Here is a 57,671-nt window from a genome sequence, read left to right as displayed (position 1 = left end):
TGGAGCCGGCGAATCAGAAACTCGTGGCGGACAAAAAACGACGGCTCAGTTCCAGCCACCGCGACACCTCGTGGGTTCGATACCAGACGGCTCGCGGGCCACCGCGCCAAAATGCACACTGTGTGCACATGTCGTTGGCAGACCGCGAGTTAGGATGACTAATCATCCGTAGTATAGAGGGGTGGGCCGAAGTCGCAAGGTGGTGCGGCGACCGCGATTGTGGAGTTGGGCAACCACATTCGACCCGCTGCGGTCGAATCAACCGCCCGCAATGCGCCCGCTACAAGCGCTCTAAATGCCGGCCGACTTGCCGAGCGAAGCTCGCTTGGCCCGATACTGCTCGGCCAGGTCGGTGCGACCCTGCTGCTCGAGCAGCGGGATCAACCGGTCGTAGGCGGCCAGGTAGTCTTCGTCGAACCGGATGGCGTTGATGTACGACTTCGCGGCTTCTTCCGGCTTGTCGAGGTTGTCGTAGCACAACCCGCGCTTATAGTAGTTGCTCGCGTTCTCGAAATCGAGCCGGATGCACTCGTTGAAGCTGTCGATCGCGCTTTCGTACTCCCCAAGCTGGAAGTAGGCGTGGGCCCGATTGCGGTAGGCGTCCGCGTAAATATTGCTGAACGTGATGGCCGCATTGTACGCCCGAATCGCTTCGCGGTACTCACCCATCTTGGCATGGGTGATGCCCTGCCACAGGTAGGCGCGAGCGTCCTCGAAGTTCAGCGCCTGGGTGTCCTTCAGGTCCCGCAGCGCGAGTTCGTACTCGCCCATGTTCACGAAGCAGATGGCGCGGCGGAAGTAGGCCTCGCCCTTCTGGCGATTCAACTTGATCGACTCGCCGAGTTCCTTCACCGCCTTGCCATACTCGCCCAGGAACCGGTGAGAGATTCCCTTGTGGTACTGAGCTTCGGAACGGACGTTGTCGTACTGAGAAGAGTCGGGCAGCTGGTTCAGCAGCGCGTCGCAAGTCTCGAGGCTGTCCTTGAAAGCTTGCTGGCGGACCTCTGGGTCGTTGGCTGTCTTACCCAACTCCTCGTACACCACCGACAGGGTGATGTATCCCTGTGCGAACGGTACGTCCTCTTGGCCCTCTTCTGGCTTGAAGGTCTCGATCGCCTTCTTCAGTGCGTCGACCGCTTCGGGGTACTGCTCTTGGGTAATGTGGATGGTCGCCAGGCTCGAGTAGGTCTCGTGGTCGTCCGGATCCAGTTCCACAGCGCGATTCAAGTCGGCAAACGCTTCGTCGATGTCGTTCATCGAGGCGTACGCGGTGCCTCGCAGCCGCAGCGCTTCGGCGTCATCGGGATTCGCTTCCAGGTACTCGGTGAGCAGCGGCTCGGCTTGCGCGCCGAAACCAGGCTGGAACGGGCTGCCCAAGGCGTAGGCCTTACCCAGCGCGAAGCTGTAACGCAGGTCCTTGTGGTTGGCTTCGTGGGCTGCTTGCAGGTCGGGCAGGGCGGGGCTGAGGAACTGGCTGCCCATGTCCAGGTACATCTTGCCGCGGTAGTACTGCATCTCCGCCCGCAGGGCTTTCTTTTGGGGATCGGAGCTGTTGGTCAGATCGTCGACTTTCTTGAAGTCTTCCAGAGCCTTCTGGTACATCTCCTGCCCTGCCCAAGCCTGGCCGCGGCCAATGTACGCAGCGATTTCGGCTGGGATGTTCCCCTGCTGGCTCGCGGCGACGATGATTTGGGTGTAGATGTCGGCGGCCTGGCTCCACTCTTCCTGATCCAAGGCAGCCTTGGCCTGAACGAAAGCGTTTTCTCCGCCCTCGGTATCGTCCCCGACGTCGTCCTGAGCGGTCGCAACCGTCGCCATGGCCAGTGTGAGCACGGCAGGAAAGAAGGCGAAACGCAGGAAGTTGGTCGTCGACATGTTAAGCCACCTCGGGATGGACCCACCACACGGTGCAGGGGGGACAGGATGTTGCCACGCCAGCGGCAGTGCCGGCAGGTACTGTTAACTTATCACTCAAAGGAAGGTGCGGCGGTGCGTAAATATCTCGCCCGCTAGCGGTGCACAAGCGCACCTGTGGTAATCATCGTACCGGTCCGTGTTTCAGTTGCCGCCCGATTGCCCTTTCGCCCGGCAATTCAGGCCCCCACGGGTGGGGTCTTTCCGGTCGCAACGGAACGGACGACACTCCGCTTGGGTTGTCCTACGGTGGGAGTCGCCCCGAGGTTCGCACCGAGTGGGTGTTAAGCTGTGACGATTCGTCACAAAGCCTTTCACCCGCCCGACTGGCGTGACCGATGCAACCAGTGCGGTACGCCCTCTCCCCCCGGCAAATTGAGATGCTCAGGTTCGTTTTCATCGCTGGCTGCATGTCCCTGGCCCTGGCCGCCGGTCAATCGACCGCGCAAGAGGTGCTGCCGGCTGCGCCGCTTTCGCTCGATGCGGTGGAGGCTATCGCACTGGAGTCGCATCCCGCCATCGCCGAAGCCGCCGCCAGGGTGCGGGCGGCGCGGGGCAACTGTTTGCAAGTCGGCCTGCCGCCGAACCCGACCATCGGGTATACGGCCAGCGAGATTGGCGACGACGATTCCGCGGGGCAGCAGGGCATGTACGCGGGGCAGACGTTCATCCGCGGCAACAAGCTGGGACTCAACCGGCAGGTCGCCTTGCAGCAGATTCGCGAGAAGCAACAACAGTTGGCGGTTGAACAACTGCGAGTACTGACGGCGGTGCGAATCGCGTTTTACGATGTCTATCTCGCGCAGCGGCAAGTCGAACTCAGCGAAGCGCTAGTCGCGGTGAGCGCGCAGGCCAACAAATCGGTGAAACAACTGTTCGAGGCCCAGGAAGCCCGCCGCATCGACGTGCTGCAAGCCGATATCGAGCTGGAACGGATCGGCGTGAAGCTGGCCCAGGCTCGGGCCACTCAACAGGCCGCCTGGAGACAGCTGTCGGTGGCAATGGGGCAGCCCAACCTGGACGCGCAAAGCGTTGAAGCCGATCCGGCGAAGCTGGAGTGGACGCTCAATTGGGAAGCCTCACGGCAACTGGTGCTGGACAGCAGCCCGGAATTGGCCGCTTTGATGTTCGACGTGTCGCGAGCGCGGGCGGCCCTCGCCCGGGCGTGTGTCGAGCCGATTCCCGATGTCACCGCGCAAGTCTCCGTGCAACAAGACACCGCGACCGACTACACCATCGCCGGCGTGCAGGTCGGCATGCCGGTGCCGCTGTGGAATCGCAACCAGGGGGGCATCCGCCAGGCGCGGGCCGAATTGACCGCCGCCCAGCGGAAGCTCGAAGCGGTGGAGCTCGACCTCACCGCCCAGCTCGCCCAGCGGATGCGGGAGTTCGAAGCGGCCAAGGCGCAAGCCGACGCCTACCAGGACGGCATTCTCCGTCGCGCCGAAGAGAACATGGAACTCACCCAGCAGAGCTACGACGCTGGCGAGGCCACCTACTTGGAGCTGCTGACCGTGCAGCGAACCTACTTCGAGTCGAACCTCGATTACCTAGCCACTTTGGGCCAAGTGAACCGCAGTGTACAGACTTTGGCGGGCCTGCTGGTCGGTACCCGAGGTGATTGACCTTGCCCAAACTGGACCCCGGAGTATGCTTGAGGTAGCCATGAATGCCGCTTGCAATCCAACTCGGTGGTCCAAAGTGCTGGTGCTGGTCGCACTGCTGCACTACCTGAACGCCTGCCCCTGCGGCTGCCTGGAGCATCACGCGATCTATCAGGCTGTGGCGGGCGATGGCCATCACCACCACGATCACGACGCAGATGATCCAGCGGATTCGGAGGCCGATGCCTACCATTGCGACGGCCCGTCGGACATCGTGTTCGCGGCGGGTCGTGGCGACGCCGATGCAAACGCTGCAAGCGCATCGCTGATGGCCGCCAGCATCGCCCCTCCGCCCGCGGCGCCCTCTCTGCAAGCTACGTCCCTCAAAGCCAGAGCCACGGCGAACTCCGCGCTCGGGGTATGCGCCGAACTTCAAGTGATGCTCATCTGAGAGCCCACGCACCGCTCTAACTGTGCTCTCGTTCCGCGCTGCGATCGCGCGGAAGTTCATGCTTCGGTTGTTCGCGCACGCTGCGCTGCTTGGATTCGCTATGATGAAATCACTCTCCATTGCCCTGCCCGTGGTGCTCGTCGCCGGCGTGGCGACCGGTCTGTTGGTACGGCCGGCCCTCGAAGGTTTGCTGGCCACACCAGAGGAGGATCCGCACGTCCACGAGACGGCTTCAGCAGAGCCTGACCACTTGCCGCTGTCGTTCGAAGCGGTGCAGAACCTCGGGCTGCAGGCCGAGCCGGTGACATTGTCCGACTTCGTAGTGGTCCGCCGGATGCCGGGCGAGATCATCGAGGCGCCGGGGCTTAGCTCGCAGAAGATCGCCGCGCCGGTCAGCGGCAAGATCGCCCGACTGTTCGCTGCCCCTGGCATGTCGATCCAACCGGGCGACCCGCTGCTGGAATTGGAGATCATCGACGACGAGTTGATGCAGGCCCAACTACAACTGTTGGAGCTTCAAACCAAACACGAAATCAACTCGGCGGAACTCAAGCGTCTAGGGCCGCTGGCCGATTCGGGAGGCATTGCGGGTCGCAAGCTGTTGGATCTGGAATACGATCTGAAACAGATCAAGGCGTCGCTCTCGCGCACGCGGCAGGAACTCGCTATGCGTGGTTTGAGCGACGAGCAGATTGCCAAGATCGAGAACTCCGGCCAGGCGATCAAGCGACTGCGAATCTCGGTGCCGCCGCTGGGAGCGATCGAAGGCGAAGATTCGTCGGCGTCGCTCGCGGAACTCGCCAAAGTCAAGGACAGCCTGGCGCTAGAGACCTTGCTGGTGGAGGTGGGCCAAAACGTCACTCGCGGCGAAGGCCTCGCTTCGCTCGAAGTGCATGGGCTGCTGATGGTGTGCGGACATGCGTTCGAGAGCGACGTCGACCTGGTATCAAAGATCGCTACCAGCGGTGAGGAGATCTCCATCGAATTCGGCGTCACCGACGAAGGCAAAGTCGAGCCGGGCTTTCGCATTCAGCACGTGGCGGGGCACGTGGACGAAGTCACCCAGACCTACCACTACTTTATTCCGCTCGAGAACGAAGTGGTCCGGGAGTCAAAGAACGCTCTCGGCCAGGTGTTCCGCACCTGGCGCTACAAGGTGGGGCAGCGAGTGCACACGTTGATTCCAGCCGAGCGGCTAGCCGGGCAGATTGTCCTGCCCCGCGACGCCGTGGTGCAGGACGGGCCCGAGTACTACGTGTTTCGCGAGATACCGTTCGACGTACTCGAGGCCGAGCATGGTGTGTACATGGAGATGGAGCGGGTGCCGGTAAAGGTCGTGTCGCGCGACACCAACTTGGTGGCGATCGATCCAAGTGGTCAGCTCAAACCAGGGGACCGCGTGGCCATGGGTTCCGCCTACAAACTGCTGCTCGCCTTCAAAGCTCAGCAGGAAGGCGGCGGCAGCGGCCACGATCATCACCACCATTAGGCTCCCGGCTCCCAGAGTGCCATTCCACCAAACACACCTTCGACGACCGACGACATGCTGAATGCCATCATTCGATTCTCGCTCACCCACCGCTTGGTGATCGTGGCCCTGGCGCTGGGCACGATCATCGCCGGTAGCCTTGTGGCGACGCGGTTGCCGATCGACGTGCTGCCCGACCTCAACCGCCCGCGAGTCACGCTGGTCACCGAATGCCCCGGCTTGGCGCCGGAGGAAGTGGAACAGCGCGTGACGTTCCCGTTGGAGACGGCCGTGAACGGCGCCAACAGCGTGATCGCGGTGCGCAGTGCGTCGGACGTGGGGCTTTCGATCATCTACGTGGAGTTCGATTGGGGCACCGACATCTATACCGCGCGTCAGATCGTGCAGGAGCGGATTGCCACCGTCGAACAGCGAATGCCCGAGGGGATCCACCCGCAGATCGGGCCGATTTCGTCGCTGTTGGGGCAGATCATGATGGTCGGCATGTGGAGCACCACCGGCGAGACCTCGCCGCTGGAGGTGCGCACGCTGGCCGACTGGCAGGTGCGTCAGACACTGCTGACCATCCCCGGCATTTCGCAGGTCATCACCATGGGCGGCGGCCGCAAGCAATACCAGGTGCTGGCCGACCTGCACAAACTGCACACCTACGAGATCTCGCTCGAAGAATTGGAGGAAGCGCTGCGGGCGAGCAACCTGAACGTGACCGGCGGCTACGTGAACAGCGACTCGAAAGAGGTCCTGGTCCGCGGACTCGGTCTGATCCAGAATCTGGACGACATCCGCAGTATCCCGATCAAGCGACTTGGTCCCCGTTCGGTGCTGGTGAGCGACGTGGCCACGGTCGAGGAGCGTGCGCAGATCAAGCGGGGCGACTCGTCGGTCAACGGTCGCGACGCGGTGGTCATCACCATTCAGAAGCAACCCTCGGTCGACACGCGATACCTGACCGAACAGATCGAACAGGCCATCGAGCGGATGCGGGCGACGCTGCCGCCGGATGTGGTGATCGATTCGACGTTGTATCAGCAGCGGGAGTTCATCGATTTCGGCATCGCCAACGTGGCCGAGGCGCTGGAGATTGGCGCCGTGCTGGTAGTGATCGTGTTGTTCGTGTTCCTGCTGAACTTCCGCACCACGTTCATCACCCTCACGGCGATCCCGCTCTCGGTACTGACCACCGCGCTGGTGTTCAAGTACTTTGGCCTCTCGATCAACGTAATGACGCTCGGCGGCATTGCCGTGGCGCTCGGCGAGTTGGTGGACGACGCGATAGTGGACGTGGAGAACATCTACCGCCGACTTGGCGAGAACGCCCGACGCGCGGAGCCGAGGCCGGCGCTGCAGGTGATTTATGAAGCCAGCAGCGAGGTACGCGGGGCGATTATCAACAGCACGATTCTCGTGATCGTGGTGTTCGCCCCCCTGTTCGCGCTGGCGGGCATGGAAGGTCGGTTGTTCACGCCGCTGGGCATCGCGTACGTGGTGTCGATCATCGCTTCGACGGTGGTGTCGCTCACGGTCACGCCGGTCTTGTCGTACTACCTTCTTTCCAAGAAGCCGGTGAAGTCCGAAGACGCCGATGGTTGGGTGCTGAAGACGCTCAAGCGGATCACCGCCCCGATCGTGCGATTCAGCACCAGCCGCACCGGCTTCACGGCCGTGGCCAGCGTGACCGCCGCGCTGATCCTGGCGAGCCTGGTGCTGGTGATGGCCATGGGCAAGAACTTCCTGCCGCCGTTCGACGAAGGTGCGGCCCAAGTGAACCTGTACGCCCCGCCTGGCACGTCGCTGGAAACGTCGCGCGAGTACAGTCGCGACGCCGATAGGCAGTTCACCATGCTGCTGGCCACCGAAGAGGAGCCGGAGAATCCCTTGCTGAGCTTCACCTGCCGCACCGGCCGGGCGGAACTCGACGAGCACGTGATGGGCGTCAACGTGAGCGAGTACGTCATGACGCTCAACCCCAAGAGCCCTTTGAATCGCGAAGAGCTGAAAGAAGTGTTGCACCACGCGGTAGAAGACATACCGGGCATCGAAGTGGAAGTCGAACAGCCGATTGCCCACCTGATCAGCCACATGCTCTCAGGCGTGACCGCGCAGATCGCCATCAAAATCTATGGCGAAGATCTGGCGGTACTCAAGAGCACGGCCGACGACATCAAACGCGAGATCTCCGACATCGAAGGCATTGCCGATCCCGTGGTCGAGCAACAATCGAGCATTCCCCAAATGCGAATCGAGCCGAAACGCGAAGCCTTGGCCGACTATGGCACCAGCGTGCAGTACTTGCTCGACTTCGTGGAAACGGGGTTCAACGGCAAAGTGGTCTCGCAGGTGATCGAAGGCGAACGGGTGTTCGACCTGGTGGTGCGGCTCGACCAGGAGTCGCGTACCGACCTCGACGCCCTGCGGTACATGCCCGGCGGCGAGCGGGTGCCGCTGCAAAAAGTGGCCGACGTGTACGAGGCAGTTGGCCCCAACACCATCCAGCGCGAGAATGCCCGACGAAGGATCGTGGTGCGCGTGAATACCGCGGGACGCGACCTGGCGGGCGTGGTGGCCGACATCCGGTCGAGGATCGACTCGATGGACCTGCCCAAGGGCTACTACGTCGCGCTCGGCGGCCAGTTCGAAGCCCAGCAGGACGCCACGCGGCGCATCCTGTGGCTCAGTTTGCTTGCCATCGTGGTGGTGTTCGGCGTGCTGTACGCCAGCTACCCGTCGGCCAGCTTGGTGCTCCAAATCCTACTGGCCCTGCCGGTAGCGTTCGTCGGTGGTGTGTTCGCCTTGTTAATCACGGGGCAGGACATGTCGGTGGCCGCCATGGTCGGTTTTATATCCCTGGGCGGCATCGCGGCGCGGAACGGACTGCTGTTGGCTTCCACGTATCTGGACCGCTGCCGCGAGCAGGGACTCGAGATCGAAACGCTCGTGCAAGGCAGCCTCGACCGCGTGGCGCCCGTGATGATGACCTCGCTAACCACCGGCCTGGGCCTCGTGCCACTGGTAATCGGCGGCTCGCTGCCCGGCAAAGAAATCCTGTTGCCGGTAGCCACCGTGATCCTGGGCGGCCTGGTGACCTCGACGCTGTGCGAGTTCCTACTGCGCCCAGGATTGTTCTGGTTCCTGCCGCCGAAGCGATTGATTGAACAAGGTGCGGAAGAGGAGTTGGCGTTCGAGTGAGGAGGGCGTGTAGGTGCAGGGTGTAGATGTAGGCCGTAACAAGCTTGCGCAGTTACGGCAAACGTCGCGAGCAGTTCTGTGCCGTAACTGCGCAAGCTTGTTACGGCCTACGGGCTGTGTTTGGTGAAAGTAGTGCCTCCACCCCCGCTGCCCTCCCCGCACCAAATGCAGGTGCGACCCTCCGGCAAGCGGGAGGGTGAAGGGACGTTACCGCTTGAAACTTCCTCAACCGGCAACGATACTAAGGTACTCGCGAACCGCCGCACAGGAATCCAAATATGAGCAAACACGCCAATCATCATAAGCACCAGGACGAGCACCATCATAAGGCAAAGCCGAAGCATATGAGTCGTCAGAAACTGTATAGCCTGGTGGCGGTCGGATTGATGCTGGTGGCCATGGTGGTTTACGTGATGACGATGGACGAGTCGGAACAGCCGGGCGGCGAGATCGATCCCGCGGTGCCGGCCGATGTGAGCGAATAGCGGCGGCGGGATTGCGTCGCGGCGGGCTTTTCTGATTCCCACTTTTCCCGCCTTTCTGCGCCGGTGTTGATAGTATTCTTACACCCGGTTTGAGATAATACGGGGTTGCTCCAGCGGGAGTACGCCCACCTCTGGGGACCTGCGTGCGCGGAGGTTTTCCTCAGGGGGCGATTCGCTCGTTCGGCGGAGCGAATGGCCGCGATTGGGGTTTTGTCCCCGTAGAAACATGCGGGGAACAACGCGATGGGTTTTGTCGCACCCCCCGAATGGTTTGGCCTTAAAAACAAGGGTTTTTGCCGCTTGGGTGGGACCAAAACCACTGGAGTTTTGGGCCAATGGTTCGTGTTGTGGGACAAAACCCCCGGTTTTGGGCCCATGGGTTTTGGTCCAATGGATCGATGGTTGGGGCAAAACCCGTTTAGGGTCCCACGACGGACTTCAGGGAAAACCGCGTGGCGGCCGGCAGTTTCGACGGCCCCGCGAAGGAAACCTCGACATCCAGTTTTAACTATAATGATCCTGCTCGGGGTTCCCTCTTCGGATCCGCTCTTCGGAGATTTAGCATGCGAGGTACACTCAGGCGAAGCGGTTGGTGGTTTGCGCTCAGCTTGCTGGTTGTGGTCGGGTCGCGGTCGCTGGCGCAGCCGAACATTGTGCTGGTGATGGCCGACGACCTGGGCTGGTGCGATACGAGCAATTCGCTCACCACGATGGGTCACCCAAGCGACTTCTACGAGACGCCGGCCATCGATCGCCTGGCGGCCGAAGGCATGGCGTTCACCAACGCTTATACGAACGGAACCAACTGCGCGCCGACTCGCGCGGCCATCCTCAGCGGCCAGTGGGCGCAGCGGCCAACAAACAATGTGTACCAAGTGCAAAGTTTGAACCGCGGCGGCGACGACGCCATACTGATTGGCCCGCCGCAGGGTTTGCCCAGAAACGCCAATGCGATTCCCACGCGCACGCTCACCTATGCCGAGCACTTGAGGAACAACGCGGACTACGCAACGGCCCACGTCGGCAAGTTCCACGTCGCCACGTCCGGCAGGCGGATCACGCAGCAGCATGGGTTCCATCACAACCTGGGCGGCGGCCGCGCGGGGGCGCCTTCGGCGTACCACTCCGACAGCGGCGAGTTCGGCCCGAACATCAGCAGTTCGCTCGACGTCTTCGCGGGCCACTACAACCACGACTACGTCGAACGTCACATCAAACCTCACGCCAGGAACCATCGGGCCGAGCACATCGATCCATTGGTCGGCACGCCGGTTCATGTGTCGGATGCGATGGCCGATGCGGCGATCTGGTTCATGCAGGAGCAGAAGTCGAAGCCATTCCTGGTGCAGTTCCATCCGTTTGCTGTGCACACCCCAATCGGCAAGAAGCACGCGCGGAAGGATCTGTTGGTCAAGTACGAAGCCAAGGAGCCTGGCGAGCAGGATAGCCACGCGTCGTTCGCTGCGTTGATCGAAGGGCTGGATCAAAGCGTTGCGCGACTCATCCATTACCTGCAAACGACCGATGACCCGCGCAACCCGGGGCAGACACTCGATAAGAACACGCTGGTGATCTTCTACTCCGACAACGGGGGCAAGTTGCCGCAGTCGAACAACGGTCCGTTGCGCGGCCAGAAGGGCGAGCTGCGCGAAGGAGGCATTCGTGTGCCGATGATTGCCTGGAGCGGCAACCCCAAGCTGGTCGACGCAGGCACGGTGAACGATACGCCGGTCTATGGCATCGACTTCTACACGACCTTCGCCGCGCTGTCCGGCGCCGGGCTGCCTGATGGGGTGACGCTCGACGGGGCCGACCTTTCCGGCATCCTGGCCGACGCCGACAAGTCGCTCGAGCGCGACGCGCTGTACTGGCACCTGCCGGGCTACTTGATCGGCGGCGGTCGCGATCAACGCCCGCAGTCGGTGATTCGCTCCGGCAAGTGGAAGCTGTTGTACAACTACGAAGATCAGTCGTTCGAACTGTACGACCTGGAAACGGACATTGGTGAAGCGAACAACCTGGCGGCCGGCGAGGCGCAAGTGGTTCGCGAGTTGGGCACGAAGCTGATGCAGTGGCTGGCCGACACGAGCGCCCCGCTGCCGAGTTTGCGCTCCGGAGAGCTGGAAGTCGACGCGGCAGGACCCTATTACGCGGATGGAGAAATGGGCGAATCGAGCGGCAAAATGGTCATCCAGGCAGGCGAGCAAGTGCCGTTTGTACTGCCGGCGCAGTAGTTTGCGCGTCGGCGGCGACACGTTTTCCACTGCGTGGATTCCCCCAATACCCCCCGTGCGATCCCGGCGATACAATCTCGGAAAGATGGAAGGATCCGACTCGTCGCCGGAGGCGAGTCTCGCCTCTAGTGGTCATTGCGGGGGTCAGGATGATCGAGATTGACGAAGCCTACGTCGACGCGGCAGCACCGAATGCCAGCGCCATCCAGAACGGTCGTGGACTGGTAGCCAAGGGAAAGTTCGTCTCCTTCGCCAAGAGCGAAGACGAGACGCTGTTGTTCGGCGAGTGCCGCGGCAGCGGGAAGTCGAACTACCACTGCTCGTGCGACTTCATGAAGGCCGACGCGCCGACGCACCGCTGCAATTGCCCCAGCCGCCAGTTCCCTTGCAAACACTGCCTGGGCCTGATGTACGCCTTTGCCCAAGGCAAGACGTTCAAGGTGGCCGCGGTGCCCGACGACATCGCCGAGAAGCGCGACAAGCTCGTGTTGCGGCGCGAGAAGCAGAAAGCCAACGCCGACAAGCCACGCAAGGTCAACAAGACCGCGCTGGCGAAGAAGATCAAGGCGCAGCTCGGCGGGCTCGACTTGCTGGAGCAGCTGACGCACGACCTGGTGCGGATGGGCATGGGCAACACCACGGCCAAGACCGCCTCGCAGATCGAAGAGCAAGCCAAGCAGTTGGGCAACGCCTTCCTGCCCGGCGCTCAGTCGGCCCTGCACAGCTACACGATGCTGTTCGCCGACGAGGGTGGCAAGGTCGGCCGTAAGAAGTCCGCTTCGCACGAAGCGATCTACAGCGAAGCGCTCGACCAGCTCACCCGACTGCATGCGTTGATCAAGCAAGGTCGGGCGTACCTGAACAATCGGTTGGACGACCCGGAACTGAAGCCCGAGACCGACACGGCCATCGCCGCCTGGCTGGGCCATGCTTGGCAGTTGCGGGAGCTTCGCGAAGCGGGCTTGGTGGAGACCGACGTCGAGCTGCTGCAGTTGGCGTTCAACACGCACGACGACATCGCCCGGCGGGAGTTCGTCGACACGGGCATTTGGATGAACCTCGGCAGCGGCCGCATCGTGCTCACGCAGACGTTCCGACCTTACAAAGCGGTGAAGTACATCCGCAGCGACGACAGCTTCTTCCAAGTGGCGGGCGTTAAGGAACTGTGCGTCTATCCTGGCGACGTGAACCCGCGGGTGCGGTGGGAGGAGATGTCGCCCCGCAAGCCAACCACCAAGGACTACCAGACCATTCGCAAGCACGGTCGGAGTGACATCGCCGCGCTGGTGAAGGAAGTGAAGGGTCACCTCAAGGCCCCGCTGGCCGACAAACATCCAGTGTACGCGATCAGCTACAAACGCATGGCCGAAGCGCCCGATGGTGAGCTGGTAATTGAAGACGCCAAGGGCGAACGGCTGGTGCTGACCGACGCCGGCATGACCGAAGAACCGCCGAGCAGCTACCTGCTGCGATTGGTACCCGAGGAGCTATTCACCAATCAAACGCTGATCGCCCGCTTCCGTCATGACCTCGATACGCAAACGCTGCGGATCAAGCCGCTGGCGATTGTGACCAAGAACGAAATCGTCCGTTTGACATTTTAATCGCGAGCACCCATGAGCATTGCCGTACTCAACGAGGTCTACACCGAGACGCGACGCTTGGCGATCGCCGGCAGCGGGCTGGCGACGGGCGACTTTCGTTTGAAGAAGCTCGTGCCGCCGCTGGAGAAAGCCGGCACAAAAGCGCCGGTATTCGCCAAAGTGGCCGAAGCGATCGGGCGCGTGGTGGAGAGCGACACCAAGACCGCTTCGGCGGCCCTGCTGGAGCTCAGCACGCTGGTCACCGCGGTGCTCTACACGCAAGGCAAAACCGGCATCGAGGGCAAGCTCAAGCCGATCGAGACCAGTGGCCTCGCCGTACCCACGGCCAACACCACCGCGCGGACGCTCAAACCGTTGATCGAAGCGCTCACCACCACCGGCTCGGGCCGGCAGGAGATCATCGAAGACGCCTACAAGCGGGGCGCGTTCCGCGACTTGCGATTGGTCAAGCCAGCCGTCGTGGCCATCGACGACGTGTACGGCGAGATCGCCGACTTTGTGACCGACAAGGTGCTGCCGATCTACGGTCAGGCCATCCTGCCGGAACTGCGTGAGTCGTTCGACATCAAGGGCAAGGGTTCCCACGTCCGGCGGCTCCGCTTGATGAACACGTTGGATCCCGAAGGCACGCGAGAGTTGGTCGAGCAAGCGCTCGACGAGGGTTCGAAAGAAGTGAAGGTGGCCGCCATCGAGTGCTTGAAGGACTCCAAGGGCCACCTGTCGTACCTCTTGGAACAGACCAAGGCCAAGACGAAAGACGTCCGCCGGGCAGCTTTTGCGGCCATCGCCCGGTTTACCGAGACCGACGTCGTGCAGTCGCTGATCAAGGCTCTCTCGGGCAAGGACAACGAACTGGTGATCGCGCCGATCAGCGAGAACCGCAGCCCGAAACTACTGGAGCATGTATTGGCCGAGAGTCGCAAACAATTCGACGAATTGTTAGCGGCCACCGACAAAGCGAAGCAAGCCAAGTTGCTAGTGCAGTTTCAAACGCTCCTGGGGTGCTACTACCGCCGCAACGAAAAGGAGACGATCGATTTTCTGCTCGACTGCTTCGAGCGGCGGGAGGAGATTGGCAAGCTCAAGGGCTCGAGCCTGGGCGGAGCCGAGCTCAACCACACGATTGCCACGCTGATCGTCCTCAGTGGGGACAAGCGAGCCCAGAAAAAGTTGGCCGAATCGCACGAGTCGCTCGACTACTTCACGCTGGAGTGCGCGATGCTGGCCGCATTGCGGACGATGAAGCCGGAGCAGGTGCTGCAAGCCTTTGGTCCTTACTACGCGGCCAAGCCATCGAAAGGCAAAGGCGCCAACATCGCGAAACTGAAGCGGCAAACGGTCGTCCAGTTGCTGCATCAAGTCGCTAGCAGTCAGGGCGCGCTGGACCAATACTTCGCACGCGGCTTTCTTCACTCGTTGCACACCAATCCGCGGTTGGTTGGCGAAGTGCAACTCGATCCACGGTGGCTCGACGAGGCCATTTCCGCCGGCGACCGCTTCCTGGTCTGCCACATGGCGAATCCCAAGCACGCCAGCAGCATGCGGTACCTGGCCGGGGCGGCCGACAATCTGCTCAAGAAGTCGTCGGACGACCACGAGTTGGACATGGTGCTCGAAGCCATGGTTCGCACTAAGCACCCCAAGGCCACCGAGTACCTCATCAAAGGGCTGGAAAAGGAAAACCGCCGCAAGTCGCGGTACTACATGGCCTTCTGGCTGGTGCGCCTGGTGCCCGACTTGCCCAAGTCGTCCGTGCCCGCACTGGAGAAACTGGTGCCCAAGCTCAACGATCGACTGGCGGACCATCTTATTCCCCAGCTCGATGAACTCAAAGCGAAGAAATAGGCTCGAAACCCATGGCAAAGAAGAAACCGGCAAACAACTCAACCAACGGTCAGACGCTCCGCGAGCCGGCCGAGGTGATGTTCGCCGAGGAACTCGAAGCGCTCGTCGCAGCGGAAAAGCATCCCGTGCCGACCGGTTGGCGGATGTCGCCCCGCTCGGTGCTCACCTACATCTGCGGCGGCAAGTGCGGCAAGCTCGACATTACGCCCAAGTACATCGGCCACGACCGGCTCGTGGAGATCGCCATCTCGACGCTGGTCACCGACCGCGCGCTGCTATTGATCGGCGAGCCCGGCACGGCCAAGTCGTGGCTGTCCGAGCACCTGACCGCGGCCATCAATGGCAACTCGACCCGCGTCGTGCAAGGCACCGCCGGCACCACCGAGGAGCAGATTCGCTACACGTGGAACTACGCGATGCTGATCGCCCACGGGCCGAGTCACGACGCGCTGATCAAGAGCGAGATCTTCCGCGCCATGGAAGAGGGAGCCATCGCCCGGTTCGAGGAGATCACGCGCTGCGCCTCGGAAGTGCAGGACGCGATGATCTCGCTGTTGAGCGAGAAACGGATCTCGGTGCCGGAGTTGGAGACCGAAGTCGCCGCGGCTAAGGGCTTCTCGATCATCGCCACGGCCAACACCCGCGACCGCGGCGTGAACGACATGTCGGCCGCGCTCAAGCGCCGGTTCAACATCGTGGTGCTTCCCTCGCCGAAGCAGCTGGAGACCGAGATCGACATCGTCGCCAAGCGAGTTCGCGAGTTGGCGTCGAACCTCGACCTGCAAGCCGAGGTGCCGGCGCTCGAGGCGATCGAAAAGGTAGTGACCATCTTCCGCGAACTCCGCACCGGGCAGACGCTCGATGGCAAGAACAAGCTGAAGAGTCCCTCGGGCGTGCTGTCGACGGCCGAAGCCATTTCGCTCTTGGCAAACAGCATGGCCCTGGCCGGCAACTTCGGCACCGGGTCGGTATCGGCCGAGGATCTGGCCGCAGGGCTGCAAGGCGCGGTGGTCAAAGACGAAGAGAAGGACCACATCGTCTGGCAAGAGTACTTGAAGAACGTGGTCAAGAAACGCGGCAGCGATTGGCGGCCCCTGTTCAATGCCTGCATGGAGCATCATGCCTGAAGCGATCGACTCGGTGCATGTGTTCGGCGTGCGGCACCTCTCGCCATCTGGCGCGTGGCACTTGCGGCGGTACCTCGACGAGGTGCAGCCCGAGGCCGTGCTGATCGAGGGGCTGTCGGACGCAGGCGATTTGATTGCCGACATGACGCGGCGGGAAACCAAACCGCCGATCGCCATCCTGGCGTACACCGAGGACATGCCGGTCCGTACGCTGGTGTACCCGATCGCTCGCTACAGTCCCGAGTATCAGGCCATCGCGTGGGCCAAAGAGAACAACGCGGCCGCCGAGTGGATCGACCTGCCCTCCGACGTGTTCTTGGCGCTGCAGAGCGTGCGACCGACCGTCGAAGCACCGCTGCCTGAGCACGACGAAACAGCTCCCAAAGCCAAAGAAGACGAAGACACGGACGCCGATGGCGACGACGAAGACGACACACTAGCCGAGCCCGCCACCGCCCCACCCGAGCGAGTGTCGCTGTACGATCAGTTCGCGCAGCAAGCTGGCGAGCGCGACTACGAGACCTACTGGGAGCGGCAGTTCGAGCACAACTTGTCGGACCACAGCTACCGCCTGGCCGCTTTGGAGTTTGGCAAGGGACTGCGGGAACTCGACGTCCGCTCACCGCTGTTCATGGCCGAGAACCTGGTCCGCGAAGCGTTCATGCGGCGACGAATCCAGGAGGTGATCGACTCGGGCGTCGCGCCGGAGAAGATCGTTGCGGTCGTGGGAGCCTATCACGCTTCGGCGCTCGGAAGCGACCTTCCGCCGATGACCGATGAAGAGCTGGCGTCCCTCGCCCGCCGGCCGAGCAAGCTAACCTTGATGCCGTACTCGTACTACAAGCTCTCGTCGCAGTCGGGCTACGGCGCCGGCAACCAGGCGCCGGCTTACTTCGAGCTGCTGTGGGAGGCATTGCAAGAGGACGACCTCCACGGGCTTTCGACGCGTTATCTCTCGCTCGTGGCGCGGGACATGCGCACTTCGGGCACGCATCGTTCGACCGCCGAAGTGATCGAAGGCGTGCGGCTGGCGCAAACGATGTCGGCCCTCAAAGGGGGCCAAGCGCCGACACTGTCCGACCTGCAAGACGCCGCGGTGACGCTCATCGGACACGGTCACCGGATAGCGGTTCGCGACTCGCTGGTGAAAGTGGAGGTCGGCACGGCGATTGGCGAGCTTCCGCACGGCGTGAGCCAGACCTCGATTCAAGACGACTTCGAGCGGCAACTGCAGCGACTGAAGCTGGAGAAGTACCGCAAGACAGTCGCCGAGCGAGTGGGGCTCGACCTGCGCGAGAACCGCCGCGTGAAGAGCGAAGCGGCCGCGTTCCTCGACCTGCATCGCTCGTCGTTCTTCCACCGCCTGCGGGTGCTCGAGGTGCCGTTCTCCAAGCCGGAGGCCACTCGACAGGATTCGGCCACGTGGGCCGAAGCGTGGGTGCTGCAATGTTCGCCCGAGTCGGAGATCGCCCTTGTCGAAGCGGTGCTGTTGGGCGAGACGGTGGAGTTGGCGACCGCGTACAAGTTCAAAGCAACGCTCGAGAAGTGCACGTCGCTGGCCGACGCTGCCACCGTGGTCCGCGATGCCTGTTTGTGCGGCATGATGGACTCCATGGAACTGGCCCGACAGAAGCTCCAGGCGCTGGCCGCGACGAGCAGCCAGTTCGACTTGCTGGCCATCGCCGCCTGGCAGTTAGGATTGGTGGTCCGCTACGGGGACGTGCGCCAGTTCGATCCCGGGCCGATGGTGCCGCTGGTGGAAGAGCTGTTCGTCGGTGCGTCGCTCGCGCTATTCGCCGCAGCGGGGTGCGACGACAGCGATGTGAAACCGATGATGCAAGCGATCGACGCGCTAAACAATGTCTCGCTCGAGTTCCACGACCGCGTGGACGAAGACCTGTGGATCGAACAACTCCAGCGACTCTCCGACGCAGACAATCGCAACCCGATGCTCTCCGGATACGCGTGCGCGATCTTGCTGGAGCGTGGGGCGATCGAGAACGACGCGCTGGCGCGCGAAGTCTCGCGGCGGATCTCGCCCGGCGTGCCGGCCGACCTGGGAGCGGGCTGGTTCGAAGGCCTGGCGCAGCGCAATCGCTACGCCCTCTTAGCGCGGCAGAATTTGTGGGAGCAACTGGCCGAGTACATCGCTTCGCTGGACGACGAGGAGTTCCGCCGCGCGCTGGTGTTCCTGCGACGAGCCTTCGGGGCGTTCGACGCGAACGAGAAACGCCACATCGCTGAGAACCTGGCCGAGCACTGGGGCATCGCCGAAGACACAGCCAGCCAGCTGCTCGAAGCTCCGCTGAGCGAAGAGGAAGAGAAGTCGCTGGATGATTTGAATGAGTTTGATTTCGACGATTTGTAGATACGCGTCATTTCGACAGGAGGCTCGCCGACTGAGAAATCTGCTTTGCCGCAGCTTGCCACATTGGTTACTTGGGAGATCGAAACTCAAAGTGCCGCGGTTGGCAAAGCAATGCGTTTGATCGCGTAGATTCCTCAGTCGGCGAGCCTCCTTTCGGAATGACACCAGCTAGATAGCGTAGGGATTCACGACAAATGCCTATCGACGAGGAACAAGTCAAACGCTGGCGGCTGGTGCTGGGCGAGTCGTCGCAGCAGGCCATGCAGGATATGTTTGGCAGTGGTTGCGCACTGTCGGACGAGCAGATGGAGATGGACGAAGCGCTGGCGGCCCTGTACGACGGCGACGTCGACCAGGAAATCGACCGCGACGACTGGGAACACAAGAAGATTGGCAAGCACAGCCCCACCAAGGGGCGATCGTTTCCCAAGGTTGCCAAGTGGCTCGACCAGATTCGCAACTTCTTTCCCAAGGACGTCGTGGTCCTGCTGCAGCACGACGCCATCGAACGCCGCGGCATGAAGGAGCTGCTGCTCGAGCCCGAGCTGATGGCCAACGTCGAACCGTCGGTCGACCTGGCGGCGGCGGTGCTGGAGCTAAAGAACATGGTGCCGGAGAAAGCCAAGGCATCGGCCCGCGAGCTGGTCGCTCGCGTGGTGGAAGACCTGCGCAACAAGCTGGAGTCGGACTTTGCCAAAGCGGTGCGTGGGTCGCTGAATCGCAACGAACACTCCCCGTTCCGCAGCTTGCCGAACCTCGACTGGCCACGGACTATTCGCCGGAACTTGAAGAACTACGACCCTTCGCTCGGCACGCTGATCCCCGAGCACATGTCGTTCTTCAGCCGCCGGCATCGGCAGAACGAGTGGAACGTGATCATCGCCATGGACCAGTCGGGCTCGATGCACGCCTCGCTCATCTACGGCGGCATCATGGGGGCGATTCTGGCCACGATGCCCGCGGTGGAAACGCACGTTGTGGCGTTCAATCACTCGGAAGTGGTCGACCTGACGGAGATGTGCACCGATCCGGTCGACCTGTTGTTCGGCGTGCAACTTGGCGGGGCGGAAGACTACTGGATGGCTACGTGCTACTGCGAGCAGTTCATGCACACGCCGGCCAAGACGCTGTACATCATCATTGGCGACTTGTACGACACGAGCCCCAACACCAAGCGGTTCGTGCGGAAGATGGAGCACGTGCTGGGAAGCGGTGTGCACGCGGTGGGGCTGCTAGCAATCTCCGACCAGGGCCAACCCGCGCACAACGAGAACCTGGCGCAACAGCTCAGCAAACTCGGCATGCCCTGCTTCGGTTGCGTGCCGGAGCGCCTGCCCGACCTGTTGGCCGCGGTGCTCAAAGGCCAGGATTTGTCGAAGTTCGCCAGCGACGTGCGATTGAGCTAGAGCGCTTTCAGAATTAGCGTGCCGACTTGGCTTGTTGTGTCGGCCCGCTGCTTTGTCGGCCTGCATCGACGGATACCAATTCGCCTGCTTCGGCCTTCGCGCATCGTGCCAACACCACGGCGCCAATCCAGCACGCTAATTCTGAAAACGCTCTAGAGGGCGCCGCTAGCAGCGCCAGCCCTCGGTTCGGCCGCAAAGTTTACCCGGCTTAACTAACCGGAATATCGCGAACAATGCGGACAACCCACATCCAGTTCGCCGAAAAACTCTCGTAGTCGGCAGAACCGGTACAAACCCACCCGTGGTGGGACACTTGCTTGGACGCACCGACCCAAAGAGCGCGTCCCACCGGCCAGCCAACCATTGGGGGTGGTCAAGATTCATTAGGGGGGAATCGAGATGACAATCAGATACTTAGGGACGGCCATGTTACTGGCGGTCGCCGCAGGTTGGGCCAGCGTGTCCAGCGCTCAACAATTCAACGACATCCATCGCGTAGGGACGATCAACGAGCCCAAGTGGGAGCAAGTTGCCTTCTGCACCGACAGCGAAGTCAGGGCTGCGTTTGTCACCGATGCTTGTTGCGAGTCACCAACTTGCTGTGACGACACGTGCGACCTTGGCTGTTGCGACGATCCGTGTTGCGACATGGGGTGCTGCGACCCGTGCACTCCGCCGTGGGCGCATCGCACTGGTGTGTGGGGTTCATTCCTGTACCTGCATGCTACCGGCGCTGACATGCATCACGCTCAACAGCAGAACGGCACCGGCGGCGCCGGCACCACGCCGTTTGGATTGATTGGCGTGGCCGATCCCGATCACGAACCCGGCTTCCGTTTCGGCGGCCAGGTTGCCTGCGACATGTGCAGCAGCGTTGCAGTGAACTACACTTTCTTCGAATCGAGCGCAATCGACAGCCTGGACATTCCGCCGGGAGTCGGTGGTGGTTTGGGAACCGTCGGTTCGCTGGTGCATCATCCGCAGACCGCGGTGACGAGCTCCGCCGGCCCGGTGGACGCCCAGTACGATCTGAAGATGCAACTGCTGGACGCCGACTACCGCCGGCTGTTCCGTGCGTCGAACTGTGGCTGGATGAACTACAGCATCGGTGCCCGCTACGGTCGCTTGGAGCAGGACTTCCGCCAGTTGGGTACGTTTGCTGGTTCGTCCGGCGGTGTGATCGACACCACGACTCAGATCGACTTCGACGGCACCGGCCTGCGAGTCGGACTCGACGGCGAGCGGCTGCTCGGCCATGGCCGCTTCTCCGGCTACGGCAATCTGTCGCTAAGTGCCCTGGTGGGCTCGTTCCGCGGCGATTACCGCGAGCACAATGCCACGTCGGTGAGCGATCTGGCCATCGTCCGCTGGGAGGACGACCGCGTTTCTCCCATGCTGGAATACGAGGTCGGCCTCGCCTGGACCAGCTGCACCGGCCACTGCCGGGCCAAGCTCGGCTACACGGCCATTCACTGGTTCAACGTGGTCACGACGCCCGAATTCGTCGATGCGGTGCAGGCCGACAACTACGTCGACATCGGCGACACCTTGTCGTTCAGTGGTCTGACGTCCAGTGTCGAATGGCGTTACTAGGGAAATTTCCCCTAAAATTCGAGAAAAACTCTGACTCTTCCCATCACAGGGCCGCCCCTCGCGGGCGGCCCTTTTTTTATTGTCTGGCGGGTACGATGCCGGACGTGCTTTGCGCACGCAAAAAAGTTTCGATAACCCGCAAGGTCGTTGCCATCGGTACGGTTTTCCGATACCCTGTTACCTTGTGGGGTCGATCTACCCAACCTATGTAAGTGCTTGGGGGATGGGGAGGCTGCTCGGCCGTACACGGACGGTCTAATATTGCGCGAGGGACCGCTTGGTTGTCCGTCGTTGCATTTCTCAACTGGGGGAGTTGCGGCGGCGGGACTTGGCACCAAGTTTTGCTGCTTTGAGGTCCTCTGATGGCACGCCGTCTGCGCTCGAATTCTGCCCGTTCGTTTTCTTCCCGCTTGTTTGGCTCCGTCGATCGCACGTTGGAGTACAAACGCAGCCGCCGGCTACGGTGTGAGAACCTGGAAGAACGCCACCTGCTGGCCGTTGACGTGTTTGTCGACCCGGTCACCCAGTTTGTGACCATCATGGACGAGTCGGGCTTGGGCGAGGGAATCGAGGTTCAGCAGGACAACAACGTCACGCTGTCGCTTGGCAACTTCGACCCCGACGGCGGCGAGGGCGCCGCGCTGCAAGATGGTCTATTGATCACCGACCCGGACGGCGTCAATGCTCTTTCGCCCGGAATGCTGCAGGTAAGCCCCACCGAGGTGTTCGTGCCTCAGGACTTTGATGCCATGGTTGGTCCCGGCGAACTACTAGTCCCGATTCTGACCTCGACGGTGGTCATCGATTTGCAGAGTGGCGACGACGACCTGACTTTTGCGTTTGACCTCGACCTGGTACCGGTAATCACCAATTACGACATCCACGGCGGCGATAGTAGCCTCTTTAGCGATGTCCTCACGATGCAAGGCACGGGGGGAGTTGCCGAGTCGGTCATCATCAATCCCAGCTCCCAGGACCCCGATGTCGTCGAGATTAGCGGTTACGCTGGTGTCGCCACGCAGTCGCAAGGGTTCGAGGTGATTGCCTATACAGGTGCCGGGGTCGATGACGATCTGGATGTGAATGTTGGCGGCGGATCCAACTCGACGCGCGTGCAGCGGTCGCAAACCACCGGGCGCGATGAGGTGATCTCAGGCAACCTGCCCCGCATTCAGTACGACGGGCTGAACCAGTTCACTCTGATTTCCAGCACCGCGGACTCGACCAATACCTTTGTGCTGGACGACTTGCAGGACGCACAATCCTTGCTGTTTGATAGCCGCGCAAACGAGACGCTGGTGATCGAAGGCAGCAGTGATCGCGACGTCTTCACCGCCTCACTCGATGGGGCCGGCGACTTGCAGATTGCCGGTTTTGTGAACACGCTGAACACGGTCGCCATGCAATTCACCGACCTATTGCGTGTCGAAACGCTTGGCGGCAACGACGAGTTGGTGGTTGACGTGGCGGGTACCGCCCTCATTCGCACGCCCATCTTCTTCGACGGTGGAGTCGGCTCCGACGAGTTGCTTGTCACCGGCGAACCCACCAATGGAGTGTTCCAGGTCACGTACACTCCAGGCTTGCAACCGGATGAAGGTCAGCTGACATACGATCAGAATCCCATCGAGCAGGGCATCGACATGCAGATCGAGTTCGACAACCTCGAGCCGGTTGTCGAACTGGTGCCCGCGATGTTCCTGGTAGTTCAGGGCACCGGTGCTGCGAACCAGATGACCTATGGTCCCGCCTTGCCGGGACGTGGTCTGGTTTCCACCGATGGTTTTGAGACCATCGCCTTCGAAAACAAGGCAGAGTTGCAGATCGCCGCTCTCGGTGGTGATGACACGATTGTCATCAACAACTCCGATCTTCCCACGGGACTCACGAGCATTCTAGCGGGCGGCGATGATGGCAACGACACCATTCGCATCGAAGCGCTACCCGATGCCAGTGCCACTGCCTTCATAGGCCTGGCCGCCGACGGTGCGGGTGGCGACGACACGATCGATGGCAGCGCCATTCTCGTCGACACGCCGCTGAACCTGATTGGCGGTGAAGGCAACGACACGCTGCAAGGCGGTGCCGCCAACGATGGCCTGGTCGGCGAGTCGGGCGACGACACCATCATCGACAGCCCCGGCGACGACATCATCAACGCGGGCACGGGCAACGATACACTCATCGTCCGCGGCACGTTCCTCGGTGAGTTGATCAGCGTCGTGCAGGATGCGCCTTCGGCGGTGGTGGCCGACCCCTACATGATCTCGGTTCTGGGCCCCACGCAAGGCGTCAAGGAAATCGGCAAGATGAACCTGGGGCTCGCCCCGGCCGACCCTGCCAATCTGCCGACCCTCGAGCGGATCATCGTGGAAGGCCTTGCCGGCGACGACATTATTCGTGTCGGCCACGCCGACGAATACGCCGACATGGACGCCAACAATGGCGTACCACAGCAGACGATTCCCTACGAGGTTGTTGGCAACGGCCCCAATGCCAGCGATCGCCTCGTCGTACCCGACTTTGGTCTTGGCGACCTGGTAATTCAGCGGCAAGGCGCCGACCATCGTAGTGGCTCGGTCACCGTCGGCCCACTGGCTCCGATCGACTACTCGGAGATGGAATTCGTCAACGTCACACCGCTCGACCCCATCACCGGTGGCACCGGCGACGACGGGGCCGGCCGCTTGGTGATCTTCAAGAACGATCCGTTCGAGTCGAACGACACCCGGCCCAACGCCACGTTCCTGGGTGCGGGCCCCACGATTAACATCGATCCGACCATCGACCCGAGTGGCATCCCCGAGTTCGGCGTACCCGGCGACAACGACTTCTACCAATTTGTCGCCCAGGAAACCGGCACGCTCGACTTGCAACTCTACTTCGAAGAGATTGGCACCCTTGCCAACGGCCGCCCCGGTCTGCCAGTCAATGGCGACCTGATCGCCACGGTGCTCGACTCCGACGGAATTCCCGTGTCCATCGCCACCGCGAGCGACCTGCTCGATCCGAACGGGATCAAGATCGGCAAGCGAGTGGTTGTGCCGGTGGTTCGGAACAACACCTACTACCTGCGCGTGGAAGGACGTGCCGGCGATCTAGGTGTCACTGGTATCAACGTCTACAACTTCACGGCCATCACCACGGCCGCCCCGATACCTGAGCTTGTCGATCTGCAAGCCGATAGCGATTCGGGTCGCAACAATACCGACGACGTTACCAAGATCGAGACTCCCACGTTCAGCATCATTCTCGACGATGATCGTATCGACGAGTTCATGAACATCGACATGCTGCCCGACACGGTCGACGACGATGCCCCCACGGTCGGTTTCGACTACGGAGTCGAGGTGTTCAACAACGCCACTTCCATTGGCTACGCGTTCTACACCGGCGTGGGCAATATTTGGGAATTCACCGCCACGGCGGGCGACTTGAACGAGGGCGATTTCAACCACATCGCCGCCGCGGTCTGGATTCGCGACGCCGCCGACCCCGCGCAGCTCGGTCGCCACCTGCTTTCCGACGCCCTGCAGATCACGCTCGACACGATCACTCCGCCTGTGTCGTTCGGCCTGCCCAATGCGGTAAACGCCGAGGATGGCCTCGATGCCGCGAGCGACTCGGGTGTGACAACCATGCCGATGACCTACGCCGATCGCGTAACCAACGACACGACGCCGACCATGTGGGGACTGGCCGAGGCGAACACCATCGTCCGACTGTACCACGACGACAATGACAACGGCATTATCGATCTCGACACCGATACGTTCCTCGGCATGACCGTGGCCCTGCCCTACGATGGCAACCTGGCGTACCCGGACGGTTATTGGGAGATCGAGTCGGTACTCGACCTGAATGAGATCGTCGGTCTTCCCAAGGACGGCCTTCGCCGGTTGCTTGTCACGGCCGAGGACGTGGCTGGCAACCCCATGCCGATGAACGACGAGATCGCCGATGGTGTAGACGAACTGTTCATCTTCATCGACACCCAAGGCCCGCAGGTCTACGACCCGGCCGGCGCGACGCAGGCGGTGCACCCGACGGTCGATCCTACTTACGATCTATTCGATCCCAAGCCTTCGGTGAACGGATACACGCCGCTTACCAACCAGATCTCGATTCACGTCCAAGACCTGCCGGCACGCTCGAATGCCGATCCGAACTTCCTGTACGAAGCACTCAAGGAAGACATCGCCGAGACTTTAGGCAACTATACGCTGGTGGGCGACCACGTCGGCCACATTGGCATCATCGATGTCGACGTGATCAACGACGCACGGGTCGACGGTCAGGTCGCCACCGCGACGATCATCATCACGTTCGACCAGTACCTGCCCGACGATCGCTACACGCTCACGGTGAAAGACAATCTGGTCGACCCGGCGGGCAACAATCTGGATGGCGAGTCGAATGCCACGGGACCGCTAGACGATCCTACGTTCCCAAGCGGCGACGGCGTGCCCGGCGGCGACTTCGTAGGCCGGTTCACCATCGATTCGCGGCCGGAGATCGGCACGTTCGTGCCATCGACCATCACCATCGACATCAACGGCAACTTTGTCTGGGATCCCTCGAACGCCCAGATCGGCAACGACGCCACGAATGTCGACCTGACCTTCACCATGGACCTGCCAGGCGTGGTGCCGGGTGGCTATGCGACGCACGACACGGTGTTTGGTGGGCGCTTCGTTCCAATCGGCGCGGCGCCGGGTGGGCGACTGTTCGACCAACTCGGTGTGTTTGGCTACTCCTATGAGACCGGCGAGCACCGCTGGCTGATCGACTTCGATAGCGACGGCGTGGCCAATCTATACACCTCACAGCCACTGTTGGCCAACTTCAACGTTGCCGGAGCACTGCCCATTGCGGGTAACTTCGACAACAACGCCGCCAACGGCGACGAGATCGGCTTGTACTTCGCCGGCAACTGGGCCTTCGACTTCAACCACAACTACGTGATCGAAGCCGGCGAGGTAGTCGCGAACACCGGCCTATTGGGCCTGCCGATCGTGGGCGACTTCGATGGCAATGGCATCGACGACGTCGGCGTATTCAACAACAACATCTTCAACTTCGCGTTCAGCGTGGGCGCGTTCGGCAACTTTGGTGCCTTCGATACGCTGCAGTGGGGATTCTCCGGCGTGCTCGAGCGACCTGTGGCCGCCGACATGGACCAGGATGGCATCGACGACATTGGCCTGTTCGTGCCTCGCAATTCCTCGCAGCCGCTTCGCCAAACCGCCGAGTGGTACTTCCTGGTCTCGGGTCTCGAACCAGACAATGGCATTGAAGAGGGTGCCGAGGGTGGAGTTGCCATTGGCCTGGGCGTGCTGAAGCACCCCTTCGAGCCGGTACCGTTCGGTAACGACCTGTACGCCGAATTCGGCGACGAGCTGGCGATGCCGCTGGTGGGCAACTTCGATCCACCGGTGTCGGCCCAGACAAGTCCCGACCCGCAGACCGTCGAGGAACTGCCCGGCGACTACGACGGCAGCGGCACCGTCGACGATGGCGACCACGCTTTGTGGAAGGAAACCTTCGGAGCCGTCGGAACCGACCTCGCAGCAGACGGCAATGGCGACGGCCGGGTGAATCTGGCCGACCTGACCGTGTGGCGTAACAATCGGGGCGCGTCGGTAGTTGATGCCGCGGCCAGCACAAGCGACCTGCTTGGCGACTACGATGGCAGTGGCACCGTCGACGATGGCGACCGTGATGTGTGGATGCAAACCCTCGGCGCGATTGGCACCGGCCTGGCGGCCGACGGCAATGGCGACGGCCGGGTGAACCTTGCCGACCTGACCGTGTGGCGGAACAACCTGGGCGCAACGCGGCCCGTTGAAGCGTTTGCCGCAGCGGTGACCTCGTCGGCATTTGTTGCGGCTGCTCCCTTGGAGGCCGCCCCCGAAGAGACTCCGGCAACCGAGCCGGCAGCCTTGGCCTTGGCGCTAGAAGGCTTGGGTGCCGACGAGTCTTCCAGCAAAGACACGTCTGCGGCTGCCTCGGACGCCAACTTCAGTTCAGGTGATGACCTGCTGTTGCTGCGAAGCTCCGAAGAGGACGACGACGATTCGCTGACCGAAGAGGTCTTGGCCGAGGCCTTCGAAGTCGATAGCCAAGACGAACCCGAATTGGCGATCGACTGGGGATGGTAGCGTTCGCCACAGCCTCTTGAATGTTGGGCGAGGCGCCCAATTTTGAAGCTGGGATCGCGAAGATTCCGTCGAAACGGGGTAGACGCCGCGCAGCCGCTCACCAATATTGGTGGTGCGGTTTCGGCTCGATGCACACCACTTTGATCCTTCGGTGTTGTTCGCGCTGAGAGACGTCAGCAGCTTCCCCCGACTCTTCCGCCACGGCGCAGTGCGCGCGAACACCTCACGACGCCTCCACCCTCCCCATGACGATAATCGACTGGCTGGTAATTGCTGCCTACCTGATGGGAATGATCGGGATCGGCATCTACTTCGCCATGCAAAATCGCAGCCGCGAAGACTACCTGCTCGGCGGGCGCTCGATGAAGGCCACGGCCGTCGGTTTGTCGCTCTTTGCTTCGCTCTTTAGCGCCAACAGCTACCTGGCTTTTCCGGCCGACACGGCACTCTATGGCCCCATTGCGGGGTCCATGATCCTCTCCTACCCGATCGTGTTCGTGATTGTCGGGTATGGACTGATTCCGCAATTCATGCGATTGCGCATCACGAGTGCGTATGAAATTCTGGAGCTGCGGTTCGGAACCGGTCTGAGGATGCTCGGTGCGCTGATGTTCCTGTTGCTGCGTCTGCTCTGGATGGGCACCATCATCTACGCCACGGCAGACAAGGTGCTGGTGCCGCTGCTGAATCTCGACAAGTCTGCGACTCCTTACTTCTGCGTGGGGATCACGGTGTTGACCATCGTGTATACCGCGATGGGTGGACTTCGGGCGGTCGTGATCAGCGACGCCATTCAGTCGGTGCTGCTACTTGCTGGCGCGCTGCTTACAGTGGTAGTCGCCATGGTCGCCATTGGTGGGCCAGAGGAAATGCTCCAGGCCGAGGCGACCGAGCACTGGGCTCGATTCGACTGGACATTCGACATTTCGGTTCGGGCGACGGTGCCGATTGTGTTGGTGTCGCAGTTGGTGTGGTGGGTGTGCACATGCGGCTCCGATCAGATGGCCGTGCAGCGTTACCTGGCAACTCGCGACGCCCGCACCGCCCGCAAGATGCTGGGCATCTCGCTGGTATCCAGCGCCGCGACGATTGCCACGTTGGTGCTGGTCGGAATGGCGTTGGGCGCCTACTACCGAGAGTTCCCCAGTGAACTCGCGCCGCACACGCTTGCCTCAACGGACTGGACGAATGTGGCTTTTCCAAAGTTCATCACCCATGGCTTGCCCACCGGAATCACCGGCGCGATTATCGCTGGGCTGCTGGCCGCGGCGATGAGCAGCCTGTCGTCGGGCTTCAACTCCAGCAGCCTGGTGATCGCGGTCGATTTTCTGGACCGCATTGGCAACAAAACCACCTCGGCCATGCAAAGTCCGCTTCGCGCGCAAGCGTTGACCGTGATCGTCGGCATTCTGACCATTTTGGTGAGTTTGGCAGTCGCCAAGCTTGGCAAAGGGCACAACCTGTTCGACCTGGTGATCAACAACTCGAACGTACTGGTGACGCCACTATTCCTGCTATTCTTTATGGCGATGTTTGTACCGTGGGCCACACGTCTCGGCGTGTGGTGCGGAGTGCTGGCCGCGACCTATCTGGCGGTGAGCCTCGGGTTCTTCAACAACTTTGGGTTCGGCGGATTGTGGCAACAATCGCACCCAATGACCTTCTGGATGATGCCCGTTTCGCTGCTGGTGGGCGCAGCGGTCGGCTGCCTGGTGAGCTTGCTGCCCTGGTCGCAGCGCTGCCCTAGCCTGGAATTGGCTGCGCCGGAAGAACTCGACGGATCAGAGTAACGTCTCTGGCCGTTTGGCCCGCATCTTTAGAGCTGCAGGTCTTTTGTCCGCTTCTCCGGGCCAGCAACCGAGACCTGCAGGGTCGTCGTAGAGGGAAGCGAGTAGACCTTGGGAATTTCAACCGTTGCAACGGGCAGAGGATCGCCTTCTTTCCAGCCGGCGGGTGGCTTGTACGAAGTTAATACCACGACGTTGTACTCTCCGGGAGGCAACGTGACACGGTAACTGCCACCTTCGGCGGTCGTGACCGCAATCGGTCGTCCGCCATCCTGCGGATGGAATTGCACACTGCAGGCGCCCACTGGAGTCGTCCCCACAGTGACCACGCCCGACAGCTCGGCCATCGGCTCCGCTTTGTCGCACCCCATGAGCGGCAACGCGAATACGGCGGCAACCAATGACCAGCGACGGCAAACGAACAATGCCCTAGGGTTGCTCGACGTCAATCTCGCCTCCGTTCCGTGATGCAAGTGCCAGATAGACGTTTGCCTCCAGATCATCCCGAAGGAATTTCACACTGCCATCACCATAGGCAAAGTTCACTCCTCCAGTATGGAAACTACCAAACGGCAAATCGTTGACCGAGAGCGAATAGGCAGCCGTGTCGGGTACCGCAGGGCGATCCGTCGCGTTATCGTGCCCGATGTAGCACACCTTGTTGGGGTCATGATTGATAGGAACGCTTGCCGTGATGTTCTTCATCGCGAACAGCGCGGTGACGGGTTGTGGTCCTTCGGGCGGACCAGACGAGAATCGTCCTTGCGTTGGGTAGGTGGGATTTCTCCAGTAGGAGCCGATCATCCACGCCCGCACGCCATACCAACGCTCGCCGAGCATGATGGTGTTGCTCAATCCATCGGTGGCTGTTCGAAGCTTCACCGGCCAATCTTGAATGATCAGCCCGTCGTAGTTGTTGTTGGCAAAAACGCCAGAGAGTGAGTTGGCCACGCAGTACACACCCGACTGACGTGTCTTCGGGCACTCTCCGGTTCGACTGTAGTACGAACCTGCCACGCCGGCGTAGCTCATTTGGCGGCGATCGGCCGTGAGGTACTTTTCCTGCTGCACCTTGATTTCTGGATCGCTGGGGCAGTAGTACATCGGCATGATCAGACGGTTCAAATCGTCCATCGCCGATCCGTAGGCGTCGCCGCTGGCTGCAAAGACGTCGATGGCCTGCTCGGAAACCACGCTCCCTTCGCAGTACGGTAATACCCACACCGGCCACCCCAAGCCACTTTGCTGCTCCCCAGCGGAATTTACACCACCAGGAGGCAACGTGCCCTTCGTCGATTCGTAGTTCAGGCAAGCTAGCGCGATGTTCTTCAAGTTGTTGGAACAACTCAGCCGTCGCGCCGACTCGCGAGCCGACTGCACTGCTGGTAGCAACAACGCCACCAAGATGCCGATGATCGCAATGACTACCAACAACTCGACCAGGGTGAACGCCGAACGAGTTGAAGGTTGGTTATGGGTTTTTGCACGGACCATGAAAGTTCTTTCGAGATTAAGGAACTGCCAATGCGCGTCCCAAATAAACACAACTGCCCCTCTAGTTATCCTAGGAGGATCGACACAATAGTCGATGCGTATTCGCGCACTTTTTTATGCGCGCCGCGCAGGTTTAGAGAAGCGCATTAGCGCTCGACTTGCACCGGGGCTTCGAGAAGCTGGATGACTCCCGCATCCGCGTCCAGTCGCACTTTGACGCCCTCGGGCATGGTGCAGTTGTCTGGCTGGTGGCCAACGGGAAACCTCATCAGCACGGGGTATGGGGCGTCCTGAAAGAAATCGCGCAACACCTCCTCCATCGTCACGACTTCCGACGAGGTGTCTTCGTCGGCGCGGCGGGTGAATGCTCCCAACACGACGCCGGACACCTGATCGAGCAGCCCCGCCGACTTGAGCGTCTGCAGCATGCGGTCCACCCGGTACGGAGCTTCGCCAACGTCCTCGATGAACAAGATGTTGCCGGCTGTTTCGACTTCGTAGGGTGTGCCCATCAGTGCGTGCAGTAACGATAGGTTACCACCGATCAGGCGTCCTTCCGCCTGGCCTGGAACCAGGGTGAGGGGCTTTTGCTCCACGTTGTCCGCCTCTTCCAATTGCAGCGGGTAGGCGAAGTTCGGCGCTTCGTAGTTCTTGGCCAGCAGCGCTCTCCAGAAGGTTCGCTTAGCAAACGGCGACAGACCGCCCTTGGTGCCCAGGCCGTAACTGGCGACCGGCGTGTGGAACGTGATAAGCCCTGTCTTCTGGTGAATCGCCACGTGCAGCGCGGTGATGTCCGAATAGCCTGTGAGTATCTTGGGGTTCGCTCGGATCTTGTCGAAGTCGAGCCGGTCGAGGATCCGCGTCGCGCCGTACCCTCCGCCACCCGAGAAGATCGCGTCGACCTCTTTGTCGGTAAACGCGTCCATCAACTCGTCGGCCCGCTCCTCGTCGGTCCCGGCCAGATAGCCGTGCGTTCGGAAGAGGTTATCGGGAATCTTGACCTTGAAGCCCATCGCCTCCAGTCGCTCTTTGGCCAGCATGATGGCCTCGCGCTGGAGCGGCTTGGCGGGCGCGATGATGGCGATGGTATCGCCGGGCTGGAGCGCTTTGGCTTTGAGAATCGGCTGCGGCTCATTGCCCAAGGCAGCGTGCGACATGGCAATCACCACGAAGATCGAGATCAGAATGCGAGTCATCTTAGTGTGGTACCTGCGTAGCTATTTCTTGGAGGGTACGATCTTGTTAAGGGGCAGTTTGGCGTACCGAGTGGAGTCGATTTCGGCGAACGCCTGCTGGTGGATCGACCGCAGGGCGTTCATCAGGGTGACGTAGTGTAGCTCGTCTCGCCCGTTTTCCTGACCCTCGGGCCACCCGCCCGCTTCGAGCAGCATGGTGGATGCCCCTTGCGCCTGCACCCACTCGCCGAACGCGGTGGGCATGTAGCCGGCCTCGTAGCGAGTGGAGTGGCCGGGCAAGAGTCGCTCGCCGACGGCAAACATCTCAATCGCCAGTTGCCGGGCGCGAATCACGCTGGGCGAGTCGCTGTCGTCGTAGTCGAGCGGCGGCGCCAGCACACTCAGCACGGCAATCTTACCTGTGCCGGTAACGGTTTTGTCCGCACGCTGATTGTGGAGGTTGAAACCGAAGTGGGGCTTCAGTTTGAGCACCGTGTCGTGAAGGATGCGGCCTTCGCGCGTGTTCAATTCGACCGCATCGCGATTGACATCGATGCCTTGGGCGTTCTCTCTCGTTTGCCGCTCAGCCCCGTCGGGATTGAGCATGGGAATCACATGTAGCGAGCAATCGCCCAGGAAGTTCGCTCCGTCGAAGGCCTGGTTGCCCAACTCCACCAGCGTGTTGAGCACTGCCAGCACGACCGATGTGTGCGTCGACTCATCGCCGTGCATTTGCGTCCACATGAAGATTCGTCGCTCGCCGTTGCCCATGGAGAGCATGCGAATCGTGCGACCCTCCAGCGACTGGCCCAGCACCTGCTGCCGCACGCGTTGCGGCACTGCCTTGCCGGCGCTGTCCGACAGCAAATCGTTCGCCAACTTTGCGACGTCCGCTTCGCGGAGTAGTTCGCTGCGCTCCTGCCAGACCCTGTACTTAGGATACAGGTCGCGGAACTTTTTGTCCTGCGGCGCCAATTCCTGGAACGGAAACTCACGCATGGGCATGTCCATCCACTACGTTAAGGTAAGCAGGATCTCAATCAGGCCATCAGCGACCAGCTGCCGCCGCTTTGGGAGCACCTTCCGACAGTTCGCGCTGGGTAGACCACACATAGCGGAACAGGTTCCGCATATCGGAGTATCGCGCGTCGCTGCAACTCGAACCAAGCACCACGCCGAAAGTTTCGCGGCCATCCCGCACACCACAGGCAATCAGGCAAGCACCGGCTGCGCCGGTGGTGCCCGTCTTGACGCCAATGTATCCCTCGTGGCCGAGCAACCGGTTCGTGTTGTTCCACACCACTTCTCGTTCGTAGCCAGCCTCCGACTGAACCGTGTAAACGTGCTGCCGCGTCGATACGATCTCGCGAAGCAGCGCGTGCTTCATCGCCTCCCGGGCGAGCAGGGTCATGTCCCAGGCGGTGGTCACGTGTCCCTTGGCCGTGAGGCCGTGGGGATTCTTGTAGCCCGTGTTCTCCATGCCAAGCCGCTTCGCCTCGGCGTTCATCTCGGCCACGAAGCGGTCGTAGCTGGTTCCTTCTCCAACGGGACGAATCTGCTCGCCAAAGTGTTCCGCCAGCGCCACCGAGGCGTCGTTTCCTGAAGGCAACATCAGGCCATACAGCAACTCTTTCACAGGCAGCTTTTCGCCCTCGCGCACCGCGGATGTCGAACCGGGCGTTTCGTCGGCTCGCTTGGAGAACGTCACGACCTGGTCGAGCGCCTCGGGATGTTCTTCCGCGTACGTCAGTACCAGGTGCGCGGTCATGATCTTGGTAACGCTGGCCGGATCGCGCGTTCTGCGCTCGTTGTTGCCGGCCAGCATCTCGCCGGTCTCGCCATCGACGAAGCACCATGCCTTGCAGGTAACCACCGGAGGTCCCTCCAGCGATTCCGGCGGCCGCTTTTGGGTGTTCTTGCGGGCGACAGCCCTCGGCGAAGGCGCCGGATCGTCTGCGGTTACCAGCGGGCCCAATTTGGCCCAAACGCTTCGGTCGACGACTCCCGTCGGTTCCAAGCCGGCTTGCTTCTGAAACGCCAGCAATGCCGACTCGGTGTTGGGGCCGAAGTCGCCGTCGACTGACAAACCGGGCGAGGGCTTCAGGCGGACGTTCAAGGTGCGCTGCAGGCCTTCGACCAGCGGCCCGGCGGAGCCAAGCTTCAGGGTGCGCGCCACCTGCACCGGCTCGGCCTCCGTATCGCCCACAAAGTGCGAGTAGGCGGCCTTGGCGATTTCGGCTGTCAGCCGTTTGGCTTCGTTGTCGTCGTCCCAACTCTTATCCTCATTGCCGGTGGTGAGCACCGCGATCGCAATCGGGCCAGCGGGAGAGTAGATGATGCCTGCATCGGTTCGCGAGTCGCCCACCGATCCTGTCTTGTGCGCCACCCGTGTTCCTTGTGGCAGGTAACGCGGTAGACCGTTGGTCGACAAGCAGTCCGCCATGTAATCGAGAACTTGTTTGCTCCGCTGGCTGTTGACGAACTCTCCCGCCTCGAGCTTCTCCAACAGCGTGACCATGTCCTGTCCACTCGTGCTGCCGAGTCCGTACTTCTTGCTTCGCTCGAGGTTGTTCGACGTGTCGCGGCGATACACTTTGGCGTTGAGCCGCGTGGCGTCGCAACCCATTTCGGCCATCAGTTCGTTCGTGGCGTTGAGGCCCACCTGGTCGATTACCAGGTTGGTCGCCGTGTTGTCGGAGTAGGCCATCATCAAATGAATCGCGTCGTGCAGCGACAACTCGAGGCCGGGCGAGAAATGCTCGGTCAGGATGCCGGAACCTGGCACCTGGTCTTCCTTCTTGAGTTGGATGCGATCGTCGAGCGATACTTTGCCTTCCTCCAGCGCCTTCGCGGTCGCCATGAGCAAGGGAAACTTGATCAGACTAGCCGTGGGCATGGCGACTGTTTCGCGATGCTTGAATGTCTGGCCGGAGGGAAGGTGTCGGATCATCACGCCCACCTGTCCTCGATGTTGCTTGATGAGCGGCTTGAGTTGCGCTTCGAGCTTGGCGATGTCGGCCGTCGGTTTCGATGGCTTGCTTTCCTTGGCTGCACACACCGACGGCAAACCGGCGGACACCAGCAGCAGGGCGAGGGCGGGGACCAGAATTGAACGCAGTAGAGGGCTCTTCATGTTTGGTTCCTGACTAAGTGCGAAAGCCTGTGCCAGTGAGTTAGTGTACCGAATCGCTTCATGCGGAGACGGCGGTGCCGAACAATTCGGCGCGGAGCTTCACGACCTCGGCTGCCAGCGGGCCGGCGCCGTCGCGGAACACGTCGCAGACCACCAACCCCGTTTCGTCCTGCACGCGTTGGCGATGCTCTTCGGCCTGCTGGGCATCGAGCAATCGCCCGTTCATGGCGAGGCCAATCACCTTCGAGGGCATGTGCAGCGCGGCCAGGTTCTCGTACGCCGCGATCAACTTTGGCAGCGGTGTGAGAGGGATGTGGGGCATGCCACTCACCGTGGTGCGTCCCGCCTCGAACACCATGATCATGCCATGCGGCACGCACCCGTGCAGCAATCCGGCCGTGACAGCCGAATATCGCGGGTGGGCCAAAGAAGCTTGCCCTTCGATCACCAGAATGTCGTGGTGCTGTTGGGCGAGAATCTGCTTCTCGATCGCGCCGTTCACGAAGTCGCTCACCACGCAATCGATGGGACACCCATCCCCCTCGATCATGATGCCGGTCTGACCGGTGGCGACGAACTTGGCGTCTTGCCCTTGTCGCTTGAGTTCGTTGGCCACTTCCACCGAGGCGACCATCTTTCCGATCGAACAGTCGTGTCCCACGGTGTGAATGCGCAAGCAGTCTTCCCGCAGATCGAGTCGATTCGAAACGTCGCGCTCGTTGTTCTTGCGAATGTCGACAAGCTGCACTCCGTGTTGCTCGGCCGCAGCGACCAGTTGCTCGTCGTTGGACAAGAAGTCGTGCAATCCCGAGACGATCTCCATGCCTCGTGCGATGGCCGATAGGATGATCGGCTTCCACTCGGCAGGCAGCTTGCCGCCCATCGGTGCGATGCCGATGAGCAGAGCATCGGGACTATCCACGTCGTCCAGCGATCCGATGATCGGCGTGTCGCCGCCTACGCCCATCAACTCGCCAGCGGTCTTTCCCGCCTGGGTAGTATCGAACAGGGCAGCCACATCGCCGCCACGGTAGCGGAGCACCGCCCAGGCCGTTTTGGCGGTGATGGGATTGGTGTGCCCTTGGGTCAGTATGACGATACGATTGCTGCGCATTGCGAAGCCACCTCAGTGGAACTGGATACGGGGTTAGCTTGGCGATTACCCCTTCGGATGATGGTAGCCACCCGCCTGATGTATCATAAGGGGCCGATGCGCAAGCGAATCCCCGGTTCGCGCAGCGAAGGGTCGATTTCCAACACCCCAGCACGCCTGCGTGAAAACAAGAGAAGTCTGCGCATATCTCATTGTATATGCGGGCAAGTTCACTAAGCTAGGAAACTGGTGAGAGTGCAACGCTCTCACGGGCAGCACGCCATCCCGCCGCTTGCGACGGGGTGGCGTTTTTTTATGCGCTTCACTCGGCAAATAGTGTCTTGCGGAAACTGCGGGGAGTCATACCGAACTGTTTACGAAAGGCGATGCCAAACCGAGTGGTGTTGGAAAACCCTGAGGCCATCGCCACTTCGGTAATGGACATATCGCGTTTGCCCAACAAAGTACGACCCCGCTCGAGCTTCGCCCGGCGAATTTCTTCGGCAGGCGATCGGTCGAGGTAAGAGCGGAATTGGATCTCCAGACTGCGACGCGAAATCGGCACCTCGCGCAAAATGTCGTCGACCCCAATGCCGCGGTGCGCATGATCCTGGATGTACCGCAGTGCTTGCACCACAGCGGGGTCGTCGATGGAGAGTATGTCGGTGGAATGGCGACTCACGACGTCGTGTGGCTTGACGACAATGGGCTCTTCGGGCACTGGCGCACCTTCCATCATGGCGGCCAACAGTTCGGCAGCTTGATAGCCAATTCGCTCGCTAGCGGTGGAGATGGCCGACAGCGGCGGCATCGACACCTCGCACAGCAGCTCGTCGGAATCGCCCGCCAAAATGGCGACTTCGTCGGGTACTCGGATCTCCGCGAGGTGGCAAATCTCCGCAATTTGGTGCGCGTGGTGGGCGTCGACAGCAAGAATCGCTACAGGCCGAGGCAGCGAAGCCAGCCAGCGGCTGACGCGCCGCTGTTGTTCGTTCCAACTGATGCGCCGCCCCGCGCGATATCCCGGACGATACTCGTGGCATTCGAAGCCGGCCTCTTTCACGGCCGCGGCAAAAGCCTTGCCACGGCGATTGCTGTAACGGTTGCTGGGCGGAGCAAAGTAGGCGTAGTTGGTTAGCCCTCGGCCTCCCAGATGCTCCACGGCGAGCTTCGCTCGCGCCTCTTCGTCGGTGATCACCTTGGCGATGTCCGCCTGAACTTCGAATACATCGTCCACGTCGACCACCGGCAGACCACTGGCGGCCAGTTGTTCGTATTGCATACGACTGGCGATGCGGGCGATCACGCCATCTCCGCGCCAGCCATCAGGCAGGGCCGAGCGGTACTCGTGGTCGCGGGGATCGATCAGCAGGTGCCAGGCGGCATGCTTCTCAGCGAAGCTGGCAATCCCACGGATAACCCGTCGACCCCACGTCGACTCGGTTTCGATCAGCAGGGCCACTCGCAGCACTCGCAATTGGTCGGTCCGCAAAGTCGTGTTTTGATTGGAGGTTGTGGCCATCTTCTAATTCAGATGAGAGAAATGGGGCGGCCGATGGCTACTCATCCGCCCCGCTGCATGTTAGTCTAAGTACGCTGCTTTGATGCGCGAAAGCGATATTCATTTTACGCAGCGTGCCCGGATATTGCGACCGAAAAGAGACCGCGGGCGTGAATTTCGCCGGTTTTTTTGACCAAGAACGGGGCGGCGAGAGAAACAAAAGGACAAATACGTGCCAGCAAAGAAGGTCTACAAGTCGATCGGCTTAATGAGCGGCACTTCCGCCGACGGAGTGGACGCTGCCTTGGTGGAAACCGATGGGGAAGAGAACATCGAGTTCCACGGTGGATTAACGCTGCCGTACGACGAGACGCTGCGCGGACTGCTGCTCGAAGCATCGCAGCATAACCTGCCCACCACGGAATTGCTGCGGCTTGAGAAGCAGGTGACGCTGCACCATGCGGAAGCGGCGCGCGCCTTGATCTCGAGACTGGGCAAGGTAGGCGACGAAGCTTCGGTGCTTGGATTTCACGGCCATACGGTTCGACACCTACCGCAGGAAGATCTCACGCTGCAAATCGGCAACCCTTGGCTGCTGAACGAGGCGGTGGGCCTACCCGTGGTAAGCGATTTCCGCCGTCGCGACATGGCTAAGGGAGGGCAAGGCGCTCCGTTGGTTTCGATGTTCCACCAGGCGCTGTTTGCCAAGGAGAAAGGGCCCACTATCGTCTTGAACCTGGGCGGCGTGGCCAACATCACCTGGCTCGGCGAGAACGACGACATCATCGCCGGAGATACTGGCCCCGGCTGTGGCTTGCTCGACGAGTGGGTGCAGGAGATGGCGAGCATGCACCACGATGTCGATGGCAAACTCGCCCAGCAGGGCACCGTGCAGCAGGACCTGGTTGAAGAGGCACTCGACCGAGATTTCTTCCGCCGTCCGCTGCCCAAGTCGGCCGATCGATTCGACTTCGACCATGTGGATGTTTCAGGCCTGAGCGTCGAGGACGGCGCAGCCACGCTGTGCGCCATCACCGTGCAAGCGATCGTACGAGCCGTGGCGACCATGCCCGCCAAGCCGACCAGCATCTGGGTGACTGGCGGCGGCGTGCATCATCCGGTGATCATGAAGCTGTTGCTGGAGCACTTCTCCGAAGTGAACTCCGTCGATCGGCGCGGCTTCAACCCCGATACGCTCGAAGCCGAGTGCTTTGCCTGGCTGGCGGTGCGTCACTTGCGAAAGCTACCGCTGTCGATCCCCGAAACCACCGGCTGCCGTGAGGCCTCGACCGGTGGCGTGCTGGTGGACTAGAGCGTTTTCAGCTTTAAGGCCGACGAATTCTGCACACGATTCTGCCTACTCGACGAATCGAATCGGCTGGCTAAACGCCGTATCGTCGAGCAACTCTCGCACGCACTCCAGCGGTTCGGTCACGAACTGCACGGCGGCGAAGCCGCGAACGTCGACCAACGCCCGCTCGAGCGGTTGCCGCAGGGGACTTCCCGGCTTGAACAACCCACCCGTGATGGCGACCGGCACCTCGCTGCTCGCTAAATTCAGGCGTTTCGCGGCGCGGTCCAACAGCGCCTCGAGATGCTCGATCGTCTGCTCAACGATTCGGAGCGCGACGTCGTCTCCCGCTTTCGCACACTCCAACACGATCGGAGCCATCGACGCAATCACCTCTCGATGGTTCTCGCACCCGTAAACGGTCTGCTTGATGGCCGAACTGCTCTTGGCCTGAAGCTGCTCGGCAACTTGTTGCGAAAGCTGCGAAGGAGCCACGCCGGTTTCGAGTTCCAGCAGCGTTTGCCGGAGGGCCTCGCGTCCTACGCTGTAGCCGCTTCCTTCGTCGCCCAACAGGTAGCCCCAACCGCCGGCAAGCACGTGATCGCCGGAAGCATCTCGCGCAATGGCTGTTGCTCCCGTGCCCGAGATGAGTCCCGCAGCGGGACCGGTGGACGCGGCCGCGGCGAGTATCGGAATCACGTCGGGAAACACGCGGCACTCTTTGGCGAAGCTGCGGCACTGAAGCAATCGCTCCAACTCCGCTCGCCGACCATCGTCCACCGTGCCGGCCACGGCAATCGCGGCACGACCGATGGGCTCATCGCTGGTGAGTCGTGCCGACTGCCTGGCGGATGCAATGGCTTCGACAATAGCAGCAGCGGCCGCAGTGGCGCCAATCGCATTGGGATTGCTGCCGGAAGAACGTCCCTCGCCGAGTACAACAAACTGACCGGTGGACCGCTCGAGCACTTGGCAGTCGGTCTTCGTGCCTCCCCCGTCCACAACAAGGCAGAAGTCGGCAGTAGCGGCGCGATGGCTCATGGTCGATGACCGAGCAACGCGAAGCGCGGGTGGCTCGGAGCAAGAGTCAGGATGACTTATTCGTGGCCAAAGCCTGTTGGAGATGCCCCTTGCAAGTGTGGAGCACACGCCGGGCTGCATCGGGCGGATGGCCGCTATGGAAAGATAGTATAGCAGTCTTCACTTCGCCGTTGCAGTCTTTCAGAAGTTGTTGCGCTGCGACTTCGGTTAGCTTGGTGGACACAGCGACGATTCGCGTGGCTCGCGCCAGCAACTTCGAGTTCGTCGCTCGCAAGTCGACCATCAAGTTGCCGTAGGTCTTGCCGAGTTGAATCATCACTCCAGTGCTCAGCATGTTAAGCACCATCTTGGTCGCCGTGCCTGCTTTCATGCGAGTTGATCCACTAAGAACCTCAGGGCCGACGACGGGAATGATGTTCACGTCACAACGAGTGGTCAGCTCCGCGTCGCGGTTGCAAGCCAGCCCAACACGGAAGGCCCCAACCTGGCGAGCGTATTCCAATCCCCCCAGAACGTAGGGGGTGCGTCCACTGGTGGCAATGCCAACCACAGAATCTTGCGACGTGAGACCGATCGATTTCAGATCGTCCTCACCAAGCTGAGGGTTGTCTTCGGCGCCTTCGATAGCGGAGGTGAGCGCATCGAGTCCTCCGGCAATCAAACCAATCACGTTACTGGGATCGGTGTTGAAAGTCGGTGGACACTCCACCGCATCGAGTACACCCAACCGTCCCGAAGTTCCCGCGCCAAAGTAGATCAGACGACCACCCGTGGCCAGTCTTGCCGAGATCGTTTCGATGGCCGAAGCGATAGCCGCGGACTGCTCCCCGACAGCAGCCGCGACTTTCGCGTCTTCTGCGTTGATGAGTTGAACAATCTCAGCAGGAGTAAGCGCATCGAGCATCTCCGATGCTGGATTGCGCGCTTCAGTGGTTAACGAGTCAAGCATGGTCGCCGCTTGGTTGCAGTTTGGTGAAGACGAATCGTTCGCCAGTTCCTTGGACTTGGAGTATTCTAGATGATGACTTGGTCGATTCCACTAGCAGTGCGCAAAACGAATACAAAGCTGCGCTGCCCTGCCTATGGACTCCGATTATTGCGGAACTTAACTTGAATTTCGGCGCCTTTGATCGACCCACGCATCCGGCCGTCACGCCCGCTGGATGGAAGCACGCGCCCGTCCCCCGTTTCGACGAGCCGCTACAGTTAAGCCGCTCCTGTACTCTAACCTCTCGTCGTTCATGGCCTCAGTAGACCTCTGGATTATCGGCTGCTACCTGCTGGTTACGCTGGCGTTGGGAGCCTGGTTCGGACGAGGTCAAAAGAACCAAGCCGACTTCTTTCTAGGCGGACGCGACCTACCTTGGGCAGCGTTGTTGTTGTCCATCGTCGCCACCGAGACAAGCACCGTCACGTTCCTAAGCGTACCGGGAAAGACCTTCGTCGAAGGGGGAAACTTCTACTTCTTGCAGTTGGCCATCGGCTACATCGTCGGCCGGATTGCCGTGGTTATTCTGCTGCTGCCGATACACTTTTCTGGCCAGCCACTGACCGCTTATGCGGTTCTTGAACAGCGATTCGGCACCGCGACCAGGCAGATGGCTTCGATTGTGTTTCTCTTAGCGCGCACTGCTGGCGATGGCTTGCGATTGTTGCTTACGGCCCTTGCACTACAACTAGCGCTCGATTGGCCCATCGAGCCATGCGTGCTCGCCATTGCTGGCGTTGCGGGCGTGTATTCGCTGTGGGGTGGAGTGAAGTCGGTGGTCTGGAACGACTGCTTGCAGTTCGCCATCTACACGCTCGGTGCATTCGTAATTCTGTGGATGATACTGCAGGAACTGCCGGGCGGTTTTTCGCAGCTCAAGGAGTTTGCCGTCGAAACCCACCGCGACCGATTTTTCGATTTCACACTGCCATTTACGAGCCAAGTTGACCACACCACCTTCTGGGCAGGGCTGTTTGGCGGCGCGTTTCTCAGTCTGGCAACCCATGGCGCCGACCACCTGATCGTGCAACGATACTTATGCGCGAAGAACCAGAAATCGGCGGCGCTGGCCCTGGCCACCAGTGGCCCGGTGGTCTTCTTGCAGTTCGCACTGTTCCTAGTGATTGGCTTGGGCGTTGCGTGCTACTTTAGCGAGTTCGCCCCCGAACAACTTGGCACTCCCAAGGACCAGGCGCTCGCCAAGTTTGTTGTCGAAGAACTTCAACCGGGCGTTCGCGGACTCATTCTCGCGGCGGTGTTCGCCGCGGCCATGTCGACGCTCTCCAGCTCGGTAAACTCGTCGGCCAGTTCGCTGATGGACGACCTGCTGGCCCCCTGGGTGCGACACTGGTCGGACAAGAAGACCTTGCTGGCCGCCCGAATTCTGACCGCTGTGTTCACCGCCGCGCAAGCACTCGTGGCGATTGGCGTTTATCATGCACAGTACGACAAATCCATCATCGACCAAGTGTTGGCCATCGCCGGGTTTGCAGCCGGACTTCTGTTGGGACTGTACTTCCTGGGGATGTGCGTCGGCCGGGCAGAGAACTGGCAAGCGATCTCCGCGCTGCTTACGGGGGCAGCGGTGACGAGTTACGCACTTGCATGCAAAGCCAATGGGTTGTGGTTTCCCGTAATTGGTGCGGGCACGACCTTGGCGACCGGCATCGTCCTTACGCTGATGTTCCCTCCTTCCGAACCGCACTCCAAAGCCGATTCGTAGAAAGTAATCGATGAACAAACTTCCTACAGTCCTCAGTGTCCTTGTACTCGCGATTGCACTTGGCAACCTCAGCGCAGCCAAGCAGCTTCCCACCGCTGCGCCTGAAAGTGTCGGCATCCGCAAAGGCATTTCGGCAGACATCGACCGCGCGGTGAAGGAGCAACTGGAGAAGAAGAAACTCCCCGGTTGCGTGGTGGTGGTGGGTCGGCATGGGCAGATTGTCCACCGCAAAGCCTATGGTTTCCGCCGGCTCGAACCATCGCCCGAAGAAATGACTGTCGACACCGTGTTCGATATGGCGTCGCTCACCAAGCCGATCGCCACCAGCACCAGCATCATGCAACTGGTCGAGACAGGGCAGATCCGCCTTCGCGATAAAGTGTCCGACTACTTTCCAGAGTTCGCCGCTAATGGCAAAGAGGATGTCACCATCGAACAGTTGTTGGTGCACTCCAGCGGACTGATCCCCGACAATCCGGTGGGCGACTTTACCGACGGCTGGGAGGTGGCTTTGGATCATATTTGCCAACTCAAACCACGCTCCACGCCCGGCGAGAAGTTCAAGTACTCTGACGTTGGCTTCCTGATGCTCGGTGGCTTGGTGGAAAAGGTCACCGGACAGCCGCTCGACGAGTACGCTGTTGAGCACGTGTTTGCTCCTCTGGGCATGAAGGAAACCACCTTCAAACCGGGAGAAGCCCTGTCGAAGCGCGCCGCCACCACCGAAAAGGTCGACGGCCAATGGCTCCGCGGCGTGGTGCACGATCCACGCGCGCGGCTCCTGGGCGGTGTGGCTGGGCATGCGGGGCTGTTCAGCACGGCCGACGACCTCTCTATCTACGCCGAGGCACTGCTCAACGGCGGCGCGCCGGTGGTCTCGCCCCGGACGCTTGCCGAGTGGACCACTCCGCGGAACGTGGACGGCAGCATGCGAGGTCTCGGTTGGGACATGCGAAGCGGCTACTCCAAGAATCGCGGCGAAATGATGAGCCCTCGGGCGTTTGGGCATGGCGGTTTCACTGGCACCGCGATGTGGATCGATCCAGAACTCGACCTGTTCGTCATCTTCCTGTCGAACCGTGTCCACCCCAACGGCAAAGGAGAGGTGAATCGCCTGGCCGGCCGAATCGGCACCATCGCCAGCGCCGGTTGCCTCACGAGTGCGGGCAACGATGAGTCTTCCAAGCCGGTCGTGCTGGGGATCGACGCGTTGGCCGAGGATGACTTTCGGCCACTGCACGGCAAGCGAGTCGGCTTGATCGTGAACCACACGAGTTTGAATGCAGACGGGCGTCCCACGCTGGAGCTGCTGGCCGCATCGCCCGACGTGAACCTGGTGGCGCTGTTCAGCCCCGAGCATGGCTTGAAGGGCGAGGCCGATCACGCCAACATTGGCGACACGGTGGAGGAGAAGACTCAACTGCCCGTCTACAGCCTGTACGGCAAGACACGCAAACCAACGCCCGAACAAATGGCCGAGGTCGACGTGCTGGTGTTCGACATTCAGGACATTGGTTGCCGCTTCTATACCTACTTGTCGACGATGGGCCTGGCCATGGAGGCGGCGGCCGAAGCAGGCAAGTCGTTTGTGGTGCTCGATCGTCCGAACCCCATTGGCGGACACCTTGTCGAAGGCCCGCTGCGGGACGAAGGCGATGATGTGTTCGTCGGTTACCACACCATCCCCGTCCGTCACGGTATGACCATGGGCGAGATGGCACAAATGATCATGGCCGAGAAACAACTCGATCTTGATCTCACAGTGGTAAAGACCAAGAACTGGGATCGAGCGACTTACCTGTACGACACTGGTTTACCCTGGGTACAAACTTCGCCCAACATGCGTTCGCTTACCGAGGCGGTGATCTACCCGGGCGTGGGGCTGTTCGAGACGACGAACCTCTCGGTCGGACGCGGCACAGACTCCCCGTTCGAGGTGGTCGGCGCGCCGTGGATCGACGGGCGCAAGCTGGCCCAAGCGATCCGGAATCACCACCCGCCTGGAGTCGAGGTGGTGCCCATGCGCTTCACGCCCGAAGCAAGCAAGTTCGAGGGCCAGGAGTGCGGCGGCGTGAACTTCATCGTCACCGACTGGGCCGAATTCGAGTCGCTCGACCTCGGTTGGGCGCTCGGCGCTGCCCTGGTGGAGTTGTATCCCGATGAGTGGGATTCTTCGAAGTTCAATCGACTGCTGATCAGCAACAAGACGCTGGAACTGGTCCGCAGCGGTGCGTCGCCCGCCAAGATCGAGGAGAGTTACCAGCAACCACTCGAAGAATTCCTCACCCGCCGAGGGGAGTTTCTGCTCTACTAACCTTTCCTCCAGGCATTCCCACCTCTCCTGAGTGTTCCCTCCGATGACAACGAATCTAAAATTCATGCTGTGTTGGGTCCTCTGCGCTGGACTAAGCCTGTTGCCGATTGGCGCGTCGGTGCGAGCGAATACGTTTCAGGGGGAAGAGTTCGTCGTCGCGACGGTCAATCCGTTGGCGACCGACGCCGGCGTGAAAGTGCTCGAGGAAGGAGGCAACGCGGTCGATGCGGCTATCGCAGCGGCGCTCACGCTGGCGGTGGTCGACGGGCATAACTCGGGCATCGGCGGCGGTTGCTTGATCCTCATCCGCACGGCCGACGGGCGTTTGATCGCCATCGACGGACGAGAAGAGGCCCCCTCGCGCGCGTCGGCCGACATGTATGTCATCAATGGCCAAGCCGACCCCAACGCTAGCCAACTCGGCCCTCTTGCGAGCGGTGTACCCGGCGCGTTGGCCGCCTACGAAAAAGCGCGAGAGTTGTGTGGCACCATGCCGCTGAGCCGTCTGCTGGCGCCGGCCGTCGAAGCCGCTGAATCGGGTTTCATCGTTAGCGAGCCACTGGGCAACGCGCTCGAGCGACACACCGAGAAGGTCAAGCAGTTCGAGGGAACACGCTCTGTGTACTTCAAGCCCGACAGAACCGTCTACCAGGCGGGCGATCGACTGGTGCAAGCCGATTTGGCCAATACGCTGAAAAACGTTTCGCAGCACGGCATCGAGTGGTTCTATCGTGGCGAACTGGCCAAGCAAATCGGCGAGTGGATGGCTCAAAACGGTGGGATGCTGAGCGCCGAGGACTTTGCCGATTATGAAGCAGTTGAGCGAGAGCCGATCGTCTCTACGTATCGCGGACACACAATCGTCGGGTTCCCTCCTCCCAGCAGCGGCGGAGTGCATGTCGCCCAGGCGCTGAACATGCTGGAAAATTACGACCTGGCAAAGATTCACCAACGCGATCCGCTGGACGCCGTTCATCTGGTCGGGGAAGTGATGTCCCGCGTTTTTGCCGACCGGGCCTACTGGCTGGGCGATGCCGACTACGCCCCTGTACCCAAAGGGCTGTTGAGCAAGGAGTACGCGAAGCAACTTGCCGAATCGATCGACTTGAACAAAGCGGTAGAAGTACCCACGCACGGCAACCCACCGGAGTGGAAACAGGACCTGTTCGGCCGTCACACCACTCACATTTCGGCAGTCGATGCTGAGGGCAATTGGGTCGCCATCACCGCTACTGTGAACACGTCGTTCGGCTCGGGCGTGATCGTACCCGGGACCGGAGTGGTGCTCAACAATGAGATGGACGACTTCTCCATCCAGCCGGGCGTGCCCAACGCGTTTGGGCTGATCGGTGCCGAGCACAACGCCATCGCACCCGGCAAACGCCCCCTGTCGAGCATGAGCCCGACCATCGTGCTCGACGAAAAGCAGCAGCCGATACTGTCGATCGGCGCCGCCGGTGGTCCCAAGATCATTACGCAGGTGCTGCTCGGCGTGATCCGCACGCTCGACTATGGCCAACCTCTGGAAAGCGCCGTTGGCGATCCCCGCTTTCATCATCAGTGGCGGCCCAATCAGTTGGGAATTGAAGCGGGCGCCTCGCGCGAGTGGTCGACGGAACTTACCGCACGTGGCCACCAAATACGGACGCTGCCTTCGGCCGGAGTATGCCAGGCGATTGCTCGCATGAGCGACGGTCGATTGGTCGGCGTCTCCGACCCTCGTATCCCCGGTAAGGCGGCGGGCAAGTAAAGCATGTCCTCGCCAGCAACTTCTTGGGGTCGCCGCTGCGACTCGCCGGCAGTGCCCCCAGTTGGACTATCTGGTGCCGATTAGGCGTGCTGATGTCCGCAAATGGACACGACCTACTTAAATCCGCAGCCCTATGTGCGGACATGCGGTTAGGCGCTCATTGCAAGCTATACATCCTCCGAATCGCTGTAGAAAGCGCATGTTTACTCCTCAAATACACCCTGCCGCGCATCACACTCTCCCAATCGCGCATCAACAGATGTCTAAGAGATTGCCCCCGACCGTTAATCCGCACAAACTGCGCAACTCCGAGAGATAATCTCGCAAAAAGTGTGGGACAAAATGGCGAGCAACTGACTATAAAAAAATTGGGGCAGCGCACTTTGTTTGGAAGAGGCGGTGCTGCGCTCAAATCGGGCAGTGGATTTGCCCGACCCACATCGTTGAGGTGCACAACATCCCAACTTAACAGGCATGTCGTTCGTATCAGTTCGTTTTTTCAGCTAGTGAGGTAGACCCAATGAAGTTGACCCGTTCCACCGTGCCTGCGGCGCTCTGCGCCACTCTTCTGCTGGCAACAACAGCCTCTGCTTCGACCATTATCTCTGACGACTTCGAAGTCGACTCGTCAGCCAGCTACATCGTTCGCGATGAAGCCAACTCCACTTCCGGCGACGGAACTCCGGACAGCGTGTCCACGTTCGCCTTCGACTACATTACCGCCGGATTGCCTCTCGCTCCCCGTTCGCAGGCGGGCGACATTGGCGGGCTCCGTTTCGCCGTTAACGAGACCAGCGACGACGCTGGCGCCGCTGACCACATCACCGCCTTCTACAATGCCCCCGTTGGCGTTCCGGCCTACACGATGAAAGTCGACATGTACATGGGCGTGGAGAGTGCGGGTGGCACCACCGAGTTTGCCCACATCGGCGTAGGATCGGACGGAACCGACTTCAATTCGATCTTCACTCCCATTGCAGGTGATGGCCAGTTTGTATCCATCACTGGCGAAGGTGGCTCGTCATCGGATTACCGTCACTTCGTTTCCGGAACTCCGGTAAACTCCGGCGACAATAGCTACCTCAACTCCGATAACACCACCAATGCAACGGGCGACACGTACCAGGCAATTTTCCCGTCGCCACCAAGCGATTTCGCTGGTTCCCCTGGCAACCAGTGGGCGACTTTGACCATCTCGGTGAACCCCAACAGGGTGCTGTACTCGATCAACGGCACTCCAATCATCCTTGCGGAAAACGCGGAAACGGCTGGCTTTGTTAGCTTGGGCTACACCGATCCGTTCAGCTCGGTCGGGCCACACTTCGTCGTCTACGACAACTTGGTGGTAACCGAAGTTCCCGAACCGACAACTTGCGCACTTGCAGTGCTCGCATTGGGAGGATTGCTGCTGAAGGCTCGTAAGTCCTAGCAGTCATCGGAATTCCGAATAGACCGCAGGTTGCCGGCGTTTGGGATGCCGGCAACCTGCTCGTTCATACGTGTGGACAGTGTCTCACAGTAATCGAGGAAACCAACGGTTTGCGAACACCGTTTCCGCGTTGGTGATCAACGGAACAACTTTGACTGGCTTTGTGCAGTTTTCCACACGACCAAAGTTCGTCCCACTTACTGCCATTCAATACAAGTAGAAACACTGCGCAGCACCGAGACTTAATCTCGCAAGAAGAACAGGACAAATTGACTTGGTTTCGCTATACAAGTAGCTGGAAGGCGCTGAAGAGGAGTCGCTAGTTAAACAAGTCACTTTTCAGGCGACAGTCAACGCTGCCAACTCTAGCTACTGGTTGCGACCTCCAGCGTCATACCTCAGATCCGATAAAGTGTAATCATTAGGAGACAACCATGGGACGACGATTACTCTCCCTTGCCGTTTTACTTACTATCTCACAGGCATTTGCTTCAACATCCCAGGCTGTTTCATATGCGTCTGGCGTCCGCATTACCACGGGTACAACTCATGAGTTCGTACTCAATGAGGCAGCCGACAATGTTGTCGTCAAACGCGACGGAGGTAACGCGCTCAACCTTGGCGCGCTCCCTGCCGGACGACATACCTTCGATCTCGAGTCGTTTAGCGACTACTCGATCGAAGTGAGCAAGAGCGCGCCCACGGGATGGGCTGAGATCTCGGACACCGAGAACAACGCTTACCTCAACGTGTTTCGGGCGACGGGAATTGCAGTGAACAAGGATCCCTCGAGTCCCTTCTTCGGCACGGTGTATGTGAACAATCCCAATCCGACCAACACTGGGCTGGGGCGTCCCCAGGGCGATGGCATCTACGCGTACACCGCCGACATGATCGGCGTCGACTTGGCCAACAACTGGGCCGTGCCAGCTGTTGACGATGTATCGCAGTTTAAGGCACCTGGATATACCGTCGATCAAAGCACAACTTCGTCGTCCTATCGTTTGACCTTGGATGATTCTGGGAACGTGATCGTTGGAGACTGGTCCGATGGATCCGGAGGAATCAAGTACGCCTCTCCCGACCTGACTTCTGGTGGGCTGATTTTGGGTGGTTTCAACGTCGACGACAACGGAAACTACACCGGACCCAATCCCGAGGCAGGACCCACGGGTGGTGTATTCAGCTCCGTTTCTGATGCGTTCGGCCCTATTCCGCTGCACGGCTCCATCGTCTCCCAAGTTGTTGTTACCGGATCCGTGGGTGTTGACCTCACCGTATGGGCCATGGATGAGGACCTCGACACCGACCTAAGCGCCGGAGAGAACGCCAACGATGGCAACAGCATTTGGCGTTGGGACGTTGGCTCGGCGACCAGCTATGATATCAATCCGACACTCGTCGTGGATTCCGGCGCGCTGGGTACTGACTCCGATGGCGACCCTCACTTCTTGGCTCTCAACGTTGGCGTACTTGCCGATATCGACTACTCGGCTACCAACAACAAGTGGTACATGGTGCAGCAACGTGCTGACGGCAACGAAGCAGGTCTCATCGTTGTTACCCCCGATGGAATCGATGGCCAATCTCCGGTTGTTGAGTGGTCCTCGAAAGAGTTCACGATCGACAATGGTCTAGACGGATTGACTGACAATCCCGAAGTGACAGGCACGTTGGGTGTCCAGGACATCTTCCGTCGAATCGGCGGTGTCAAACTCTCGCCCGACGGACAGTCGCTTTTGGTGATGAAGACTCTTCAGACCGGCAGTCCACAACTCACGGATGAGACCAATCTGGCGGGCCGAGTGATCGTCATTCCGCTTGATGAAAATGGTTTGCCGGACCTTGCAGTTGACGACAACGGCACTCCTGAGGATCCGCTGGACGACATTGTTCTGAATGCCGAGTCGTTCGCCCCCGAGGCACTAGGTACCACTGGGTTTGGTCTGGGAACCGACTTCGACATTGCCGGTAACGTGTACCATGGCAACAACATCAACGAGTTTGTCCGTGTGTTCAGTCCCGGCGGTAGCTGGATGACTACAACAAGCTCGGACGGGTCTTTCACCAAGGTGGCCATCGTTGACCCCCCTGGCACCCCTGGCGACTACAACGATGACGGAACGGTAAACCTTGCCGACTACACCATCTGGCGAAACAACCTTGGTGGTGACGGAGGCGCCCTGGCAAACCGCGATCCATCTCTCAGTGGCATGGCGATCGGCACCGACGACTATGACTTCTGGAAGGCGAACTTCGGCAACTCCGCGGCAGGAGCGATCGGCACTGCCGCTGTTCCTGAGCCCTCCACCATGGTACTGCTGGGCATTGGCTTGGTGGCAGTTTTGCGGATTCGTGCAACCCGCTAACTGCTGAATACCACCTAAAGCAAACCGAAGCCGGCACCCTATCGGGTGTCGGCTTCGCGCATTATTCGTTAGTGCGCAATAGCGATATTAAAACCCGCAAAAAACGCACGCCATTTTAGAGGTAAGTATCTAAGATTGTCGAAGTGACCGAAATCTGGCCAGGCGACCGAATTGGATTCGGGGGAGACAACCGCTTCCTCAATCAGAAGAGTAGTGAGGTTCCCTCATGTTGCGAACAAAGGACTCTCGAGCATTCACTCTGGTTGAATTGCTGGTGGTGATCGCAATCATCGGCATCCTGGTTGCATTGTTGCTACCAGCGGTGCAAGCGGCGCGCGAAGCCGCTCGGCGAGCAAGCTGTCAGAACAGCCTGAAGAACATCGCCTTGGCGGTATTAAACTATGAGTCGGCCTTCAAGGAGCTTCCTGTCGGAATGACCTACACGGGCTCCGTGCCCAGCACTGGCGCGGGAAACCTGATCGACTTCGAGTCGACTTGGACAATCGACATCTTGCCGCAACTTGAAGGCGACAGTTTGCATGACGCCGTCGACTTCAATTACCCCATCCGCCACACCATCAACGAACCCGCGCGGAGCGCTGAGCTGCCGGTGTTTATCTGCCCTTCAGACAGCCGCAACAAAGAGAAGTTCCAAGGCCCCGCTAGCGGGCTCGGTCCCAATTGGGCTCGCGGCAACTATGCCGCCAACGTCGGCTCCATGTCCATCGGAAGCGTACGCTTGAGTTCTAACCTTTCCGGCACGCCCCAACCCAGCATGAACAGCGGCAAGGATCCTTCTTGGGCGGGAAGATTGAATTCAAAGTTCTGGCCGAGCACCACGCGAGGGACGATGGGGCCAAATGCATCCGTCAAACTCTCTCAAATTGTGGATGGCACATCCAACACGATGATGTTGGCAGAACTTCGTGCAGGTTTCGATGCCAACGATCCGCGGGGAGTATGGGCGCTTGGCATGGCCGGCGCAAATCTGGTGGCCGGACATGGTGCAGGCGGGGACGACAACGGCCCAAACGTATGCAATGACAAATCCGATGACATCCCTTCGGGCAGCGCGATTTCGTTTTCTTGCACCACCAACGCATCTGCTCTTCAGGGCGAGTGCATGACTTGTAACAGCGACGTCTATGGATTCGCCCAGGGCACCGCACGGAGCACGCACATCGGAGGTGTGTTCATTGCCTTGGCAGACGGCAGCGTGCAATTCAAAGAAGACGATATCGAAACCAGTGGCGAGTGGGGTGGGTGCTGCAAAGCTTGGGACTACTTGATCATGAGCGCCGATCAAGGCTTCAAGCCGAGCGGTTTCTCACGTTGAATCACCTAGGACGAAATCGATTGGCAGGGCCAAGCGGAACCGTTGCGAGGACGAAGAAGGCTCTTTGGAATGTTTGACAAACGCTCAATCCGTAACCTCAGGCACCTAGGGTTCTTTGTCGTCGTTTGCGTTGTGGGTTGCGGTAGCGACACTGCACAGGTTAGTGGCAAGGTTCATTACGAGGACGGATCGCCGGTTGAGGGTGCAATTCGTGTGATTCGTTTCGAGCCCACGGACGCCACTGCGGATGGCCGAAAAGTGGCTTCCGGCAGACTCGCTGAGGATGGCTCTTACGAGCTGATGACCAAACGACCTGGCGACGGAGTGTCCAAGGGCAAATACAAAGTGACCTTCACCGTGCTAGAAAGCCCACAGACGGGAGTGTCCTTAATTAAGCCAGAATACATGTCAGCGGATTCGTCGCCGCTGGAAGTGACTGTTGACCATTCAGGCGAGGATTATAACTTTACCCTCGAAAAGCTTTAGGAACATAAAAGAGTCGTTGACATGAATCGAAGCAAGAACAACGCGTTCACGTTGGTAGAACTTCTGGTAGTGATTGCCATTATCGGAATCCTGGTGGCCCTGTTACTCCCCGCCGTGCAGGCCGCCCGTGAAGCGGCGCGTCGCACGCAATGTAAGAACCAACTCAAGCAGATGGGATTGGCCAATTTGCTGCACGTTGACACGCACGGTTTTCTCCCCAGCGGTGGCTGGGGTCAGCACTACGTGGCCGACGCCAATCGTGGCTTCGGCAAAGAGCAGCCTGGCAGCTGGTGCTACAGCATCCTGGTCTACTTGGAGCAAACGGCGCTGGCGGACTTGGGTACAGGAATGGACCCGAGGAGCACTGAGTTCCAGCAGGCCTCGACGCTGATGAATACCACGCCGATTGACGTCTTCTACTGTCCATCGCGTCGAGCAGCGCGCGGCTACCCAGTTGTCTGGGGATCCATCAAAGAACAGGTGTGGGTCAAAGACTTGCTTCAGGTCGCCAAATCGGACTACGCCGCGAATACGGGCGACGCGTTGCACTCGGCCGCCACGTCTGTCGGGGGAACGTTCTGGCAACCCAGCAGCTATGACGATACGAACACTCTATGGAGCAAGACGAGTGACCCTGCCAATACCACTCACTATCAGACTGGCGTAATATTTTACCGGAGTGAGATCAAGCCGCGCCGGATCGTTGATGGCTTGAGCAATACCTACTTGATCGGCGAGAAGCTCATGTCCACAAACGTATACGAAAGCGTGGACGGCGACGGTATCGGCTCATGGGAGCGGTACGGCGACAATCAGAATGCCTATGTTGGCTTCGAGTGGGACAACCATCGAGTCGCTTGGGCCCCCGATCAGACATACAAGGACACTCCTGAAGTCTACCAACCCCAGCAAGACTCGGCGGGCCAGAACAATGCCACCTACGACCGCCGATTTGCGTTTGCCTTCGGCAGCGCCCACTCGGGAGGACTCAATATGGCCTATTGCGATGGTTCGGTCGCTACGATCAACTACGACATCGAGCCTGAGATTCACCGCTCTAACGCCATGCGGTATGACGATCAGGCACGTCCTAAGAAGTTCTCGCGATAGACCGGCGCGCCGCGGCCATGGTGCCAGTTAGTAGCAGCAACGTTGCTGCTCCAGAAGGCTCTGGCACGGTTGTGTGAGCAGTGCTCGCCGGCGATGAGGCTCCGAAGTGCTGCTTCCAGACGTCGTAATCGCCCGGGTCGATGGCTCCACTCTGGTTCCCATCGGCTGCAAGGTCGTCGCCAACGGCGCCGAGGGTGTTTCGCCACACCGTGTAGTCGGCCAGGTTCACCACTCCGTCGCCGTTGTAGTCGCCGACCAGCTGAGGTTGGGTGGGAATCACGTATACCACCGCCGACCGCGGCAACACTTCAAGGTCGAGCAGCGAGGTGATTCCTGAGACTGGCGACTGGGTGATGCTCGAGCCGTTTAACATCGTGTACGCAACCCCATCGCTGTCGGGTGAGAAGCTGGAGAGGTCCAACTGGATCTCGGCCACCTCGTCGAGGTTCGTGTTGAGCAGCATAACCGCCAGCGATCCGTCGGCCTGCACCGCAGCGTGGACGCGTACGTCCGTCGCATCAGACGACACCTCGACGAACTCGTCGCCCGGCTTGGCCAGCTTGTCCACCAGTGAGACACCGTAGAAGGCGGGGCCCCGCTGGAGGTTGTCGGAGTCGTCGAGGAAACTCTTCGTCAGCAGTTCCAAGTACTGCACGCTCGTTACGCCCAGTTCCAACCAACTGGAGTAGGCGTCGGCAACGAACAGCGCGTCGGCGGCCGAGCGGTAGTCGGTCGGGTGATGCTGGCCGCCGTCCCACACACCACCAAAGTAGTTGAATTCGCTGACCATAATCTCCGCGTCTGGATTGCCATGCAGGGCGAGCCAGTCGCGTACTCCGGCATGTTGTCCGGTGTCGACTCCGGCGGTGGATCCCTCGATCATTTGCTCGATCTTTTGCGCCGGAAACGCCAAGAGACTCGTTCCGTCGTTCACCGGCTCGCCGGGATCGTGTCGGTTGTTGCCATTGAGGTCGTTGTATTCTTCTCCGACCCATGGATACCAGTGGACCATCACGAAGTCGATATCGCCGGCAGCTTGAGCAAGGACCTCGGGATTCCAGTGTTTGTTGTTGGGGTTATTCGGCCCTCCGCTTTTGGGCCAGTAATCCCAGTACCAATCATCGGGAGGAGTGGTTAGCACGGCGCCGATCTTGATCTCTGGATCGATCGACTTCATCAACTGAGCGTACTCCACGACCTCCTCGCCGTAGTGCGCAGGTGACAGATCGGGGTTGCCCGCGCGGCTGGTCTGGTTGAACGGATAGGGCACGTCGTAGTTGACCGAGTAGCCGTTGGTGCCTTGCTCGTAGTAGCCGGTGCCGAAGGTTTCGTTGCCGATCTCCCAGTACTTGATACCGACAGGATTGTCGCGGTCGATGGCCAGGAAGGTGTTCAGCGGATCGTAGACGCCATCGGCTTGGGCCCAACTCTGGTACTCCCCGGCGGACGAGGCTCGCAACTTGGCCCAGTAGCCTGCGGTCTTCCAATCGTTGCCTTGCTCGTCGATGCCAATCGTAATGTCGTTCTGGGTGCCGTATAGCGAAGCATCCGAGTTGGCGTAGGCCACCCAGGCGGCGGCCTCTTTTGGTTGGCCACCAAAGTCGGGCACCACGGAAGCGACGCCGGCCGGGTTCGATGCATCGGGCACCAGTTTGAGCGCCGAACCGTAGTTCACCGTTACCACTGCCTGACTGTTGTCGGTTCGGTCGAGCAGTCGCACGAAGTTGGCAAAGTCGGAACCCCCGCCGACGTAGCCAAAGTCGTTGGGATTGCCGAACCAGGGAGTCAAACCGCCCCCACAACACCCGCCACCTTCGGCGATGCCGTTCTCCCACGCGGCGCGGGTGATCGACCAGTGGTGCACGTCGGCGTATCCACCTCCACCAGCGCGCAACGTGGTGACGCCTGCCTCTTCCAACCGATCGTCCAGGTTCGGATCGGTCAGACTGTTGTAATAGGGCGAGGTATGAATGCCGAGCCCCAGTGGCGACATCGTGGAACGTACATTCCCGGCGTTGACCGAGACGTTCGCCTGAAATTGAGCCGTTGCAGGCTTCAGCGGTCCGATCAACAGCGCCGCGACAGATCCCAACAGGACCAGATATTTACCGAATGTCATCGAACCAATCGCCACCTAAGAACGTGAGCTAGTCTGGATTGCATCTCTATCAGTGGCGATGAGCAGCGCACCACAGGTCAGTCGACGCCTTCGGTGCTGATTGTCTCGGTCGCGGAATCTCCGTTGCGGGTGCCGACGCTGTTGAACACAGCCATGTCGATGTCGTAGGCGATAGAGTGAACGGAGCCGTCAGCAAACGTGGCATTGAAACCACCAGGGTGCGCGGCGCCAAACATGTAATCCTGATCGGAACCGTTGCCACCGTTGCCGCGGTCGTCCTGCGAGTCGGGCTGCGGCGGCCAGGCCGTGGTCCGCATCGTATCGGGATCCCAACCGTCGATCCACCCTCGATCGTCCGAGGCGGCGTAGTTGCCTTCGCCGGGCTGGTAACGGTCGACGTGGACCCACTTCTCACCAATCACCATCGTGCGACTGGTGCCGTCGACGATCTTGGCATAGGTCACCTTCTTCGGTACACCTTTGAGGAGTTCCAACGTGGCGGGCCCTTCGTTGGGCCCCGGCGTGCTAGTGCGGCGATACGGAGAGCGAATGATCACTCCGTCGAACACGCCGTAATTTTTCGGGTCTGGATAGCCGGTGCCGCTGGGACTCCAGAACGCCTGATGCGCTCGTGTGTAGGTACCGGCGGCCACATGCGCAGGGACGTCGAAGTAAAGACTGGAACTGGTGGCCAGGAAGGGATCGCTCGATCGACGCGTGGCGGGTTGCGTACCGGCGTAGTCGATCAAATAAGCGGCCGGCCAGTTCGAGTTGGGATTCTTGAATAGAGTAGGTCCCCGTCGCGACGGACAGTTGTAGGTTGGTACGGCCGTGGCGGCAACCGCTTCGCTGGTAGTGAGATTGGCCAGGTTCTCTTGCTCCAGAAAGTCGAGAATCTGATACGCCCACGACCAACCCTGTTTGGGAGCCGCGTAGGCCTTGCCACCGCTCACGAACCACTCCAGGCGGTCCTCACCAAAGCGACTGCCCCCTGTTGGGAACAGACCGTGAGTGTCGGTGTAATTCGCAATGGCCAGGCCGATCTGCTTCAGTTGGTTCTTGCACTGGGTGCGGCGAGCGGCCTCGCGAGCGGCCTGCACGGCCGGCAACAGTAGCGCAACCAAGATGCCAATGATGGCGATAACCACCAACAATTCAACTAGGGTGAATGCCTTTCGCATCATGCCTTCTCTCTTGTTCGGCGGGCCACACCGATAGCAACCACCGCACACAGCGCCAGCGCTGCGGTGGCGGGTTCCGGTATGGCGACCGCAACTGCTCCTCCTAAAAATTCGCTATAGTCTCTACCGAAGTTCGCCTTCCAGTAGTCGTAGTCGGCCATGTCGACGACGCCCATGCTGCCACCGGATTCGTCGCCGTTGCCCATCAAGGCAGCATTGTCGCCTCCCAAGTTGTTGCGCCAAATGGTGTAGTCGGCCAGATTGACCAGATTGTCCCCGTTGTAGTCGCCAGCGCCGACAACCACTGGGGTAAAGTCGATCGCAATGTTGTCGAACGTGATCGAGTTTTCACCGTCGAAGCCGAACTCGGTGTGGCCGAAGAACCAATTGAAGTAGAACAGGTTCTCGTTGTCGAAGAGGACGTTCTCGGGAGCCACCCCAGCGGTAGCCGAAGGGCCATCCCCGGCGGCGATCGCATCGGCCAGGTTGATCGACCACGTCTGATAACCTTCGTTCGACATGTCGATCTGTACTGGAACGTTCTCGACAATCCATGGATCGGCACCGTCGAGCATGTCGCCGTCCGGACCGTTGTTGTTGTTCTCATCGCCAGTGATGTCGACGCCGTACGTAGCCTCGTAGTCGGCATCGTGTTGGCCGAATCCCACGTAGAGGGGCACATCGACGACTTCGCCGCTCACTTTGATGTCCCAGGAGAATGTGTAGTTGCTTGGATCGTCTTCGCCGAGGCCTGTCATACCGCTGTCGGCAGGTGTGAAGAAGCCGCCACCACCGCCCACGTAGAAGAAGTACGGTGGATCGAAGAGACCAGTCATCACATCGAGCCCGGTGCCGTCGAACGACTGCTGGTACGCCAGATCGCC

37 protein-coding genes (2 of these 37 cut by a window edge) are annotated in these 57,671 nt (G+C 60.5%); 23 read left to right on the top strand and 14 right to left on the bottom strand.

Features of this window, described 5'->3' with window-relative positions:
• Both ACQK2L_RS01700 and ACQK2L_RS01695 read right to left on the bottom strand, forming a co-directional pair.
• On the bottom strand, positions 1-59 hold the beginning of the coding sequence (locus ACQK2L_RS01700) for a succinate dehydrogenase cytochrome b558 subunit (RefSeq protein ID WP_425395202.1). It extends 823 nt beyond the left edge of the window; only the first 59 of its 882 coding nucleotides appear in the window; its start codon is at positions 57-59; its stop codon lies beyond the left edge, outside the window.
• 232 nt (positions 60-291) lie between these two features.
• A complete protein-coding gene (locus ACQK2L_RS01695; RefSeq protein ID WP_425395201.1) occupies positions 292-1,875 on the bottom strand; it encodes a tetratricopeptide repeat protein in 1,584 nt (527 codons plus the stop codon).
• 419 nt (positions 1,876-2,294) lie between these two features.
• On the opposite strand from ACQK2L_RS01695, the gene ACQK2L_RS01690 reads away from it, so the two are divergent.
• From ACQK2L_RS01690 to ACQK2L_RS01625, 14 genes are all read left to right on the top strand, one after another.
• Entirely contained in the window at positions 2,295-3,539 is a 1,245-nt protein-coding gene (locus ACQK2L_RS01690; protein WP_425395200.1) for a TolC family protein, read from the top strand.
• A gap of 40 nt (positions 3,540-3,579) precedes the next feature.
• Entirely contained in the window at positions 3,580-3,969 is a 390-nt protein-coding gene (locus tag ACQK2L_RS01685; protein ID WP_425395199.1) for a hypothetical protein, read from the top strand.
• 100 nt (positions 3,970-4,069) lie between these two features.
• On the top strand, positions 4,070-5,458 hold the full coding sequence (locus tag ACQK2L_RS01680; protein WP_425395198.1) for an efflux RND transporter periplasmic adaptor subunit: 1,389 nt from the start codon (positions 4,070-4,072) through the stop codon (positions 5,456-5,458).
• Positions 5,459-5,512: 54 nt separating this feature from the next.
• Positions 5,513-8,644, top strand: coding sequence for an efflux RND transporter permease subunit (locus ACQK2L_RS01675; protein ID WP_425395197.1), 3,132 nt, complete (start codon positions 5,513-5,515; stop codon positions 8,642-8,644).
• A gap of 278 nt (positions 8,645-8,922) precedes the next feature.
• The gene (locus ACQK2L_RS01670; protein WP_425395196.1) at positions 8,923-9,129 is read left to right on the top strand and encodes a hypothetical protein; all 207 of its coding nucleotides are present in this window, start codon (positions 8,923-8,925) and stop codon (positions 9,127-9,129) included.
• Between the two features lie 563 nt (positions 9,130-9,692).
• Complete coding sequence (locus tag ACQK2L_RS01665) at positions 9,693-11,363, top strand: sulfatase (protein ID WP_425395195.1); 1,671 nt, start codon at positions 9,693-9,695, stop codon at positions 11,361-11,363.
• 149 nt (positions 11,364-11,512) lie between these two features.
• Positions 11,513-12,967: an SWIM zinc finger family protein gene (locus ACQK2L_RS01660; protein WP_425395194.1), complete on the top strand. Its 1,455-nt coding sequence runs from the start codon at positions 11,513-11,515 to the stop codon at positions 12,965-12,967.
• A gap of 12 nt (positions 12,968-12,979) precedes the next feature.
• The gene (locus ACQK2L_RS01655) at positions 12,980-14,812 is read left to right on the top strand and encodes a HEAT repeat domain-containing protein (RefSeq protein ID WP_425395193.1); all 1,833 of its coding nucleotides are present in this window, start codon (positions 12,980-12,982) and stop codon (positions 14,810-14,812) included.
• 11 nt (positions 14,813-14,823) lie between these two features.
• Positions 14,824-15,939 (top strand): ATP-binding protein, encoded by a 1,116-nt coding sequence (locus tag ACQK2L_RS01650; RefSeq protein ID WP_425395192.1) that lies wholly within the window; start codon positions 14,824-14,826, stop codon positions 15,937-15,939.
• Positions 15,932-18,307 carry a DUF5682 family protein gene (locus ACQK2L_RS01645; protein ID WP_425395191.1) on the top strand — a complete coding sequence of 792 codons (2,376 nt, stop codon included), beginning with the start codon at positions 15,932-15,934 and terminating at the stop codon, positions 18,305-18,307. The genes ACQK2L_RS01650 and ACQK2L_RS01645 overlap by 8 nt, the downstream gene beginning before the upstream one ends.
• Before the next feature lie 194 nt (positions 18,308-18,501).
• A complete protein-coding gene (locus tag ACQK2L_RS01640) occupies positions 18,502-19,713 on the top strand; it encodes a VWA domain-containing protein (protein WP_425395190.1) in 1,212 nt (403 codons plus the stop codon).
• Between the two features lie 399 nt (positions 19,714-20,112).
• Positions 20,113-21,306: an Lpg1974 family pore-forming outer membrane protein gene (locus ACQK2L_RS01635; RefSeq protein WP_425395189.1), complete on the top strand. Its 1,194-nt coding sequence runs from the start codon at positions 20,113-20,115 to the stop codon at positions 21,304-21,306.
• Between the two features lie 362 nt (positions 21,307-21,668).
• Entirely contained in the window at positions 21,669-27,467 is a 5,799-nt protein-coding gene (locus ACQK2L_RS01630) for a hypothetical protein (protein ID WP_425395188.1), read from the top strand.
• A 245-nt stretch (positions 27,468-27,712) separates the two neighbouring features.
• The gene (locus ACQK2L_RS01625; protein ID WP_425395187.1) at positions 27,713-29,257 is read left to right on the top strand and encodes a sodium:solute symporter family transporter; all 1,545 of its coding nucleotides are present in this window, start codon (positions 27,713-27,715) and stop codon (positions 29,255-29,257) included.
• A 26-nt stretch (positions 29,258-29,283) separates the two neighbouring features.
• On the opposite strand, the gene ACQK2L_RS01620 is transcribed toward ACQK2L_RS01625, so the two are convergent.
• From ACQK2L_RS01620 to ACQK2L_RS01590, 7 genes are all read right to left on the bottom strand, one after another.
• Positions 29,284-29,625 carry a hypothetical protein gene (locus ACQK2L_RS01620; protein WP_425395186.1) on the bottom strand — a complete coding sequence of 114 codons (342 nt, stop codon included), beginning with the start codon at positions 29,623-29,625 and terminating at the stop codon, positions 29,284-29,286.
• Between the two features lie 58 nt (positions 29,626-29,683).
• Positions 29,684-30,748 (bottom strand): DUF1559 domain-containing protein, encoded by a 1,065-nt coding sequence (locus tag ACQK2L_RS01615; RefSeq protein WP_425395185.1) that lies wholly within the window; start codon positions 30,746-30,748, stop codon positions 29,684-29,686.
• A 146-nt stretch (positions 30,749-30,894) separates the two neighbouring features.
• Entirely contained in the window at positions 30,895-31,944 is a 1,050-nt protein-coding gene (locus ACQK2L_RS01610; protein WP_425395184.1) for a S66 peptidase family protein, read from the bottom strand.
• A 21-nt stretch (positions 31,945-31,965) separates the two neighbouring features.
• Positions 31,966-32,922 (bottom strand): M14 family zinc carboxypeptidase, encoded by a 957-nt coding sequence (locus ACQK2L_RS01605; RefSeq protein ID WP_425395183.1) that lies wholly within the window; start codon positions 32,920-32,922, stop codon positions 31,966-31,968.
• Positions 32,923-32,971: 49 nt separating this feature from the next.
• Positions 32,972-35,056 (bottom strand): serine hydrolase, encoded by a 2,085-nt coding sequence (locus ACQK2L_RS01600; protein WP_425395182.1) that lies wholly within the window; start codon positions 35,054-35,056, stop codon positions 32,972-32,974.
• Between the two features lie 58 nt (positions 35,057-35,114).
• Entirely contained in the window at positions 35,115-36,170 is a 1,056-nt protein-coding gene (locus ACQK2L_RS01595; RefSeq protein ID WP_425395181.1) for a DUF1611 domain-containing protein, read from the bottom strand.
• A 301-nt stretch (positions 36,171-36,471) separates the two neighbouring features.
• On the bottom strand, positions 36,472-37,671 hold the full coding sequence (locus ACQK2L_RS01590) for a substrate-binding domain-containing protein (RefSeq protein ID WP_425395180.1): 1,200 nt from the start codon (positions 37,669-37,671) through the stop codon (positions 36,472-36,474).
• A 211-nt stretch (positions 37,672-37,882) separates the two neighbouring features.
• Between ACQK2L_RS01590 and ACQK2L_RS01585 the strand changes: the two genes are divergently transcribed.
• Positions 37,883-38,962 carry an anhydro-N-acetylmuramic acid kinase gene (locus ACQK2L_RS01585; protein ID WP_425395179.1) on the top strand — a complete coding sequence of 360 codons (1,080 nt, stop codon included), beginning with the start codon at positions 37,883-37,885 and terminating at the stop codon, positions 38,960-38,962.
• 45 nt (positions 38,963-39,007) lie between these two features.
• On the opposite strand, the gene ACQK2L_RS01580 is transcribed toward ACQK2L_RS01585, so the two are convergent.
• Both ACQK2L_RS01580 and murQ read right to left on the bottom strand, forming a co-directional pair.
• Positions 39,008-39,982, bottom strand: a complete 975-nt coding sequence (locus ACQK2L_RS01580; protein ID WP_425395178.1) for an N-acetylglucosamine kinase — start codon at positions 39,980-39,982, stop codon at positions 39,008-39,010.
• Between the two features lie 46 nt (positions 39,983-40,028).
• Positions 40,029-40,931 (bottom strand): N-acetylmuramic acid 6-phosphate etherase, encoded by a 903-nt coding sequence (gene murQ, locus ACQK2L_RS01575; RefSeq protein ID WP_425395177.1) that lies wholly within the window; start codon positions 40,929-40,931, stop codon positions 40,029-40,031.
• Positions 40,932-41,223: 292 nt separating this feature from the next.
• Here murQ and ACQK2L_RS01570 point away from each other — a divergent pair, with 292 nt between their 5' ends.
• The 8 genes from ACQK2L_RS01570 to ACQK2L_RS01535 all read left to right on the top strand — a co-directional run bounded on the left by ACQK2L_RS01570 (position 41,224) and on the right by ACQK2L_RS01535 (position 53,487).
• Positions 41,224-42,693 carry a sodium:solute symporter family transporter gene (locus ACQK2L_RS01570; RefSeq protein ID WP_425395176.1) on the top strand — a complete coding sequence of 490 codons (1,470 nt, stop codon included), beginning with the start codon at positions 41,224-41,226 and terminating at the stop codon, positions 42,691-42,693.
• A 10-nt stretch (positions 42,694-42,703) separates the two neighbouring features.
• Positions 42,704-45,007 (top strand): exo-beta-N-acetylmuramidase NamZ domain-containing protein, encoded by a 2,304-nt coding sequence (locus ACQK2L_RS01565; protein WP_425395175.1) that lies wholly within the window; start codon positions 42,704-42,706, stop codon positions 45,005-45,007.
• 64 nt (positions 45,008-45,071) lie between these two features.
• A complete protein-coding gene (ggt, locus tag ACQK2L_RS01560) occupies positions 45,072-46,757 on the top strand; it encodes a gamma-glutamyltransferase (RefSeq protein ID WP_425395174.1) in 1,686 nt (561 codons plus the stop codon).
• 520 nt (positions 46,758-47,277) lie between these two features.
• Entirely contained in the window at positions 47,278-48,186 is a 909-nt protein-coding gene (locus ACQK2L_RS01555; protein WP_425395173.1) for a hypothetical protein, read from the top strand.
• Positions 48,187-48,620: 434 nt separating this feature from the next.
• Positions 48,621-50,555 carry a PEP-CTERM sorting domain-containing protein gene (locus ACQK2L_RS01550; protein WP_425395172.1) on the top strand — a complete coding sequence of 645 codons (1,935 nt, stop codon included), beginning with the start codon at positions 48,621-48,623 and terminating at the stop codon, positions 50,553-50,555.
• Positions 50,556-50,781: 226 nt separating this feature from the next.
• Positions 50,782-51,891, top strand: coding sequence for a DUF1559 domain-containing protein (locus ACQK2L_RS01545; RefSeq protein WP_425395171.1), 1,110 nt, complete (start codon positions 50,782-50,784; stop codon positions 51,889-51,891).
• 69 nt (positions 51,892-51,960) lie between these two features.
• Positions 51,961-52,377 (top strand): hypothetical protein, encoded by a 417-nt coding sequence (locus ACQK2L_RS01540; RefSeq protein ID WP_425395170.1) that lies wholly within the window; start codon positions 51,961-51,963, stop codon positions 52,375-52,377.
• A gap of 21 nt (positions 52,378-52,398) precedes the next feature.
• Positions 52,399-53,487, top strand: coding sequence for a DUF1559 domain-containing protein (locus ACQK2L_RS01535; RefSeq protein ID WP_425395169.1), 1,089 nt, complete (start codon positions 52,399-52,401; stop codon positions 53,485-53,487).
• Here the strand turns inward: ACQK2L_RS01535 and ACQK2L_RS01530 are convergent.
• The 3 genes from ACQK2L_RS01530 to ACQK2L_RS01520 all read right to left on the bottom strand — a co-directional run.
• A complete protein-coding gene (locus ACQK2L_RS01530; RefSeq protein WP_425395168.1) occupies positions 53,468-55,606 on the bottom strand; it encodes a hypothetical protein in 2,139 nt (712 codons plus the stop codon). The two genes, ACQK2L_RS01535 and ACQK2L_RS01530, sit on opposite strands and share 20 nt — an antisense overlap.
• A 77-nt stretch (positions 55,607-55,683) precedes the next feature.
• Positions 55,684-56,790 carry a DUF1559 domain-containing protein gene (locus tag ACQK2L_RS01525; protein ID WP_425395167.1) on the bottom strand — a complete coding sequence of 369 codons (1,107 nt, stop codon included), beginning with the start codon at positions 56,788-56,790 and terminating at the stop codon, positions 55,684-55,686.
• On the bottom strand, positions 56,787-57,671 hold the 3' portion of the coding sequence (locus ACQK2L_RS01520) for a hypothetical protein (protein WP_425395166.1). It continues 222 nt past the right edge of the window; the window shows 885 of its 1,107 coding nt (coding positions 223-1,107); the start codon falls outside the window, past its right edge; the stop codon is at positions 56,787-56,789. The genes ACQK2L_RS01525 and ACQK2L_RS01520 overlap by 4 nt, the downstream gene beginning before the upstream one ends.

The sequence above is a fragment of the Aeoliella sp. genome, from assembly GCF_965227375.1.
Classification (GTDB): Bacteria; Planctomycetota; Planctomycetia; order Pirellulales; family Lacipirellulaceae; genus Aeoliella.
This window is presented reverse-complemented; position numbering and strand designations above follow the sequence as displayed.

Excerpts from the sequence above, each read along its gene's own strand:
- ACQK2L_RS01625 (WP_425395187.1), top strand. The coding sequence starts at position 27,713 with ATGACGATAATCGACTGGCTGGTAATTGCTGCCTACCTGATGGGAATG.
- ACQK2L_RS01530 (WP_425395168.1), bottom strand. The coding sequence starts at position 55,606 with ATGACATTCGGTAAATATCTGGTCCTGTTGGGATCTGTCGCGGCGCTG.
- ACQK2L_RS01695 (WP_425395201.1), bottom strand. The coding sequence starts at position 1,875 with ATGTCGACGACCAACTTCCTGCGTTTCGCCTTCTTTCCTGCCGTGCTC.
- ACQK2L_RS01580 (WP_425395178.1), bottom strand. The coding sequence starts at position 39,982 with ATGAGCCATCGCGCCGCTACTGCCGACTTCTGCCTTGTTGTGGACGGG.
- murQ (WP_425395177.1), bottom strand. The coding sequence starts at position 40,931 with ATGCTTGACTCGTTAACCACTGAAGCGCGCAATCCAGCATCGGAGATG.
- ACQK2L_RS01615 (WP_425395185.1), bottom strand. The coding sequence starts at position 30,748 with ATGGTCCGTGCAAAAACCCATAACCAACCTTCAACTCGTTCGGCGTTC.
- ACQK2L_RS01670 (WP_425395196.1), top strand. The coding sequence starts at position 8,923 with ATGAGCAAACACGCCAATCATCATAAGCACCAGGACGAGCACCATCAT.
- ACQK2L_RS01540 (WP_425395170.1), top strand. The coding sequence starts at position 51,961 with ATGTTTGACAAACGCTCAATCCGTAACCTCAGGCACCTAGGGTTCTTT.
- ACQK2L_RS01565 (WP_425395175.1), top strand. The coding sequence starts at position 42,704 with ATGAACAAACTTCCTACAGTCCTCAGTGTCCTTGTACTCGCGATTGCA.
- ACQK2L_RS01685 (WP_425395199.1), top strand. The coding sequence starts at position 3,580 with ATGAATGCCGCTTGCAATCCAACTCGGTGGTCCAAAGTGCTGGTGCTG.
- ACQK2L_RS01610 (WP_425395184.1), bottom strand. The coding sequence starts at position 31,944 with ATGACTCGCATTCTGATCTCGATCTTCGTGGTGATTGCCATGTCGCAC.
- ACQK2L_RS01525 (WP_425395167.1), bottom strand. The coding sequence starts at position 56,790 with ATGATGCGAAAGGCATTCACCCTAGTTGAATTGTTGGTGGTTATCGCC.
- ACQK2L_RS01630 (WP_425395188.1), top strand. The coding sequence starts at position 21,669 with ATGGCACGCCGTCTGCGCTCGAATTCTGCCCGTTCGTTTTCTTCCCGC.
- ACQK2L_RS01675 (WP_425395197.1), top strand. The coding sequence starts at position 5,513 with ATGCTGAATGCCATCATTCGATTCTCGCTCACCCACCGCTTGGTGATC.
- ACQK2L_RS01600 (WP_425395182.1), bottom strand. The coding sequence starts at position 35,056 with ATGAAGAGCCCTCTACTGCGTTCAATTCTGGTCCCCGCCCTCGCCCTG.
- ggt (WP_425395174.1), top strand. The coding sequence starts at position 45,072 with ATGCTGTGTTGGGTCCTCTGCGCTGGACTAAGCCTGTTGCCGATTGGC.
- ACQK2L_RS01665 (WP_425395195.1), top strand. The coding sequence starts at position 9,693 with ATGCGAGGTACACTCAGGCGAAGCGGTTGGTGGTTTGCGCTCAGCTTG.
- ACQK2L_RS01555 (WP_425395173.1), top strand. The coding sequence starts at position 47,278 with ATGAAGTTGACCCGTTCCACCGTGCCTGCGGCGCTCTGCGCCACTCTT.
- ACQK2L_RS01660 (WP_425395194.1), top strand. The coding sequence starts at position 11,513 with ATGATCGAGATTGACGAAGCCTACGTCGACGCGGCAGCACCGAATGCC.
- ACQK2L_RS01690 (WP_425395200.1), top strand. The coding sequence starts at position 2,295 with ATGCTCAGGTTCGTTTTCATCGCTGGCTGCATGTCCCTGGCCCTGGCC.
- ACQK2L_RS01640 (WP_425395190.1), top strand. The coding sequence starts at position 18,502 with ATGCCTATCGACGAGGAACAAGTCAAACGCTGGCGGCTGGTGCTGGGC.
- ACQK2L_RS01545 (WP_425395171.1), top strand. The coding sequence starts at position 50,782 with ATGTTGCGAACAAAGGACTCTCGAGCATTCACTCTGGTTGAATTGCTG.
- ACQK2L_RS01650 (WP_425395192.1), top strand. The coding sequence starts at position 14,824 with ATGGCAAAGAAGAAACCGGCAAACAACTCAACCAACGGTCAGACGCTC.
- ACQK2L_RS01570 (WP_425395176.1), top strand. The coding sequence starts at position 41,224 with ATGGCCTCAGTAGACCTCTGGATTATCGGCTGCTACCTGCTGGTTACG.
- ACQK2L_RS01550 (WP_425395172.1), top strand. The coding sequence starts at position 48,621 with ATGGGACGACGATTACTCTCCCTTGCCGTTTTACTTACTATCTCACAG.
- ACQK2L_RS01620 (WP_425395186.1), bottom strand. The coding sequence starts at position 29,625 with ATGGGGTGCGACAAAGCGGAGCCGATGGCCGAGCTGTCGGGCGTGGTC.
- ACQK2L_RS01590 (WP_425395180.1), bottom strand. The coding sequence starts at position 37,671 with ATGGCCACAACCTCCAATCAAAACACGACTTTGCGGACCGACCAATTG.
- ACQK2L_RS01535 (WP_425395169.1), top strand. The coding sequence starts at position 52,399 with ATGAATCGAAGCAAGAACAACGCGTTCACGTTGGTAGAACTTCTGGTA.
- ACQK2L_RS01655 (WP_425395193.1), top strand. The coding sequence starts at position 12,980 with ATGAGCATTGCCGTACTCAACGAGGTCTACACCGAGACGCGACGCTTG.
- ACQK2L_RS01595 (WP_425395181.1), bottom strand. The coding sequence starts at position 36,170 with ATGCGCAGCAATCGTATCGTCATACTGACCCAAGGGCACACCAATCCC.
- ACQK2L_RS01635 (WP_425395189.1), top strand. The coding sequence starts at position 20,113 with ATGACAATCAGATACTTAGGGACGGCCATGTTACTGGCGGTCGCCGCA.
- ACQK2L_RS01605 (WP_425395183.1), bottom strand. The coding sequence starts at position 32,922 with ATGCGTGAGTTTCCGTTCCAGGAATTGGCGCCGCAGGACAAAAAGTTC.
- ACQK2L_RS01680 (WP_425395198.1), top strand. The coding sequence starts at position 4,070 with ATGATGAAATCACTCTCCATTGCCCTGCCCGTGGTGCTCGTCGCCGGC.
- ACQK2L_RS01645 (WP_425395191.1), top strand. The coding sequence starts at position 15,932 with ATGCCTGAAGCGATCGACTCGGTGCATGTGTTCGGCGTGCGGCACCTC.